Source organism: Embleya scabrispora, from assembly GCF_002024165.1.
Classification (GTDB): Bacteria; Actinomycetota; Actinomycetes; order Streptomycetales; family Streptomycetaceae; genus Embleya; species Embleya scabrispora_A.
In genome coordinates this window covers 230,686-288,356 of sequence record NZ_MWQN01000003.1, presented here as the reverse complement: position 1 = coordinate 288,356, position 57,671 = coordinate 230,686, and the positions used below count along the sequence as shown (strand labels likewise).

The window sequence follows — 57,671 nt, the reverse complement described above, 5'->3', positions numbered from 1 at the left end:
TGCGGAGTCGGGATGGTGGGCGAGTGGGAGAGGTCGTGTCCGAAGCCGTCGTACATGTTCCTCACTCGTTACTGTGTGCGGTGAGCGGTTCGAACAGGTGTCGCCGAAATATTCCGGGCGTCACGATTGTCGGTTGCTCACGATGTCTTCGAGGCGGCGCGAGAACGCGGCCGAGATCATCACCATCGAAAGGGCGAATTGCTCCATCTCGATGGTGCAGTGGCGAAGTCGAACACATTCTCCCGATCGCACCAGATGAGCGTGCGGTGCCCGGTTGAGCAAGGTGGTCGCGCGGGGGACGAGCATCCATTCCCCCAATGGAAAGGAACGCCTCGCGCTCGCGAGAGGAAACGTGAAGGCGGCGGATCCGTAAAGTTTCACACTCGGGAAACGATGAACACCATCGGAACGGATGTGCGCCATAGGGGTGATTGATTTCCGGTGTCCTTGTTTCTTACGGGTCCTCGGTGAGCCTTGTGCACGGGCTCGCCAGGCGAGACGTCGGCAGAGGGGAAAAGAGTTCCCGTCGTCATGGTGCCTAGCGGGCGGATGTCATTCTGCCGGAGCCGTCTCTCTTCGTGCCGGGTGACGACTCCGGATCGCCTTCTCTCCTTGCCGCACGGACACCCTACTGAGAATGCCTCGCCGGCCACACAACGATCGTTATCTTTCAGCCTTCCGGCGTAAGGATTTACGGCCGAAAGGGTGGGTGTAACGGCCGGGTTCCGGTCCCGGGTATGAAGAGCCTCGATCCGTCCTTTCATCCTCTTACCCCTTATGCGGAGACCGTGCCTCGTTTCCGGAGCCTCTGCGTCATGGCAACGGCAATGGGCGTCGAGCTCGGCACGACCGATCACGGCCGTCCTTCCGGCGGCCGCGCAGGGTTGCTCCGGAGCGGATCGACCGAGCCGCAAGCGAGCTGCCCGGCTGGGCCATGGCCGAGTTCGCGCGGGCTTCGCGTGCAAGGCGCAGTCACGGGTAGGCGTTTCGGGACAAAGACGCGGCGAAAGGGCAATCATGGCCGAGGGTATGCGCGCGGTGGGGTGGGCGAAGGCCTTCCCCGTGAGTGGCGGGGTGGAGGCGGGACGGCGATGGACACGAGAGCACCTCGCGTCCCTGGAGTGGATGCGGGATGCTCCCGAGACCGTGGACGATGTCGTCCTCGCCGTTTCCGAACTGCTGACCAACGCGCACGTACATGCGCACAGCACCGCGCATCTCGTCCTGTCATGGGACAGACGGTGCCTGCACGTCTACGTCAGCGACACCGGACCGGGGCTGCCAACCCCACGCGATCACGACACAACAAGGGTCTCCGGCCGCGGACTTGCCATAGTCGATGCGGTGGCGGACGAGTGGGAGACGCTCACGCACGCCGGTGGCAAGGCGATATACGCCTGCTTCCGTCCACCCGGGCAAACCGACCCGCACGCCGCGAGCTGACAGCAGGCTCGGGGCGTGCGTCGAGGCTCTGCGTGCACCACCGGGCCGGCGCGGCCCGCACGCCCGGGATGACTGAACCCCGAGCATCCGGGCAGAACCGCGACGGTGGCGTGAGCGGGTCCACGCTTCTCGAGCGGATCGGGCCGGCTCACGGAATTCATGTCGAGACCGTGAGGTGTGAGCAATGGACGAGCCGGAACGCCGTACGACGGTGACCCGACGTCGGCAGGCTCAGGAGGACCGGCGCCGGAGGCGGACCGTGTTCCTTCGCGAACTCGTGGAGGCACGCGCCCTTCGGGAGCGCGTCCGACCGCGACACACACGCAACGAACGCCTACGACAGATGATGCGAGCCCGCACCTTCCGCTACTGACGTCCTTCGCCTCCTGCCCGGCCGTCACCGAGCAGGAGAGAAGCGGTGGGCACGGTCGACTCCCACGACGCGGTGTGCGCCGTGTGCGACGCGCATCTCCCGTGCCGCACGGGCGACGTCACGCGCCCCGACGCCTCCCGACCGGCCGGCATCGCCCGGTCGGGACGCGTCGGGAGTCGCGGTTCAGGTGGCCGGGTTCGGGACCCTCGTTTCGGCGGGCAGGCCGTGGGCCGTGACGAGCCGGGCGCTGCCGTCGGCCAGCCGGTAGGACAGGCCCACCACGGCCGTCCGTCCTGCGGCGACGCGCTCGGCGAGTTCTCGCGAGCGGTCCAAGAGGAGGTCGACGCTGTGCCTTATGTGCTCGGCGATGATGTCGTCCTCGTGGGTGAGCCCGGCCGCGCGCGCGGCCAGGATGCTGGGAGTCACGCGTTCGATGACGTCGCGCACATACCCGGTGGCGGCGACGCCGTCGCTCACGGCGGCACGGGCGGCCGCGACCGCGCCGCACGAGTCGTGCCCGAGCACCACGACCAGCGGGCAGTCCAGGACGCTCACGCCGTACTCGATGCTGCCCAGCACCTCCGGACCCGCCACGTGGCCTGCGGTGCGTACGACGAACAGGTCTCCCAGGCCCCGGTCGAAGATGATCTCGGCGGCCAGACGCGAGTCGGAGCAGCCGAAGAGCACCGCGAACGGCCGCTGTCCGGGTGCGGTCTCCGCGCGGCGCGCGGCGTTCTGATTCGGATGCCGAGGGGCACCGGCGACGAACCGCCGGTTGCCGGCCAGCAGCAATTCGACGGCTTCGGACGGGGTCGGGGTAACGGCGTCGGTCATGATCGCAGACTACGACGAAACCGCTCGCCAGGGTTGCCGGGGTCCGCAATGAGGACACCCGGCTGCGCCGTGTCGTCGGGCGGTTCTCAGGTGATCTGGATGCCCACCACGCAGGTGTCGTCGTCGGTGTCGGCGCGGCTGTGGGTGAGGATCCGGTCGAGGCGGTCGTCCAGGGTGGGAGCGCCGGCGTGCGCGGTGGACAGGAGTTGGGCGAGGGAGCTTTCGAGGGAGTGGTCGCGGCGTTCGATCAGGCCGTCGGTGTAGAGCAGGAGGGTGTCGTCCGGGTCGAGGCGGATCTCGTCCTCGTCGTAGGTGGCCTCGGCGAACGCGCCCAGGAGGGGTCCGCTCAGCAGGGGCAGGTGGTGGGCGGTGCGGTCGCGGATCCACAGAGGGGGCAGGTGCCCCGCACGGGCCCAGCGCATGGTGCGGCTGCCCGGGTCGTACAGGGCGCAGATGGCGGTTGCGGTGACGTCGTCGGTCAGGTGGTGGGTGACGGTGTTGAGCCAGGTGAGCAGTTGCGCGGGGCCGGCGCCGGTGATGGCCAGGCCGCGAAGCGCGTTGCGCAGGACGATCATGCTGGTGGCGGCGTGGATGCCGTGGCCGGCGACGTCGCCGACGCACAGCAGAACCTGCTTGGACGGCAGGACGAGGGTGTCGTACCAGTCGCCGCCGACGGCGGTGTCGGATTCGGCGGGGCGGTAGCGCACGGCCACATGCAGGCCCTCGGCGTTCAGGGGCGCGTGGGCGGGCGGCATGATCGCGTGCTGGAGTTGCCGGGCGAGGCGGTTTTGTTCGCCCACCTGTTGTTCGCTGTGCGCGAGGCGGTCGCGGGTGGCCGCGAGGGCCACTTCGGTCCAGTGCTGCGCGGACACGTCCTGGTAGGCGCCGCGGATGGCCAACAGTCGGTCGTCGGCGTCCAGGACGGGTTCGGCGACGATGCGGATGCGTCGGGTGACGCCGTCGCTGCGTTCCAGGCGGAAGGAGACGGTGGCGTGCCGGCGCCGGTGTACCAGGGTGTGCAGGAATCGGGTGAGCGCGGCGGTGTCGTCGGGGTGTGCGTGCCGCGGCAGGTCGGCCAGGGCCACGGGGATCGCCGTGGTGGGCAGGCCGTGCAGGGTGAACAGGGAGTCGTTCCAGGTGACCGCGCCGGTGGTGAGGTCTTCCTCGAAGCCGCCGATGCGTCCCAGGCGTTGGGCATGTTGGAGCAGGCGGGCGAGACGGGCCGCCTCCTGTTCGATGCGCCAGATGAGCAGGATGGCGTTCGCGTGCCGGCTGACGGCGACGTCGGCTATCGCGTCGAGGCGGACCTGGTCGACGAGGGCGGTGAGCGTGACGCTTTCGGCGCGGTAGGACTCGCCGGTGGCGTGGACACGTTCGACGATGTCGTACAGCCCGCCGGGGGCGGCGGCCAGGGGGTACGCCTCCAGGAGCAGGGCGCCGTTGATCCGGTTCGCCGGGCGTCCGGCGGGGTCGAGGAAGCGGGCGTTGACGTGGTGCACGCGGAAGTCGACGAGTCGCTGGTGTTCGTCCAGGTGCGGGACGAGGACCAGGGCCGGGTCGTGGAGGCTGTCTGCGATCTCGACGAGGTCGACGGTGGCGGAGTGCTCGGCGGTGGGGTCGCTCGGTGCCGGGTGGGTTTCGAGGGTGTGCGCGCACAATTCGGCCAGGGCCTCGATCTGGCGGCGCAGCCGCGGAGATTGCTCCGGCAGCGGGTGTGGCCAGCAGACCTCCAGGATGCCGAGGACGCGCCCGCCGGTGCCGGCGGGCACGGCGGCGCGGGCGCCGGTGAGGTCGTGTCGGCCGATGGAGGGTGTCCCGGCCCGGGACAGGGCCGGGGTCCAGGTCCAGTCGAGGTTGGTGAGGGCCTGGCGGGCGATGGTCGCGACGCCGGGTGGGACGTGTCGCCAGCGGCCGGCCTCCTGCTCGGTGAATCCGGCGCTGCCGGCGAGGGTGAGGGAGGCGTCGGGGGCGACGGCCCAGACGGCGACGGCGGTGGCGCCCAGGGGGGTGAGGGCGTGTTCGAGGAGGGATTGGGCCGCGGCCTGGGTGTCACCGGCGGCGCATGCGCCGCTTTCGGCGGTGCGCAGGCGCATGCTCACGCTCCCCGAGGCGCCGGGCGTGTCGGGGGCGGGCGCGGCGGTCTCCGCCACGAACTCGCAGGCGGCTTCGGTGAGGCGGTCCGCAGCGGTGCGGTCGAGGATGTCGGCGGCGAGTTCCATGACGGTCACGCCGGCGTGTTTGGCCAGGGTGGCGAGTTGTCGGGCGGCCTCGGTGGGGCTGCAGCGCAGCCGTTCCATGAGGATGCCCTTGGCCGTCTCGATCAGTGCCCGTCCGTCCGCCTCGGCGTGTGCGGCCTGGATCTCGCGGCGCAGACGTTCAACGGTCGAAGCGAGGCGACCCAGCTCCGGTGCGGTGTCGGACGGCGTTTCGAGCGAGCCCGCATTGGAGGCGTCGGTACGCGCGGCGACCAGGGCCGCGCTCTCGTCCACGGATGTGGGTTCCGCGGGGCCGGCACCGGCCTGGAGTGCCGGGACCGACGACTCGTGCGGAGACGAGGAGTTGTTCACAGGACTGTTCGCTCCCGAGACGGTGGTGGGGACGGCGGGCTCAGGAGGGGGCGAGGTGGCGGCGCAGGACGGCGAGGAGGTCGTCGGTGTCGACGGGTTTGGTGACGTAGTCGCTGGCTCCGGCGGCGAGGCTGTTGTCGCGGTCGCCGGGCATCGCCTTGGCGGTGACCATGATGATCGGCAGGTCGGCGTGCCGGGCCATGCGCCGGATCTCGGCGGTTGCGGTGTAGCCGTCCATTTCGGGCATCATCACGTCCATCAGGACGAGGTCGATCTCGGGGTGTTCGACGAGGGTGGTGATGCCTTCGCGGCCGTTCTCCGCGTGCAGGACGTTGACGGCGTGGAGTTCGAGGATGTTGCTGAGCGCGTACAGGTTGCGCGCGTCGTCGTCGACGATCAGGACGGTGCGGTCGGCGAGGGCGCCGTCGACGGTGGGTGCCGCATGGTGGCGGCGTTGCGCGGGGTCGACGAGGGGCAGTACGTCGCCGGGTTGCTCGGCGGACAGGTGCAGCGCGATGCGTTCGCGCAACTCGTCCAGACCGGACAGCAGTTCCAAAGGCCTGGTGTCGGCGCGCGACTGGAGCGCACGGGCCTGTTCCCGGGGAAGGCGGCGGGTGTTGTGGGCCAGGACGGGCACGTTCGCCGACGCGGGGTCGGCATCGAGCGCGTCGAGCAGGGCCAGCGCCTGGCCGCCGGGCATGTCCAGGTCCAGGACCACGCAGTGACAGGGGACTGTCGCCAGCGTACTGGCGGCCTCCTGCGCGTCCACGACGGTCAACACCTCGACATCGACACCCGTGAAGTGCGTGTCCGAGGTGATGTCGGCGACGGCGCTCATCGTCACCAGGCCCAGCAGACCCTGGACGCGTTCCTCGACCACGAGCACGCGGCGGCCGCCGGGCCGGGGGGATTCCTCGCTCGCCCGTCGCAGGGGGTGGGTCTCCGTGGCGGAGGCGGTGATGGCGATGGTCTGCGTCTCGGGTGGCGACGCGGCGGCGCCGGTGTGCACGGCGGGCAGGTACAGGGTGAAGGTGCTGCCCTGTCCGGGGGTGCTGTCGGCGGTGATGGCGCCGCCGAGCAGGGTGGCGATCTCGCGGCTGATCGACAGCCCGAGGCCGGTTCCGCCGTACTTGCGGCTGGTGGTGCCGTCGGCCTGTTGGAACGCGCCGAAGATCGTCTCTAGTTGGTGTTCGGCGATGCCCACCCCGGTGTCGCGCACGCGGAAGGCCACCACGACGTCGCCCCGGTGCACGCCTTCGGGGATCTCGTTGTCGGCGGCCCGCTCCGTGCGCAGCGCTATGTGGCCGCGGTCGGTGAACTTGACCGCGTTGGACAGCAGGTTGCGCAGGATCTGCCGCAGGCGTGAGTCGTCGGTGAGCAGGTCGGCCGGCACGCCGGGGCCGGTGACGATGTCGAAGGTCAGGCTCTTTTGCATGGTCATCGGCCGGAACGTCGCCTCGACGTAGTCGAGGAGTCGGCGCAGCGACACCCGTTCGGTGTGCACGTCCATCTTCCCGGCCTCGACCTTGGACAGATCGAGGATGTCGTTGATCAGTTGCAGCAGGTCCGAGCCGGCGGAGTGGATGATGCCCGCGTATTCCACCTGCTTGGGGCTGAGGTTGCGGGTGGGGTTCTGCGCGAGCAGTTGGGCGAGGATGAGCAGGCTGTTGAGGGGAGTGCGCAGTTCGTGGCTCATGTTCGCCAGGAACTCCGACTTGTACTTGGACGCGAGCGTCAACTGACGGGCCCGGTCCTCCAGTTCCTGGCGGGCCTGTTCGATCTGAAGGTTCTTGGCCTCGATGTCGCGGTTCTGCGACGCCAGGAGCGCGGCCTTGTCCTCCAATTCCTCGTTGGAGTGCTGGAGTTCCTCCTGCTGGTGCTGCAATTCCTCGGATCGCACGCTCAGTTCGCCGGCCAGGCGCTGGGACTCGGCGAGGAGTTCGTCGGTGCGGGCGTTGGCGACGATGGTGTTGACGTTGACGCCGACGGTCTCCATCAACTGGTCGAGGAAGTCGCGGTGTACGGCGGTGAACGCGGTGATCGACGCCAGTTCGATGACCCCGAGCACCTGGTCCTCCACCACGATCGGCAACACGATCAGCGCGGTGGGCGCGGCGCGGCCGAGACCGGAGGAGATCACGTAGTCGGCCGGGATGTCGCTCACGGCGAGGGTGCGCCGGCTGCGGGCGGCCTGGCCCACCAGCGTGCGCCCCGGCGGGATGAGCGAGGCGTGGGCGTCGTCCACCCCGAGCCCGTACGAGCCGATCAGGCGCAGTCCGGTTCCCGTCCCGCCGTCCTCGGCGAGGTAGAAGGCACCGTATTGGGCGGAGACCAGGGGGGTGAGTTCGTCCATGACGAGTTCGGCGACGACCGCCAGGTCGCGGTGGCCCTGCATGAGCGCGGACACGCGGGCGAGGTTGGACTTGAGCCAGTCCTGTTCCTCGTTGGCGCGGGTGGTCTCGCGCAGCGACCCGACCATGGCGTTGATGTTGTCCTTGAGTTCGGCGACCTCGCCGGAGGCGTCCACGGTGATCGACCGGGTCAGGTCGCCCTCGGCGACGGCGCTGGCGACCTCGGCGATCGCGCGGACCTGGCGGGTGAGGTTGCCGGCGAGTTCGTTGACGTTCTCGGTGAGCCGCTTCCACGTGCCCGAGACGCCCTCGACCTCGGCCTGCCCGCCGAGCCGGCCCTCGCTGCCGACCTCGCGGGCCACGCGGGTGACCTCGGCGGCGAAGGAGGAGAGTTGGTCGACCATCGTGTTGATGGTCGTCTTCAGCTCCAGGATCTCCCCGCGGGCGTCGACGTCGATCTTCTTCGACAGGTCGCCGTTGGCCACCGCGGTGGTGACCTGGGCGATGTTGCGGACCTGCCCGGTGAGGTTGTTCGCCATCGAGTTGACGTTGTCGGTCAGGTCCTTCCACGTTCCGGCGACATTGGGCACGCGGGCCTGACCGCCGAGGATGCCCTCCGTGCCGACCTCGCGGGCGACGCGGGTGACCTCGTCGGCGAACGCGGACAGGGTGTCGACCATGGTGTTGATGACCTCGGCGAGGGCGGCGACCTCGCCCTTCGCCTCGACCGTGATCTTGCGGGAGAGGTCGCCGCGCGCGACCGCGGTGGCGACCTGGGCGATGGAGCGCACCTGACCGGTGAGGTTGGACGCCATCACGTTGACGTTGTCGGTGAGGTCCTTCCAGGTACCGGAGGCGCCGCGCACGGTGGCCTGGCCGCCGAGGTTGCCCTCGGTGCCGACCTCGCGGGCGACGCGGGTGACCTCGTCGGCGAACGCGGAGAGCTGGTCGACCATCGTGTTGATGGTCTCCTTCAACTCCAGGATCTCCCCGCGCGCGTCCACCCGGATCTTCTGCGACAGGTCACCCTGTGCGACGGCGGTGGTCACCTCGGCGATGGAACGCACCTGCGCGGTGAGGTTGTCCGCCATGACGTTGACGGATTCCGTGAGGTCCTTCCAGGTGCCGGAGACGCCCTTGACGTCGGCCTGTCCGCCCAAGCGCCCGTCGGTGCCGACCTCGCGGGCGACGCGGGTGACCTCGTCGGCGAACGCGGAGAGCTGGTCGACCATCGTGTTGATGGTCTCCTTCAACTCCAGGATCTCCCCGCGCGCGTCCACCCGGACCTTTTGCGACAGGTCGCCGCGCGCCACCGCCGTGGCGACCTGCGCGATCGAACGGACCTGGGACGTGAGGTTCCCGGCCATGAAGTTCACCGAGTCGGTCAGGTCGCGCCAGGTGCCGGAGACGCCCTTGACGTCGGCCTGTCCGCCCAAGCGCCCGTCGGTGCCGACCTCGCGGGCGACGCGGGTGACCTCGTCGGCGAACGCGGAGAGCTGGTCCACCATCGTGTTGATGGTGTTCTTCAGCTCCAGGATCTCCCCGCGCGCGTCCACGGTGATCTTCTGCGACAGGTCGCCCAACGCGACCGCCGTCGTCACCTGCGCGACATTGCGCACCTGGTCCGTGAGGTTCCCGGCCATCGCGTTCACCGAGTCGGTCAGATCCGCCCACGTCCCGGACACGCCCGGCACGTGCGCCTGCCCGCCCAGCGCGCCTTCCGACCCCACCTCCCGGGCCACCCGCGTGACCTCGGAGGTGAACACGGCCAACTGGTCGACCATGCCGTTGAACACATCGGCGATCTCGCCCATGAGACCGTCGCCGCTGCCGGGCAACCGGGTGCCGAAGTCACCGTCGCGCACGGCGGTCAACCCGGCCAGAAGCTGCCGCAGTTCCCCGTCCTCGACCGGCTGTGGCGAGTGTCCTCCGCGCGCGGTGGGTACTCCGCCTGTGCCCACATCTTCGGTCATCGCACCCTCGCCTCGGTCGCCGATCGCGATCGTTCGTCGCGCAGAACCCCGCGGAAGGCCGACGCCGACCGCGCCGTGGCACGAGCGGTCGGGCCACGGCAACACATTATCCGCAGAGCGGCATGGCGAAGTGCGAGGTCTCGGCCGACGGGTGCGTCCACCCGCAGCCGGTGGGGGCGAGCGCGCCGTCCCCGCCGAAACCCGATGCCACGACCACCAGGCATCAGGTCGTCCGGATCGCGGGCGTCCTATCCGCCCGACGCGAGCGGCTGCTCGACGGTGCGGGCGAGGATGCCCAGGGTGGCGCGCAGGGCGGCTTCGGGGATGACCGGGAAGACGCCCTTGTCCCGGTACGCCTCGTCGATTTGGCTCCAGTCGTAGTAGGAGGTCACCAGGGTGCCGCCCTCGGTGTCCGCCTCCAGCCGGTAGCCGTACAGGTGTCGCAGCGGGGGTTGGATCACACCCCTGATCGTCCACTGGATGTGGGCGTCCCGCTCGAACTCGGTGATGACGACGGTGACGTCGTACCTGCCGAGGGGGTAGTCGTTGAGCGCCTCGCGGTCCATGTGGACGACGAACTCGTCCCCCACCCCGGTCACGGTGCCGCCCTCGGCGGACTGGAGCATCCCTGAACTGTCGATCGCCACGTGCCCGCGCGGGTCACACAGCACCGCGAACACCGCCGCGGGCGCCACGGAGAATCTGCGCCGCACTTCGAAACGCTCAGTGGTCATGGGCGCCATCCTCACACAACCGGGTGAAGCGTCACGGGCCTGGTGCGCGGGCCGATCCGAGGGCGTCGCGCGCGTTCACGACGACCCGGCGAGGCGTCGGGGCGGCCGCCGGAAGGCATCCCGGGCAGTCTCGAAAGCCGTTCCTTCCCTGCGACGGGTGTGGAGTGGGTGCGGCGGGGCAGGCGTGCGCCGAACCATTGCACGGACGAGTCCCGGGCGGCGGGGGCGGGTTGCCGTCCGCCGTGGGGGTCGTCGTCGATATCCGAGGAGGGTTTCTGTTGAGTACCGGGGACAATGTGTGGGGTCACCGTCGCGAGTCCGGTTACACCGCGGGTACGAGTCTGGCCGGCTACAAGGTCGATGCCACCGACGGTCACATCGGCAAGGTGGACAAGCACAACGACGAGGTCGACGCGTCGTACCTGGTGGTGGACACGGGGGTGTGGATCTTCGGCAGGCACGTGCTGCTTCCCGCGGGCACGATCGAGAGCATCGACACCGAGAACAAGGTCGTCCACGTCTCGCGCACCAAGGAAGAGATAAAGAACTCACCCGAGTTCGACAAGGACAAGCACCTGGACGACCACGACCACCGCGCCCGTACCGGCGACTACTACGGCAACACGGCGCCGGGCGCGCCGGGCGTTCCGGGCACCCTGGGCGCGCCGGGCACCGGGCCCGCCGGCATGCCGTAGTCGGCGTCCGGCGTCGCGTCGGGAGCGACGTTCGGCGAGGCCGACGTGCTCGGACGTTCCTTTGTGACCTGTATCCGCGGGGACCGGCGTCATCGACTCGGTGCCCGCACGAACCGAGAGGCCGGGTGAATCCCATGGCAGGCAAGTTCGAGGTGTACACGGACAACGGTGGCAGGTTCAGGTTCCGGCTCAAGGCGGGCAACGGCGAGATCATCGCCACCGGTGAGGCCTACGAGACCAAGGCCGCCTGTCTCAAGGGCATCGAATCGGTGCGGACCAACGCGGCCGACGCCAGGGTCGACACCCTCGACTCCTAACCCCGCCGAGTCCGCCGCGGCCGGACACGCTCAGCACCACGTGGGGTGGAACAACACGGCGCGGGCGAACAACCGTCCGCACCCGCATGCGACATTGCGGCCGTGCGACACGGCCACACCATCGAGTACAACGATGTGGACCTCCCCGATGAGCAAGGCGGCGATCCGATGAGCGTGGCCGAATCAGACCTCGTTTTGACCGTGCATACCCCACGTCCGGGTGCCGTGGTCGTCGACGTTCGCGGACATCTCGACCACCACACCGCACCCCGACTGCGCGGACGCGGCTTCGAACTGATCGACCGAGGGCTCCACCATGTGGTGTTGAACCTGGCCGGTTTGCGGTTTTCCGACTCCACCGGCCTGGCCGTCCTGGTCGCCCTCCACCACCGCACCCGCGCCCACCGGGGCAGCATCGCCGTCGCGGCCCCACCCGAGCGCTTTCGCAGGATGCTGCGCGTGACCGGCCTGTCCCTCGTCATCGCCGAACACGACGACGTCGACCACGCACTGGCGGCGATCGAAACCGACGACGCCCCGGCCCGCTGCGCGGCGGCCACCCCGGCACGGACGGACACGGCCAAGCCGCCCGACCCCGCCCCTGCCGGGGGCCGGGGCCGCGGTCCGCCCCTGGAACGTAGGACGGCTTCTCGGCTTGCCCGTCGACCCTTCGTCAGCACTTGGTGCTTCCGGCGAGACGGGTGTGTTGGTCGGCGAAAAGGCGGCCTGCAGCGGCGGGTCGGGGAGGGGGCTCGGGTTGGGGCTGCCGGGCTTGCGTTCCCGAGTGGGTCGGGTGTCCTCGGCGGGCGTTGCGCCTTGGGTTGCGTGGGTTGGTGCGGGGTCCGTCCGAGTCGGTGGTGGGTGGCCGTCGGCGTTCGGGGCTCCGGGGCTGGGGATTTCCGGTGAGGCGCGCGTGTTGCTCACCGAAAACCGGCCGGCGACGGGGGTGGAGAGGGGGCTCGGGTTGAGTTCTCCGGGTCGCCTTTTCGAGTGGGCCGGGTGTTTCCGGCGAGCGGTGGCGTGTGGGTGACGAGGTTCACGAACCCGGATTGCGTGGGGTGCCGGAGCCTCGATGTGAGAGAAAACCGCAGGTCAGCGCGAGCGGTGGCGGTTTCGGGTGCCTCGGGATCCGGTTTCGGCCCGTTGGGCACTTTCGGTCTCCTCCTTGACGGCCTCTGCGGGGTCGCGGCGCCCGAAGCCCGCCCCGGCTGGGCAGTTTCAGCCTCCTCGCCGGCGCCGAGGTGATCGGAGCGCCCGGAACCGGCACTCGAAGCCCGGTTTTCCGCCCCGTCCCCACAAAGCCGCAGGTCACCGAAGTTCAAAGCCCACAATCATTCATCGCGATCCGGTTTCGAGCCTGAACTTCCCTCCCAACGACCTCGAGGCGCCCCGACCCACTCGGGGACGCAAGCCCGGCAGACTCGACCCGAGTCCCTCTCCCCGGTCCGCCGCCGCAGGGCGCTTTTTCGCCGAGCAACACGTTCGTCTCGCCGGAAGCCCTCCCTCGTGGAGCCTCGAACGCCGGCGGCGGCCCACCACCGACTCGGACAAACCCCGCACCAGCGAACGCCTGCGCGCCCCCTCGAACCCGCCATCGCGGCCACGCCGGAATGCCCATGCGACATCTGTCCATGCGCTTCGGCCAGGACATGACCCGGGCCCAGGTCGGCGAGCGCTTGGGGCTGTCCCGGAGGCACATCTCCCGGCTGCGCACCCGCATCCTCGTGATCTTGGATGGCCGGGATCGATCCCGGCCGCCGCCGTTCGATGTCAGGAGCGTGTGTCGCGCAACGTGCCCGGCGCGGTGCGCAGTTCGTGTTCGGCGGCGGCGAGGATGAGGGAGCGGGTGTCGTCGGCGTCGACGGCGCGGTGCAGGACGGTGTGCAGGGCGGCGCCGTCGAGCAGGGCCAGGAGGCGGCGGGCCGAGGCGGTGGGGTCGGGGGTGCGGAAGGCGCCGCGTTCGACGCCCTCCGTGATCAGGGGGGCCAGGCGTTCGACCCAGTGGTCCATCTGGCGTTCCACCTCCGCGAGGAGCGCGGGGCGGCGCGGGGCCATGCTCCAGGCGTCCAGCCACAGCCGGTTGACCTCGTAGCCCTCCTCGGCGAAGTACAGGTCGATCAGCCTGCGCAGGCGGGCCGGCGGGGTGGGGCGCTGTTCGACGTCGGCGAAGGTCGCGTGGATCTCCTCGGTGGCGGCGAGTGCGAACGCGGCGGCGACCAGGTCGTCCATGTTCGGGAAGTAGTGGTTGACCAGTCCGCCGGTGACGCCGGCCTCGACGGCGATCTGTCGCGAGGTCAACCGGTCCAAGCCTCCCGTCAGCCCCAGGCGCACGGTCGCGCGCAGGATCGTCTCGCGCCGTTCCTCCGGTGGCAGACGACGTCGTGCATCCGCCGACGTGCCCGTTCGGTCCTTTCGCGCCCCAGCACTTGACACCATGCCCCGCATCCTATTGGGTCACTGCCAAACAACGTTGTTTGGCGGGCGTACAACAAGCAGGGTGCGGGCGGGGCCCGGACGTCGACGGCGGGCGAACGCACGCCACCCCCGCATCGATCCACCGCACCCCGCGATCCATCGCCCCCGACCGCGAACCACTGTGAGGACCCCATGGACCACGCGCCCACACCGGACGCCGACATCACCGTCACCCACGCACCCGACCACCCCCTCACGCCGTTGCCGATCGACCCCGCCGACGTCCTGTCGGGAGACCCCGTCACGTCGTTCGCGGTCCTGCGCGAGGACGACCACGCCGAGCACGGCCTGTGGCAGATGACCCCCGGGTCGGCCGCCGGCGTCGAGGCCGACGAGATGTTCGTCGTGCTCGCCGGCCGCGCCACGATCGACGTCCGCAACGGCCCCACCCTCGACGTCAAACCCGGCGACGTCGGCCTCATGCGCGCCGGCACCCACGCCGTGTGGACCGTCCACGAAACCCTCCGCAAGGCGTACCGGATCACCAAACCCACCCCCGGATGACCGGACCCCACACCGCCCGCCTCGCCGAACCACCTGCGACCACGAGGAACAGCGCACATGACCAGCACCACCACCCATCTACGGGCCCTTGCCGACGCCGCGCCCACCCCGCTGTGGCTCGACGACCCCGCCGCGCCGGCACCCGCCCCCGCGTTGACCGGCGCCGCGACCGCCGACCTGGTCGTGGTCGGCGGCGGCTACACCGGCCTGTGGACCGCGCTGCGCGCCAAGGAACGCGAACCCGCCCGCGACGTCGTCCTGTTGGAAGCGCGCACCTGCGGCTGGGCCGCCTCCGGCCGCAACGGCGGCTTCGTCGCCTCCAGCCTCACCCACGGCTTCCTCAACGGCCACGACCGCTGGCCCGACGAGATCCGCACCCTGGAGCGCCTCGGCGTCGACAACCTCGACGCGATCGGCGCCGCCGTCGACACCTACGGCATCGACTGCGCCTTCGAACGCACCGGCGAACTCGACGTCGCCACCCAACCCTGGCAGCTCGACGACCTGCGAGCCCGCGCCGAACTGGAAACCTCCTACGGCAACGACGTCACCGTCCTGGACGCCGACGCCACCCGCGCCCGCGTCGATTCCCCCACCTACCTCGGCGCACTGTGGGAACCCCACGGCACCGCCCTGGTCGAACCCGCCCGCCTCGCCTGGGGACTACGCCGCGCCTGCCTCGACCTCGGAGTGCGCATCCACGAGAACACCCCCGTACAGGGCCTCACCGCCGGCGAACACACCAGCGACGTACGCACCCCCTACGGCCGAGTAACCGCACGCCACATCGCGCTGGCCACCAACGCGTTCCCCTCCCCGCTGCGCCGCGTGCGCGCCTACGTCATTCCGGTCTACGACTACTGCCTGGCCACCGAACCCCTCACCGACGCCCAGCGCGAGGCGATCGGCTGGCACGGCCGCGAAGGCATCGCCGACTCCGCCAACCAGTTCCACTACTACCGCCTCACCCACGACAACCGAATCGTGTGGGGCGGCTACGACACCATCTACCACTACGCCAACGGCCTGCGCGACGAACTGAACCACCGGCCGCGGACGTACGCCACCCTCGCCCGCCAGTTCTTCGAGACCTTCCCCCAACTCGAAGGCATCCGCTTCACCCACACGTGGGGCGGCGTCATCGACACCAGCACCCGCTTCTGCGTCTTCTTCGGCAGCGCACACGGCAAACGCCTGTCCTACGCCGCCGGATTCACCGGACTCGGCGTCGGCGCCACCCGCTTCGCCGCCGACACCATGCTCGACCTCCTGCACGGCGACGACACCGAACGCACCCGCCTGCGCATGGTGCGCGACAAGCCGCTGCCGTTCCCGCCCGAGCCCGTGCGCTGGACCGGCATCCAACTCACCCGCCGCTCCCTCGACCGCGCCGACCGCACCGACGGCCGACGCAACCTGTGGCTGCGCACCCTCGACAAATGCGGCCTCGGCTTCAACGTCTGACCCGCCCACAGCCCCGGCGCCCGAGACCCCGCGGGCGCCGGCCCGCCGCCCAGCCCCGGAGGGCCCATTGACCACCGCCGAACCCGCCGGAGCCGCCCAAGCCCCGGACCCCGTCGACGACGCGCTCGCGCCGGCAGCGCACGGCGTCGCCGGGCACATCGAGACACGCGGCATCGACCACATCCCCGACGACGAACGCCACGGCCACCCCCGCGAGTTGTTCTTCGTCTGGGCCGGCGCGAGCATCAACTACCTGCCCATCGTCCTGGGCGGCTCCCTGGTCCTGCTGGGCCTGAACACCCGGCAGGGCCTGGCGATCGTCCTGCTCGGCAACCTGTTCTGGGCGTTCAACGGCATCCTCGCCGTCAGTGGACCCGCCTCCGGCACCCCCAGCAGCATCCTCACCCGCGCCACCTACGGCATCCGCGGCAACCGTGTCGCCACCCTGATCGCGAACTGGTCGGTGTGCGTGGCCTACGCCGCCATCAACCTCGCCATGGGCTCCCTCGCCGGACACGCCCTCCTCGACCACGCCGGCATACCCGTCGACACCGCCACCGAGGCCGCCATCGTCGGCGTGCTCGCGCTCGCCACGCTGCTGATCAGCGTCTACGGCCATGCCACGATCGTGCGCCTCGGCCCGCTGTTCACCGGCGTACTGACCGCGGTGCTGGTGATGTTGGCCGTCTTCGTCGTCATCCACGCCCGGCCCGGCCACCGGCCCGCCGACGCTCCGCACGGCTCGGACCTGCTCGTCGCCGCCCTGATGGGATTCGCGATCATCGCCTCCGGCCCCCTGTCCTGGGGCACCGGCGCCGACTACGCCCGATACCTGCCCGCCCACACCTCGCGCCGCGCGGTCGCCGCCTGGACCACCCTCGGCGGATTCCTGCCCTCCGTCGCCCTGGGCGCCGTCGGCGTACTCGCCGGCACCGCCGTGGACATGACCGACCCCCAGGTCTCCCTGAAGGACATCGTCCCGGGCTGGTTCTACCCGCTGTTCCTGCTCGCCATCGTCGTCGGCTCCGTCGCCAACAACATCCTCACCACCTACAGCAGCGCCCTCGCACTCCAGGCCACCGGCATCCGCGTCGGCCAATGGACCGCCGTCCTGCTCGACGGCATCGCCGCCACCGCCATCACCGCCTACGCCCTGTTCGTCACCGACTTCCTCGACGCCCTCGACAACATCCTCGAACTCACCGTCGTCATCCTCGGGCCCGGACTCGCCATCAGCGTCGCCGACCTCATCCTGCGCCGCAACCACTACCCCGGGCCCGGCCTGCACGACGAAACCCCCACGAGCGCCTACTGGTACCACCGCGGCGTCAACGGCGCGGGCCTGGCCGCGCAGACCCTGGGTAGCGCCGCCGCGCTCCTGTGCCTGAACTCCACGATGTTCCAGGGACCGATCACCGAGCTGCTCGGCGGCGCCGACATCTCCGCCTTCGTCGGACCCCTCGTCGGCGCGGGCGTGTACACCGCGCTGTTCAGGGCTCTCTATCCCGACCACCTCGCCCGAGCCCGCCACGAAAAGCGCCACGACGCCGGGCCTGCGCACCACACCCGGACGGCCCGTCGATGAGCCACGACCTCCGGTTTCCGATTGCCGAACGCCTCGGTCGGATGCCGACAAGCAGGGCTGAATCGGCCGCTCACGCCGTCCGGTCCCGGCGGGCACCCGGCCCGCCGCCGGGTGCGAGCGTCGTCCCCGTCTCGGCACCGGCCGGTGCCGCCGGCGCACGCGCGTCGTGTCCCGGCTCCAGCCGGATCTCGCGGCCCCGCCATCGTCGGCGCAACCAGCGATCGTGGCCGGCGACCACGACGGCGCCCGGTCCGCTGCCCAGAGCCGCCTCCAACTCGTCGCACAGGCGCGGGGAGAGGTGGTTGGTGGGTTCGTCGAGCAGCAGCAGTTGGGGCGGGCGGGCCACCAGGAGGGCCAGCGCGAGTCGGCGGCGTTGTCCCACGGACAGGTCGCCGACGGGCTTGTCCAGGTCCGATCTCCGCATCAGGCCGAGTGTGCCCAGCGGCACCCTTTCGGCCCGCGCCGCACCCAGCGACAGCCGGTAGGTGTCGCGGACTGTGCGCTCGGGCCGTTCGAACACGGTGTCCTGGGTGAGCAGTCCCACCGTCAGCCGGGACCGCCGACGTACGTCGCCGTCGGCCGTGAGGTGCCCGGCGAGTACGGCGAGCAGCGTGGACTTGCCGGCCCCGTTGCCGCCGGTGACCAGCAGCCGCTCGGTGGCGGACACGTCCAGGTCGATCGGGGCGAGCCGGCCCGGCACCCGGGCGGCGCGCAGGGACACCAGCGGTTGCGGGCTCTCCTCCGCCTGTGTCGTGAGGTCCGCGGCGGCGAAGCGCAGGGGGCGCGGCGGCGCGGCGACCCGGTTGCGCTCCAGTTCCTCCAGCCGCCGGGTGGCATTGCGCACGCGGCGGGAGATCTGGTTCTGTACCCGGCCCGCGCGGTGGCCGTAGCCCATCTTCTCGTTGTCGGTGGGCCCCCGGTCCGGCGCCAGTCGGTGCGCGGTCACGCCCGCCGAGCGACGCAGCTCCGCCAGTTCCTCCCGCTCCTCGGCGTATCGCCGTTCCCAGCGCTCCCGTTCGGCGTGCTTCTCGGCCAGATAGGCGGTGTAGTTGCCGCCGTAGCGGACCGGGCCGCCGGGCGCCGGGTCGAGGTCGATCAGGTCGGTGCAGACGGCGTCCAGGAACGCCCGGTCGTGGGCGGCGATCACCACGACGCCGGGCAGGCCGCGTACCTGTTCCTCCAGGAACGCGGCGGCGTCGTCGTCGAGGTGGTTGGTCGGCTCGTCCAACAACAGCGCGGACGGCCGCCGTACGAGCAACGCGGCCAGTGCCAGCCGGCCGCGCTGTCCGCCGGAGAGGGAGCCGAGCGTGCGGTCGTGCTCCAACGTGCCGAGGCCCAGGCCCGCCAGCATCAGCGCGGCCCGGCGATCGGCATCCCAGGACTCGCGGTCCTGGGCCTGCTCCAGTCTTTTGCCGTACGCGTCGAGGAGCGCGCGGTGGCCCGGATCGTCCTCTTGGACGCGGGCCAGTTCCGCACCCAGCCGATCCAACTCCGCGAGGTCCGCGCGGGCCTCGCGCAGGGCCTCGTCCAGGACGGCGGCCACGGTGGAGTCGGCGTCGAACGGCATCTCCTGCGGGAGGAAGCCGAGGTCGTCGGGGCGGGTGACGCTTCCCGAGTCGGCTTCGTCCACACCGGCGAGTACGCGCAGCAGAGTGGACTTGCCGACGCCGTTCTCCCCGATCAGGCCGATGCGGTGGCCGGGGGAGGCGGTGAGGGAGACACCGTCCAGGACACGTCGGCCGCCCGGGGAGCGAACGATGTCGTGGGCGAGCAGGGCGGGTTGGGGCACGAGACCGACCTCGGAGACGGGAAGGGGAGAGCCTGGACTCCGCCTTCGGCAGACGTGGTAAACGGGGCACGACGAAGCCGGCCACATCGGCGGCACCTCGAGGCGCCGGCCGCAGGCCGTCACATCCGGTTCTCACCCGGAGATGTCGTCTTCACCCGCCACGTCTGCAACTCCTCGACACGAGACGTCAGTCGTCCGCACCCTAACATTTCGCTTCCCCGGTTCGGAGCGTCGCCGCGAGCGCCCGACCGCTGCGACCGGGAGGCCGGGAAGCAGGACGCCGTGGAATACCGCTCGGGCCGGCCTGGGTCGGACCCCCGGAAGCGAGGGCTGGGCATCATGGCCGTTCCCACCCCACGGCAAGCCCCCATGGGCGGGAGGACGGCGCCGAGGACGACGGCAACCCGGGCCACCGCCGACCGCGGTGGAAGGGGAAGGGGGCTTCCGCCGTTCGTGCGGCGCCTGCGCGCACGGCTCGCGTGCCCTGCCGCGGATGTCGTGCCCGTGACGGTGGGACGATGGTCGGCGTGACGAAGACGAGAACCGATGAGATCGCGAAGGCCGTCGCCGTGCTGCGCGACGGGGGCCTGGTCGCCCTCCCGACCGAGACGGTGTACGGTCTGGGCGCCGACGCCGAGAACCCCGCCGCCGTCGCGCGCATCTTCACCGCCAAGGGCCGCCCGCCCGACCATCCGCTGATCGTCCACCTCGCCGGTGCGGAACGGTTGGCCGACTGGGTCGCCGAAGTGCCCGAGACAGCCCGCCTGTTGGCCGAACACTTCTGGCCCGGGCCGCTCACGCTGGTGCTGCGCCGGGGTCGGCGGGTATCCCCGGAGGCGACCGGCGGCCTGGAGACCGTGGCCGTACGCGTGCCCGACCATCCCGTCGCGCTGGCGCTTCTCTCGGCCTTCGGCGGCGGAATCGCGGCCCCGTCCGCCAACCGCTTCGGCTCGGTCAGTCCCACGACGGCGGATCACGTCCGCGCCGAACTCGGCGACGCCGTCGACTTCGTCCTGGACGGCGGCCCCTGCGACGTCGGCGTCGAGTCCACCATCGTCGACGCCACGGGCGACGTCCCGAGCATCCTGCGCCCCGGCGGTGTCACGCGCGAGGATCTCGAAGCCGTGCTGGGCTACTCGCTCGCGGTCGACGCGACCGGTCGCGTCCCGGTGCCGGGCCGACACCCCTCGCACTACGCGCCTCGCGCGCACGTGGTGCTCGTCGATCCCGAACGGGTCGTCCCCGAAGCGGAACTCGCCCAGGAGTCGGGCCGACGGGTGGGCGTCCTGCTCCCCACCGCCTACGCGGACACCCCGGTGAAAGCGCACGCCGTGACGGCCGTCCCCGAATCGCTCATCGCCTACGCGCGCGAACTGTACGCGATGCTGCGCGAATTCGACCGCCTCGAATGCGACCTCGTCGTCGCCTCCCTGCCGGCGGAAAACGGCCTCGGACTCGCCATCGCCAACCGACTCCGCCGCGCCGCAGGCCCCAGACCCGCACACTGACCCGACTGCGACTTCGCCCGGCCCGTCCCGGGTGGCGCGGGGTGGGCCACGGCCCGTCCCGCGCCCCGCCGATTCGTCCGCATCGCTATCGCCCCGAACAATCCGCGACGCAGGTCGGACGCGATCCGGCCGTCGCCGGTTCGGGCGATGTGGTGGGCACGACCGCCTGCGGCCCGGCCGCTGCGCCCCGGCACCACCACGGCGTCGGCCGGAACGGACGGTGCCGCCCGCCCCCGGGCCGGGTGCGGGCGTCCGTCGGATGTCCACACCGTAGTACCGGGCGCGTGTCGGTCACCCCGGGCGTGGTCGCCGCTCCGATCACGGGGCCGGGTCCACCGCATGTACGACCGCTCGGTCTCCGTCGCCGGTGAGCAGGATCGCGCGGCCGGCGCTGACGCCCCAGGGGATGGCGGCGCCGTCCGGCACCGTGACGACGCCGGTCACCGTCAACGCGACAGGGTGAAGGTCGCGCGTGCCGTACACCCGTCCGCCGGCGACGGAGCGGGCGACCACGCCGGGGGTGACCGACGCGCGGCCCTCGGCGAGGTCGACGACGACCGGTCCCAAGGCCGCGAGGGGATCGCCGCTCGGGTGGATCCAGGCACTCGACAAGGATCCGATGGGGGCGTCGGCGCCGGCCAGTACCCGGCCGGAGGAGGCGTCGTGCACGGCGAGTGTTTCGCTGCCGTCCCCGGGCCCGGACCATACGACGGCGACCACTCCTTGCCCGCCGCCGGCCATGCGCAGTATGCGTGCGCCGGGGCGCGGCGGTAGTGGAGTCACCACACGTGTCCGCCCGTCGAAGCCGAGCAACTCCCAGGGGCCGACCGCGCGTCCCGCGAGGACGTGCGCCGTGTCGGCCGCCATCGCCACGGTCCCGGGAGACAACCGCACCGGGACGAGGGCTTCGCCGCGCAGCGCCGCGGCCGATCCGTTTGGTCCGGTCACCAGCGGGAGGGTCCCGGCGTAGCTGATGTGGGCGCCGGGCGCGAACCGGACGGCGGTGGGTGGGCGCGCGGGTCGGGGAGCGCGGAGTGGGGGCCACACCAGGAGCCCGCCCTCGGTCTCGGCGACGAGTACCGGCGCGGCCGTGTCGCCGGTCGCGTGCAGCGCGAGGTTGCCCGCCGGCAGCGGCTCGCCGGCCCAATCGATCCGCCCGTCGTGCGGATCCAGGAGGGCGACACGACGGTCCGGCGTGAGGATGGCAAGGACACTCCCGAGTGCTGCCACGCTCGGCCGGCCGGCTCCCGGCGGCGCGATCGACCGCGACCAGGCGGATGTTCCACGCCAGCCGGCCGGAGCGGCGACCGCGGCGGGTTCGGCACGTGAGGCCGTGCTCGTTCGGGAACCCGCGGACTCGTCGTCGGGCCATACGAGGACCGCGACGACCGTGACCGCCGCCGCGACCGCGAGGCCGATCGCGACCGGCGTGACGCGCGGGCCGGAACGGGACGCACGCCGCCGCGCGCGATCGGGGCGCGCGGGCGTGGTCGACGGCGCGCCCTCGGCGGGCGGCTGGGCGGCTTCGGGCGGGTCCGGTGTCTCGTGTGGGCCGTGCTCGTCCCCGACGTGCCCGTCGGTGGCCTGCCCCGGTGGGTGCTCCTCGTCGATGCGGGCCCACCACTCGCCGAAGGCACTGTCGTGGTCGTCGGTCGGTGTGGTCGGTGTGGTCGATGCCGCGCCCTCCTCGCTTGACGGGGTGTGTACCTCCCTGTCGGGGACGTCCGGGTCGGGATCGGGATCGGGATGGGGCTCGGCCAAAAACGTGAGCGTCCCGTCGGGGTCGACGAGCAGGGGATAGCGCGTGCCGTTCGGGTCGACGTCGATCGCGCGCACGGGCCGGTCCAGGAGGGACGCCGTGAAGCGGACCTCGTCGATGGCGGCATGCCGGGCTTCCGCTCCCTCGGGAACGTAGACGGGCGTGCCGTCCACGGTCGCGGCCCCCTCCGCGGGGTACTCGATGACGAACACCGGCGTGGCCGGGACGTCGGAGGCGTGGGTGGTCAACGGTTCTCCCGAGGTCTCGGACGGTGCGGGTGGAGGCGGATGTCGTCAGCGACAGGCCGATGAAGCGCAGGTGGCCGGACCGATCCCGGAACGAATGGGAACCCGACCCCGCAACAGGATCATCTTCTCGACCACGGTCGGTTCCTTGCTGTCCTTCGATCGAGTGATTCCGGCACCCGGTTTCCGTGCAATCTGGTAAGCGCTCGCCGGATCGCGATATCCGTTCAACGAGCGGCCGACGCCTCGGCAACGGACCGGTCGCCGGATCGCGGCGGCAACGGCGCCGGAAGGCGCCCGAACCGGGGGGCCGAAATCGCCGGAACCCACCGGAATCCACCGGAATCCCCGAGTAACCCTCGGAGCATGCGGGCGTTAGCCCCGACAGGACCGACCGACCTCATGCTCCCGGAGGAACGCGTGCACATCACTCGACCGGCTGCCGCAGCGGCCCTCCTGCTCCTGCTCGTGGCCGCCTGCGACACCGCGCCGGCCACCACTCCCACCCGAGCCCTCGATCCCGCCTTGGCCGCGAACAGCATGCCTGTTCCCGGCGTCGGAGCAGGCGCCGGGGCCGGGGCAGGTGGCGCCTGGCCGTCCACACCGACTCCCCTCGGCGCGACCGATCCGGCGACTCCGGCCGGGACCGTACCTCCCGACCCGCACAGAGCGGGCCCGTCCGCCGACACCCGACCAACCGCGTCCTCCTCGTCGTCGCGTGGATCCGGCGCGTCGGACCGGACCGACCATTCCGCCACTTCCGGGACATCGGGCCGACGCGGTCAACCCGACCGCAGCACGTCCGGGGCGGGCGCCGTCGACCCGTGGGCCGTCTGCGACTTCGGCTCTCGGTTCAGCGGCCGGAAGGACAACGCCCCCGAAGCCCGCATCTGCCGCTCCACCCACGGCTGACCCGCACCGGCCGGATCCGCGTCCCTGCCCGCCTTCCGCGACTCGGCTCGGCCATCCCCCGTGTCCGTGTCCGAACGAAGCCACCGCCACACCGGCGCCGAGTGCATGGTCCGCGGGGAGTTCCGGACTCGCGAGGACGGCTCGGAACACACGTGCGAGCGGCGTGGGGAGCCGCGTGAGACGACGTCGCCCGGCACGGTGCCGCTCTCGGTGGCGCGGGCTCGACGTCACGGCCCGGCCCGGGGCGGCCGGTATGCACCGCAACCGCCCCGCCGGCGAGGATATCGCCGCGTACCTCCCGGCCGACCGCACGCCGGTGACGTGCCTCGTGGTTCCCGCCGACATGGCACGAACGCCGATCCGGGCCGGAAGCTCGACTCCGAGTACTTCAAGAGCAAGCCCGAAGTGGCGCGACCGGGACTTTCCGGCCGCGCCGCTTCGTGCCCGTTCCTCGTACAACCCGCACTTGCCCGCGGTGCCCGGGCTCAGGCGACGCAGACTCCCGCGACGGCCGCCGGCTTGACGAGTCGGCGCAGACAGGTGGTGCCCTTCGGGTAGTTCACCGCGAGCGCGGCGAACTCGGGTGCGGTGACTGCATCGCTCAGCGCCTGAGCGGATTCCCACACCGCCAGGTTAACGAACACCCGGCTACCCGACGTGCCTTGGTGCATCCGGGTGGAGATGAATCCGGGGCGCGTCTTCAGGTACGCGGCATGAGCCGTCCAGCCCGCCAGAACAGTCTGCTCGCCTCCCTCCGGCGAAACCAGCACGTCGAGAAGCACACAGGGACCGGTATCCGCCCCGAGCTGCGCGAAGAAGGGCCGGCGTGCGTCGAACTCGGCGAAATCCAAGCCGTCGTCCGTCGCACCGGTGGTTCCTCCCGGCACCGCCTCGGCCGACTGCGCAACCGTTACCGGCACGCCCAGGCAAAGTCCCGGCACCGCGATCGGTCGGACCAGGTGCGGGTAGGCCACAGTGCCGTCCGGATACGCCGCCAGACCGGCTTGGAAAGCCTCCTGCCGGAAGGCGTTGCCCAGTGCGCCGACGGATTCCCACACGGCCGCATTCATTATCACGTGGCCGGCGTCGGTGTCCGTGTACAGCTGCACCGAGATGCATCCGGGCTGCGCCCGCATGACGACGGCGCCCACACGCCACGCCTCGAGGACCTCCGCGAGGCGTCCGTCCGGGGCGACGAACGTGTTGACGATGACTACGGGGCCGTCGTCGGAGTCGTCCTGCAGTTGCTGGGAAAAGGGCGTGGAAGGGTCCAGCGATTCGAGCTCGATCATGAGTGCACCTCCGATAAGGGCATCGGGTGAAGCGGGGGCCGGCGGGTTCACCGACCGGCTCAACCCATGCGGAGTTTTTCGCCGCCGCTCGAGATCAGTCTGCCGTCACGTCCGTAGGCCAGGAGGAGGGCGTGGTCGGTGCTGGTGGCGGCTATGGAGAATCCTCGTGCGCCCGGGAGGCGACGGTCCTCGATCGGTCCGGACGTGATCATTTCGGGCCGGCCGTGTTCGGGGGCGCGCAGCGGTGCACTGCCGGGGCCGGGCTGGGGCAGGAGGGGGACGTCGAGGGCCTTTGTGCCCTCGACGGGGACGAAGACCAGGCGTGCCACCTCCGGGCCGACTTGACCTTGGATCGTCACCATCCCGCTCGAACCGCCCCGCCCGCCACCGAAGTTGAGTTGTCGTCCGCCGACCGGGTCCACGGCGCTCTCACACGCGTAGCCGACCGTACCGTCCGCCCGCAGTGTCGATGTGTACCCTTCGCATCCGTTCGTCGGCGCCCCCCACAACGCCTCGTCGCGATGGTCGGGCGTCTCGAATCGTACGGCGACGGGCGACTCCCGAACGAGGAGCATCACCGCACCGGCCGCCACCGCGACGACGCCCGCATAGGCCATGGCCGTACGCGGGCGAACGACCAATCGCACACCCGGCAGGAGCCCCACCGTCGCCGGGGCCCGGTGTCGCAGCGGCGCCAGGCCCCAGGTGCACACCGCGAGCGCCGCGAGCAACCGCACGTTCTCCCGGGCGAATCCGGCCGGGAGCCATCCGCCGACACTGAAGGTCATGGCCACCAACAGCACGACGCCCCACGCCATGCGAGTCCGGCGCGGACCCGCCATCAGCAGCAGGCCCGCCAGGACCGGCCACACCTGGTGGTGCGTCCACGACACGGGCGAGGCCACCACCGTTGCGCATCCCACCACGACCACGCCCCGCGCGGTGTGGCCCTCGCGGTGGCACTGACGCGCACCGACCAACGCCACCGCACACACCAGGGCCGACAGCACCAGCCACGCCGCGGCGCGTTCCGGGGGCACCACCCCGACTCGTATCAACGCGCCGTTGAGGGACTGGTTGCCGTTCGCGGCCAGGTTGCCGATGCGTGAGGTGCTGAAGATCGCGTCGGTCCAGAACGTCGTCGACGCGGCCGGCCACATCACGTGGGCCAGCCCCGTGCACGCCGCGAACGACGCACCCGCGCGCATCGCGTCTCGGCGCCGGCCGGTGACCCACAGGTAGGGCACGAACAGCAGTGGGGTCAGCTTGATCGCCGACGCCACCCCGATCAGCACCCCGCGCACGGGACGTGGCGTGAGATCGAGCGCGTCCACGAACGCCAACAGCACCAGGAACACGCTGACCTGGCCGAACCGCAGATTGCTCTGGATCGGCGCCGACACCATCAGGACCGCGGCCGCCACGAGCGTCAACGTCACCTGGCGGCGCCGTCCCACGATTCCCCGCCGCGTGGTGAGCGCAGCCGCGATCGAGACCACCGCGACCGGCGTGGCACCAAGCCACACCAGGCGCGCGACCGGCTCGGACATCCACCCCAGCGGCTGGAACACCGCAAGCGCGAACGGCGGATACGTGAACGGATCACCGTTCTCCGCCACGTACTCGTACAGCGGCACCCCGTCGCCCACCGCACGCACCGCACCGATGTACACATGCAGGTCCATCTGCCGATCCCACGACGGCAGATGCCACGCCGACCACAATGACCACACCACCGCGGCCACGAAGCACAAAAGCGCCGCGGGTAACGCGAGAACCCGGGTCGACAGCGCCCGGCGCGCACCGACAACACCCGGCGGATCCATCCTGTCACCATTCATGACACCGGATTCTGCCGCCACCACATCCGACCCCCCGCGCGGGGTGACGGGTAGTCAGACCCGATCGATGGCAAACCGCCGGCTACCGGCACGCGGTGCACCGACGGCAAGTAATCGCCGAAGCCGCCCACTCCCGCCCCGCCCGAACTCACGGAGCGCGTCACCACTGCCGCCCCCGGCCCCTCCCGTACCCGTAACCGCAGGCCGGACCTGCTCGTTGTCCGACTGCGGCTGTCGGTCCGCGCCAAAGGCCGAGTGCCCGTATCCGAAGGCGGCAGCGGTGGGGCAGGCCCTCCGTCCTCGCCGCACCTCCCTCAACCACGTTCGTCAGCGAGGTTCTGCATGACTCCCACGCGACTCCTCGGTATGGGACTGGCCGGCCTGTCGGCCGTGACGACGCTCATGGCCGCAGGCCCGGCGAGTTCGACCGAATTCGGTACGCACGCGTTGCCGGTTCCCGTTGTGCAGACCTGTACGGGGATCCTGAACGAGACGTTCACCCCGGGGTTGAACTCGACGCTGCGCCAGGTCACGGCCGAAGGCAGCGGCGAGTTGACGTCCTGTCTGCCGTTCGGTGACCCGCTGCCCGCTTCGGGCCGCGTGACGTCCACCATGTCGGGGGTCATGAGCTGCACCGGCGGCACCCGCACCCGCAGCACGACCATCACCTGGGACGACGGCGGGAGCAGCACGCTCGAGGAGTCGGGCGGCGTCGAGATCCCGGCCGGCGGCGGGCGGACGGCGGTCTTCAGGGGGAAGATCCTCTCCGGGCGCTTCGCCGGTGCCACGACGGTCACCACGCGAACCCTCTCCCCGCTGCCGAGCCCGCAGTGCGAAACCGAGGAGGGCCGTACCGAGATCAGCGGCCCGCTGACGGTCGAGATCACCCACCTGCCCTGACGCACTTCCTGGCGCCGGGCGGATCGCACGAGGAGGCCGCGAAACCGGCGGGGAGGGCGCCACGAAGCTTCCGGCTGCCGGCCGCGTGCGCAGGACATTGCGGGACGGGGCATGAACCGCGGCGGTGATCCGCGCCCGGGCCCGCACGAGCGCGGAGACCGGATCCGGGAGCGGGCTGCTTCCGGATCCGCCGCGATCAGGGGCCGGCGGCACGGTGCCACCTCGTGACGTCCGTCAGGGTGTGTGCCCGATGGCATTGCTCCGGGCATCGGTATCAAGGTGGCGGGCCGCTATCCGTGCGGCGCTGCTCTTGAGAGAACTCGCGACGTCTCGCAGGTGGGACCTGCTGTACGAGTCGGTCGACCAGCCGAGGTCGTCCATCCCTTTGACCACAAGCAGCAACTCTTCGGCTGCCGAGGTCAGTCGTTGGGCCAGGGTGGCCATGTCCCCCGGGTCCCGTTCCATTTCCTGTCTCCGATCGTCGCCGGGCCGAGCGGCCGACGGGCTGCGAAGCCGTCGGGGTTTCCCTTCCTCCGGCCTCGCCGGCCGCTCGGTGTCGCTCAGGATGTGCACGAGATGCCAACCGCTTTCGCGCGGGTGGATGCTTCGGCGCTTCCCGTGGAGGTGCACTCCATGCGCGATGGTGGCGTATTGCCTTTCGGTAGCTCGGTACGGCCCCTCACCGCCCCGGCGTGCCGCGAAGCGCGTACCGCCCGCACTTTCGGGGCGCGCTGCGGCCTCACCGGTTCGGAAGGGGCCCCTCTTCGGTCAGGGTCCTCGCCTTCGGCCTCGCCGGCCGATCGTGGTCGAAACGTGTCGGGCAGGGTGTGTCACTGGTTGGAATAGCTGACGTCACCCACGGTCCAGGCGCTGATGTCCTGGATCGCGACGCGATACATTCCGCCCGTTTCGGGGATCCCGATGCTGCCCTGCACCACCCGGGCAAGGTGGAAGTGCAGGCGCGTGGGCGCGGAGTCGCGGTCGGGACGGCTCGCGGTCGGGTCGACCGCGAAGACGTCGGCGAAGGGACCGAGGCGATCCGAGTCGCTCAGGACCTCCGACACGCGCTCCCGCCACACGGCTTCGGGGGCCAGGCGACCGGTGATGACGGCTCCGCCGACCACCACGGTCAACGACATCTGATTGCTTTGCCCGGCCTCAACCATGGCCGCGATGTTCACAAGCAGTTCGTCAGGGTTCGACATGGAAGCCGATTGTATTCAGCACCCCGCCGGGGCGCCCGGGCGGACGCGGAATCCCCGGCCCCGGTCTGCGGGAAGCAAGCACCGTGAAGGCCGAAGCCGTCGTCACTGCGGCGACCGGCGGCGTGCCGCCCGGGTTTCGGCGGGGCGGCGGCGGAGGTGCGGCTGTGCGAGCACCGGTGGTACGTAGGCGATTGTCGACGGGTCCGACGTCGGGGCCCGGCGGCACGATCTCGTCGATGCGGTCGAGGAGGTCGTCGTCGAGGAGCGTGTCCGCTCCGGCGAGCAGGTCGTCGAGTTGGTCGGGTGTCCGTGGGCCGATGATCGCCGAGGTGACCGCGGGGTGGGCGGTCGCGAACGCCAGAGCGAGCTTGCGTTCGTCGGTCATGTGCCGCCGCGCCCAGTGCAGGCGCCCCGCCGAGGCCGTTTCCGCGCTGCCCTTGCGGAAGCGACCGGCGAGCAGGCCCATCGCCAGGGGGCTCCATACCAGGACGCCCAGCCCGTAGCGTGCGCAGACCGGCAGGATCTCGCGTTCGATCCCGCGGTTGAGGATCGAGTAGTGCGGCTGTTCGGAGCGGAAGCGGGCGAGCCCGCGCCGTTCGGCCACCCACTGGGCTTCGACGATGTCGGAGGCGGGCAGGTTGGAGTGGCCGATCGCGCGGATCCTGCCCGCGCGCAAGCCACCGCCGCCATGGACGTCGGCGGTGTCGATGACGTTGATGCCGGCATCGAGGGCGCGGTGGACGATGCGGACGCAGTCGTCGGGGTCGGGGTTGCCGTGCCGGCCGAACATCATCGTGCCCAGGGTGTACACGCCGCTCTGGATGCCGGTCCGGCCCAGCGGACGGGTTCGCATGGGTTCCTCCCGGGGGTGGAGGTGTGCGGCCGGACCGGCCGCACACCTCGCGGAACGGTCAGGCCTGGGTGTACTCGGCCGCGACGTCGACGATCCAGGTGACGCCGAAGCGGTCGGCCAGCATCCCGAAGGCGGGCGCCCACCGGGCGGGGCCGAACGCCTCGATCACGGTCGCGCCCTTGGCGAGGCCCTCCCACACGGGGGTGACCTCGTCGATGCTGTCGCCGCGAACGGATAGGAAGAACGGTTCCCGGGTGATCGTGGTGCCGTTCTCCCGACGCGTGGTGGGCGCGGCGGGGGCGGCCGACGTGTGCTCGCCGGGTACGTCGTAGGCCATGACCCGGAAGCCGTTGTCGGCGACGACCTGGCCGAACACGACGTTCGTCGCGCCGGGCAGTTCGGCGGGCATTCCGAAGTCGGCGTAGGTGGCGACGGTGAGCCGGCCGCCGAAGACCGACCGGTAGAACTCCAGGGCTTCGCGGGCCTGGCCGTGGAAGTTCAGGTGTGCGACAGCGTTGAGCGACATCTTGTTCCGGTCCTTCGGAGTGGTCTCGGGTGCCGGAGGCTTCCGGCGACGGGACCGACGATGCCCGGGGTACAGGTCAAAGAACGTCCGCTACTCGTGGCATGGTGAAAACATGCCGATCACCTCCTCGACGACGACCTCCGGCCGGTTGCTGGCGCTGCTGTCCATACTGCAGGCCCGCCGCGACTGGCCGGGCGGCCTGCTCGCCGAGCGGCTGGGCGTCAGCGAGCGCACCGTGCGCCGCGACGTCGACCGGTTGCGCGAACTGGGTTACCCCGTGCAGGCGATCAAGGGGCCCGACGGCGGCTACCGGCTCGAAGCGGGCAGCCGGATGCCGCCACTGCTGTTCGACGAGGAGCAGGCGGTCGCGCTGGCCGTGGCGCTGCGGATCGCCGTCGGGACGGGCGCGGGCATCGAGGAGGCGGCCGCGCGGGCGCTGGCCACCGTGCGGCAGGTGCTGCCGTCGCGGTTGCGGCAGCGGGTCGAGGCCCTCGAGATCAGCGCGGCCGGGAGCGGCGTCGATCCGCAGGTTGATACCGGAATCCTGCTGACGCTGAGTGCCGCGGTCCGCGCGGGGGAGGAACTGCGGTTCGACTACCGCCGACCGGGGCGTACCGAGGATGCCGAGCCGCGCCCGCCCCGCCGGGTGCAGCCACATCACCTGGTGGCGCGGGCCGGGCGCTGGTACGTCGTCGGCTGGGACCCCGACCGCGGCGACTGGCGGACCTTCCGTGTCGACCGGATGACACCGCGGGTCCCGACCGGGCCGCGGTTCGCTCCCCGTGAAGTGCCCGGTGGCGACGTGGCCGCCTTCCTGTCGGCCCGGTTCAAGGGCTCCCGGAGTGCGGACGCCTGGCCCTGCCGTGGCGAAGTGATCCTCGGCCTGCCGGTGGCGGAGGTGGCCCCGTTCGCCGGCGACGGTGTCGTCGAGGAACTCGGCGCCGACCGCACCAGGCTGACCACGGGATCCTGGTCCTGGACCGCCCTCGCGGCGGCGTTGGCCCGCTTCGACGCCGAGATCGAGGTGGTTGACCCGCCGGAGCTGCGTACGGCCTTCGCGGACCTGTCCCGACGCGCCGGCCGCGCCGCGGGGATCGGATAGGCCGGCAGGCCAAAGCCGGCGAACTCCACGACGGCGACAGCCTTCTGCGCCCTCGGGCACCTCCGCCCCGGCGCGCCGGAGGCAGGAAGAGGAGCGCGGACCACCTCTCCTATCCCACCGCCTTGCGCCGTCCCTACTCGTCGCCGGCGTCCATGGCATTGCGGGTGACCCGGATGTGTACCGCGACTCACGAGTGCTGTCGAGTCAGGCGGGAAGTCCGCTACACGCGAGGGTGCTTGGTCGGCGTGCCTCCGCCGGCCACCGCGGCGGGGGCACGACCGACGCCCGCGACGCCTACGTCGTGGCCGACCAGGCACGTATGCGTCGCGACCTGCGACCCGTTGTGCCGGAGCCCGGGTCTCGAAGGCGCTTCCCGGGTTGCGGGCTGCGTCCGTCGTGTCGTCGTCGTGGTGGATGATCAACGTCATGGGTGCGACGGGTTCCGAGTATGTGTGGTTCGAGGAGTTGTTTCCCGACCTTGCCGAAGCGTGCTGCCTCACGCTCGTGGAGGGACTGGATCCCGACGAGGTGCTGCGGCGGCTCGGCGGGTCCGAGGCGCCGTCGCTGACCGGCGCCACGGCCATCACCGAGGCCGCGTTCGCGATGCCGGAAGAGTCGGACGGCCGGCGACAGTTGCTTGCGATGGCCCAGCTGGGGAGCTGGACACTGGTGGTCGAACCCAACGGCTACCTGGGCGTCACCGAGGACCGGGCGCTGCCCGCCTCTGCGGGGACGCGCTGGATCTCGCACTTCGTGAACATCAACGGCGTGGACGCGTGGGTGTGGGCCGAGGACGGTGACCTGCGCTTGGCGTTCGAGCCGACGCTTCCCGAGTCGCGGCGGGGCAGCGATCCGGACGGGTATGTCGACGCCATGCGGGCGGCCGGCTTCGATTTCGCGCCGGATCCTCCGGACGACTACGTGCCGGCGCGGGCCTGCTTCGCCTTCGCGGAACACCTCACGGGCGTGGTGCTGACCGCAGGGGTCTTCGAGAGGACGGCCTTCCGGTGCGGCAGCGCGCCGATCCGCATGCCGCCCACCGTCACGTCCACCGGTGCCGGATCTCGGTGAACGCTCCGATCCCGCCGGGGTTCCACGAATCCTCGTCAGCGCGATGACCACCCCGAAGAGTGCGGCTACCGCGATCCCCGACGCGTCAGGCACATACTCGGCGGCGTGGGTGACGTGGGCGTCCAGCGCCGCGCCGCGTCCGTCCTGGTTCTCTTCGCGCGAGTGGGTTCGGGCGGGCGTACTTTGGCTACATGTCGTCGTCGAGCTTGAACTCCATCGGCCCGACGTCCATCGCGAAGCTGCCGTCCGGGAACAGGACCGGACGGTTCTCGTAGGCTCCGTCGCTGTAGGTCTCGACGTGATGGATCGCGACTCCGTCGGCGACCGTGAAGTCCGCCAGGGCGATGGCGACCCAGTACGACATGTCGTTGTCGTGGTACAGGGGGGCGGTGACGGTCGTTCCCCTGCCGTCGCCGACGACCGCCTTGGCCCCGTAACTCTTGAAGCTGCCCATGCCGTTGCCGAGCGCGCTGTAGGCGCAGATGAGCACGAACCCCTGTTGTCCGGGCTCGGTGATGCGGATCGTCTCGATGCCGGGCACCACGGCGTCCCGGTCGAGAGCGATGTACGGGAACTCGGCCGACGAGCCGAGGTGATTCCAATAGACCGCGCCCCGGCTCGGGTCGTCCTCCGCGGCGGCGACCACGCGCTCTCGGGTCTTCGAGAGCCTCTTGCTCCCGATGCTTCGGCCGATCGTCGCGGCGGACGCCTCCGCCACGTCCCGGGCGGGGATGAACAGCGCGTACAGGTCCAAGTCCGCGCCCTGGGCGCGGCGTTCCTCGCTGCCGCCGTCCCATTCCAGGGTCGCCGTGACGACGCCCGACGCGTCGTTCTTGTTCAGGGAGATGGTGGCGCTCGCACCCTTGTCGAGGTCGATCCTGCGCGGGGCTAGCGGCGGTTGCGCGGCGGGTTCGGTGGCGGCGCGCGGAACGGGTGCCGCGACCGGGGCGGGGGAGGGTGCCGCGATCGGGGTCGTGTCCTCACCGACGTCGACGCCGAAGTCGACGGCCACGCCCGCGAGTCCGCTCGTGTACCCCTGTCCCACCGCCCGGACCTTCCAGTCCGGGCCGCGCCGGTATATCTCGATCAGGACCGCGGCCGTCTCGCCGCGATCGAGGCCCGTGGGGGCGAACGCGAATGTGCGCGACCCGGCGGCCACATCCGCGCGGAGCCCGGCGACCTGGGCGAACGTCGTGCCGGCCGGAGCATCGACGTCGACCGCGGCGACGATCGCGACACGTTCGACATCGGCGGGCATCGAAGCGGGATGCACGTCGATGCGCGCGGAGCTGCCTTCGGTGGTCAGGCGCACCGCTTCGGCTTCCGATGTCGGGTTGTTGAAGAACACCATGTCGGCGTCCCCGCGCACGGTGCCCTGCGCGCCGAGCAACAACGCGGACACGTCCACGCCCACCCCATGGCGCCAGGTCACGTCTATCGACAAGGGGCCGTCGGGCAGCGCGGCATTCGCCCCGGAAAGCAGTTCCATGGCACGCGACATTACCTGCGCTTGACGATCCCACGAATGCGGGGTGCGCCCCTTCCGTGCGGCGGATCACTGCTGGTCGGGACACGAATGACCGTGATCGTTTCGACTGTCACGGCGTGGCCTGGTTGTCGCGGGCATCGCGGTCCCGGTCTGCCTCGACCGGGGCGCCGTCCCGATCGACCGACCACCGAATCCGGCGGGGCCGGTCCGACCCGAAACGTCTTCGGGCGGCGCGCATCCGTGCGCCACCCCCGGAGGCGTCACCCCCTCGCGCTCCCCGGGCCCGGCCGAGGGGGTTGGTGTACGTGTACGAAACCGGTTTGGTAGGCGATGGCCACGAGTTGGGCGCGGTGGCGGGCGTCGAGCTTGGCCATGATGCGCTGGATGAAGGTGCGCACGGTCAGCGGGCTGACGTACAGGCATTCGGCGATCTCGTCGTTGGTGAGGCCTCCGGCGGCCAGGGCCAGGACCTCGCGTTCTCGGGGGTGAGGGTCCCGAGCGCCGAGGGAGTCGTCGTCGCGAAGGCGGGGCCGGCGAGGTAGCGGGTGACCACGGCGTGGGTCGCCGACGAGGACAGGATCATGTCTCCGGCCGCCACGGTGCGGATGGCGCCGAGGAATTCGGCGGGGTCGACGCCCTTGCCCAGGAAGCCGCTCACGCCGGCACGCAGGGCCCTGGTCACGTGCTCGTCGGTTTCGAAAGTGGTGAGGACGAGGATGCGGGTGTCCGTGAGGGTCTCGTCGTGGGTGATCTCCTCGGCGGCGGTCAGACCGTCCTTGCCCGGCATTCCGATGTCCATGACCACGACATCCGGGGTGGTGGCGCGGGCCAGCCGCACGGCCTGGATGCCGTCGCCCGCGACGCCGACGACTTCCATGTCGTCGTCGGCGTCGATGAGGATTCGAAAGGTTCCGGCAAGGAGTGCCTGGTCGTCGGCGAGCAGGACCCGGATCGTCATTCGCCGTCCTCGTGGTCGGTGAGCGGAACGTCCGCGGGACGTGACGCGGCGGTGGGAAGCTGCGCGATCACCTCGAATCCGGTGCCGGTGCGGGGCTGGGCCCGCAGACGTCCACCGACGGCCTGGGCGCGCTCCCGCATGCCGATGAGTCCGTAGCCGGATGTGTCGGTCGGTGTTCGCCGCCGCCCGTCGTCCCTGATCGTGATGGTCAGGAGGCGGCTCGTGTAGGTGAGGCGGACCGAGGCCGTCGTCGTATGCGCGTGCTTGGTGACGTTGGTCAGCGCCTCCTGCACGATCCGGTAGGCCGTCAGGTCGACACGCGGAGACAGCGACCGCCGAGCGCCGTCGCAGGTGAGTCGGACGGTCAGGCCGGCGTTTTCGAAGGAGGCGAGGAGCGCGGGGAGCCGGGTCAGGCCGGGCGCGGGTTCCGGCGGCGCCGCCTCGTCCCCGGTCTGGCGCAGCAGCCCCACCGTTGCCCGAAGCTCCCGCAACGCGGAGGTCAGGGTGGCGGTGAGATTGCTCCTCGCGAGCTGCGCCTGATCCGGCTTGGTGGGCAGCAGATAGTCGGCGGTGGCGGCCTGGGCGTGCGCGAGAGTGATGTGGTGCGCGACGACGTCGTGCAACTCCCGGGCGATGCGCATCCGTTCGGCGCTCACCCGAAGGCGTGCCTCGTCCTCCCGGGTACGCTCGGCGAGTTCTGCGCGTGCCTCCACGGCGGCGATGTAGTCGCGTCGCGTGCGTGCGGAGTCGGCGACGGCAGCGGACAGCAGGACGAAGCCGACGAGCCCTACCTGCTCGGCCTGCATGGGCGTGCCGTTCGGTGCCCAGATGACGGAGACGGCGAACAGGACGAGGCAGCAGGCGGCGGTGTAGCGGCCGGCGGTGTGTTGGTCGGTGCGCCACACGAGGGAGTACAGGGCCGCCATGGCGGTGCCGGTGATGGTGGAGCTGAACTGATAGCCCAGCGAGGCGCCCATCGCGCCCAGGCCGGCACAGCACGCGGTGGTGGCTGCCACCGTAAGGCGCGGGAATCCGCGGTGGGCGAGGAACGAAACGGAGGAGACCGCAGCGACGACCACGGCGGGCAGCGGCGGCCACTGGGCGATGCGGGGCGGCTGCTCCATGGTCGTGGAGACGATCGTGATGCCGTACAGCGCCACGGCGAGCATGGCGTCGACCCACCTCGGGCGGCGGCGGGCCCACAGCCGCGATTCGGCGATCACGCATGCTCCCTGGTCGATCGTTGCCTTGCACTCGGATGGGTCCTGCGGATGCGGGGCGGCGTCGGGCCGCCCGTGCCGCCTCGGGCGGCCCGACGGGGCCGGGGATCTAGGTGTTCACGGATTCGTCCCGATGAGCGATCTGTGCCGGAAGTGCGGGTTCGGTGGTGGGACGCCGGCTCGGTATCCCGTTCTCGACGTCCACGTCGGGCAGCACCCGGTCCAGCCACCGAGGCAGCCACCACGCCGTGCGGCCCAGCAGGGCGAGGGTCGCCGGGACCACGGTCATCCGGATGACGAAGGCGTCGAAGAGGACAGCCGAGGCGAGGCCGAGCCCCAGCATCTTGATCATCGAGTCGGTCATGCCGATGAAGCCGGCGAACACGGCGATCATGATGACGGCGGCGGCCACCACGACCCGGGCGCTGTGCCGGAAGCCGGTGACGATGGCCTGGGCGGGCTGCTCGCCGCGGACGTGGGCTTCCCGGATGCGGGTCACCAGGAAGACCTCGTAGTCCATGGCCAGGCCGAAGACCACGCCGATCAGGAAGATCGGCATCATGCTCATCACCGGCCCGGTCTGCGCGACACCGAGCGGGCCGCTCAGCCACCCCCACTGGAACACCGCGACGATCACGCCGAACGACGCGGCGACCGAGAGCAGGAAGCCCAGGGCCGCCTTGAGCGGTACGAGCACCGAGCGGAACACGACCATCAGCAGCACGATGGCCAGCCCCACCACGACCGCGAGGTAGGGGACGAGCGCCGCGGTGACCTTGTTCGAGACGTCGATGTTCATCGCGGTCTGACCGGTCACCCACATGGACGCGCCTGCCTCCTCCAGCTCGTCCGCCTCGGCGCGGATGGTCTTGACGAGGTCCTTGGTCGCGGTGGCACCGGGACCGGTGCTGGGCACGGCGGTGACGACGGCGGTGTCGCCGGCCTCGTTGAACGTGGCCGGCGAGACGTCCACGACGCCGGCGGTGGCGGTGAGGATCTGTGTGGCCCGGGTGACGACCGTCTTCGGATCGGCGGCTTTCCTGGCGTCGACGACCACGGTCAGGGGCCCATTGAAGCCGGGTCCGAATCCGTCGGCGAGTGCGTCGTAGGCACGGCGCTGGGTGGTCGAGGTGGGCTGGGCTTCGTCGCCCGGCAGGCTGAGCTGCAGGTCCAGCGCCGGGAGGGCGACCACGCCCAGGCCCGCGACGCTGAGCAGCAGTACGGCCGGCGCCCTGCGGATGACGAAGCGGGCCCAGCGGCTGCCCGCGGGCTCTTTCACGGATGCGGTCGGCCGCGCTGGTGCGCGGTGTGCGCGGGGTAGCACGGCCCGGGGGAAGAAGCCCAGCAGCGCGGGCAGCAGGGTCAGCGCGACCAGCACGGCGACCACGACCGTCCCGGCCGCGGCCAGACCCATGTCGGTCAGCATGGGGACGCCCGCCACCGACAGTCCGACCAGCGCGATGACGACCGTGGCTCCGGCGAAGACGACGGCGGATCCCGCCGTACCCACCGCCACGCCGGCGGCCTCTTCCGCGGTGTGCCCGTCGGCACGTTCGGCTCGGTAGCGCGAGACGATGAACAGGGCGTAGTCGATTCCCACGGCCAGGCCCAGCATCAGTGCCAGGGTGATCGTCGTGGTGGACGTGCCCACGGCGACGAGCGCGCAGATCCCCGCGGCGAGACCGACGAGTGCGGTGACCAGCGGCAGACCGGCGGCGACCAGCGCCCGGAAGGTGACGAACAGCACCACCGCCGCGACGCCGATGCCGATCAGCTCGGTGACGCCGCCCAGTTCGGGGCCCGCGTCCACGGCCGACCCGCCGACCTCCACGGTCAGGCCCGCGTCCCGGCCGTCCTGGACGGCGTCCATGAGGGCCTTCTTCGTCGCCTCGGTCAGGTCGTCGCTCACCGCGTTGTAGGTGACGGTCGCGTACGCGGTAGTGCCGTCCTTGCTGACGGCGTCCTCCGTGAAGGGGTTCCGGACCTCCTTCACCTGGGGACCGCCGGCGACCGCGGCGACGACCTTCTCCACGGCCGCCTTGGTGTCGCCGGCGGTCACCTTGCGCCCATCGGGGCCCGCGAAGACGATCCGCGCCTCGGCACCTTCGGATTTCCCGCCGGGGAAGCGGTCGTCCAACAGGTCGAAGGCCTTCTGCGATTCGGTGCCCGGCATCGAGAAGCCGTCTTCCTCGGCCGCCGGCGCCGTGGCCGCGGCGAAGGCGCAGGCCGCCAGGAGTACCACCCACACGAGGGCGAAGTAGCGGCGTTGTCGGAAGGACAATCGACCGAGTCGGTAGAGCAGCGAAGCCATGACGAGGTGCTCCAGTCAGCAAGCGGGAAGGGCGATGCAACGGCAACGAGGCCACGCTCCGGCCGCGTGTTCCGCACGAGCGCGTGGCGTCGGAGCCGTGACCCATCGTTCGGGACCGGGGGCGTCGCCGTCGTCCGGCAACTGCCGACACTGCGGCGTACTGAAACGGGAGTACGAGCAGGGCGCGAGGTGCGCCTTACGGACGACCCGGACAGCGCCGTACGACCGCGGTCAGCCCGTGTGGCGGCAGGACGCGGCAACCATCGTGGCCAACACCTCCGGCCGGGGCCGGCAGACCTTGACTCCGAGTACCGCGTCCTGCCGCGAGTACCGCGTCCTGCCGCGTCTTGCCGCGCGGGCGACCAGGGCGACGCCGGCTTTACCCACCCGTTTGCTCCCGACCGTGCCGTACCTCATGGCACACAGCTCATTTCTATCGGTGATAGGTAGATTTGCAGCGTCATCTATCACCGATAGATTGTCAATGTGAGAGTGAACCGTGTGAACGTCGTCGACCAGGCCCTCGACCTGCTGGACGAGGTCGGCCTGGACGCCGTCAGTACCCGGCGGTTGGCGAAGCGACTGGGCGTTGAACAGCCGTCGCTCTACTACCACTTCCGGAACAAGGAGGAACTGCTCGGTGCCATGGCCGAGGCCGCCATGGCACCCCACGGGACGGCTCCACTACCGCAGCCCGGCGACCCCTGGCGGGACTGGTTCCTGGAGAACACCCGCAGCTTCCGCCGCACCCTGCTGATGCGCCGCGACGGCGCACGACTCCATTCCGGACACCTGCCCGGCGGCGTCGACCTCGATCGGATTGCCCACAAGATGCGCTTCCTGCTCGCCTCCGGCCTCCCCGAACGGGATGCCCAGATGGCGATGCTGGCCGCCGGCCGCTACACGGTCGGCAGCGTCCTGGAAGAGCAGGCGAACACCGGCCCCGCCGTCGAAGCGGACCACCCGATCGTCCCGACGATCGACAACGAGTCGGCGTTCGAGGCGGGGCTGGCCCTCATCGTGGACGGCCTGGCGCAGCGCGCCGGGGCGTAGGAGCGCGACCCCGTCCTCGGCCGCTTCGTCAGCGCTGTCCTACCCGACGACGACGGCATCCCCCGAGCCCAACCGACGCCGGGCGATCGTCACCGGGCCATCCTCGAGACTCTGCCCCCCGGTCGCCGAGCGGGTGCTTGCGAAGCTCTCGGCCGCCTGCCCGCAGGCGCACGGCGCGACCTGCGGCGCACCGTCGGGGCAGCGGACGGAAAGCTCAAACGACGCACGGTTCGCGATGTCCACGGCATCTCGATACACCTGAGCGCTGCGTTCTCGTCATGGACTTCGCCCCGGACGAGCCATGGCAGCGCTCTCCCGTCGAACTCCTCGCCCACCCCGACACCGTCCATCGCCCGGCCGCCCTCTCCGCCGGCTGGGACCGGACCGCTTGTCCGCCTGTCGCGGCCTTCCGCCGCCGACGGGGGTGGGGCGTTGCGGCGGGGCGCGGCGATCGCGAGTGGGGCCGGACGCGAACGGGCCGCCGCGCCCGGGGTCGTTCGCTTCACCTCACGCCGTCGGGCACGTGTCTCCCGGCTGCGGCAGCGCTACCCGTGCGTGTGACACCACGACATCGCGGCGGACAACAGTGTAACCCGCAGCGCATCGACCGTGATCCCTCGACCGCCGGGGGTCGACCACCTGCCGATCGTGGCAGCTGGTGCACAGCGGTCGATACACGGTTCGAAGTGGCCAGTGCCCGCCCGGAATTCGAGTGCGTCGGCGCGGCTCGACGAGCAGAATCGGGGCGGGCATCGTGCGACCGACCGTCTCCTCGGGCGGGTCTGCCGGGCGCACCGGAGCCGGCGGCGTGTCGACGACCGACCGGCCGCCGATTCGTCCGGGGCCGGCGCGGGTGCGCCGACTCGCGGTGCTGACCGGGGCGGGCATCTCCACCGTCTCCGGTATCCCCGACTTTCGTGGCCCCCATAGCCTGTGGATCCGTGATCCGTCGCGCGAACAGGGCACCCATCGCAAGCGGTTCGCGGGCCGATTCGGGCGTGCGGGCACGTGTGTGGCGCGACTTGGCCGCGTCCGGGGTCGTCGATGCTCGTCCCGGCGCGGCGCACCGAGCGCTCGCCTGGCTCCGGGTCCGCGTCGCGACGCAGAACGTCGACGGACTGCACGGGATGGCGGGCAGCCCCGTCGACCGGTCGCTGCCGCGACCACCCGTGCGCTCGCAACAGCCGCCACACACTCGACGGCGACGCGTACACCACCCCGGTGACCCGCGTGATCACCCGCCCGGCCCGGGCGAGCGTCCAGATGTACCCAGTGAAGCCGGCCGCCTCCGGGCCTGCCTCGAACACCGCCGCCACCTCGGCGAACCCCTCCTCCGATACGCGCCGATGGGCACCCGGCGGGTCGGCGGAGCACAGAGCGTCCCCCCGCCGCCCACCCACGCGCGATGCCACACCAATACGGCCTGGGCGACCCGCCCGACCGACGCGCCACCTTCGCCTGCGCCACACCCTCCGCGAACCAACCAGCCGCCCGCAACCGCAACCTCCCCCGGCGATCCCGCCCCACCGGGGTCATCCCCGAGCTCCCCACACAGCAGGTATGCCGACATTTGACACACCGTCAATCGGACCCGGAGGGCGGCGTCCAAGCCCCAAGGAGCCAATCCCCAGTCGACGATCCAGCGTTGAGGGCCGGTCACGTTCGCCCAGTTCAGATCCGCATGCGCCGGCACCCATGCGTTCAGCGTCGTACATCCGCCGCACCCCTCCATCGCGTTCGCCTACACCGCGTCCTGCAAGTCCAGGCGGGCTGTGCCGTACATCCCGTGGGGCATGGGGCGGCAGGTCGTGGCCTCAGACGAGCGGCGGCGCGCCCAGGTCTCGGCGCATCACCTGCCGGAGGTTGTGCAATTCGTCGTCGAGCGCGGCGCCCTCCAGCGCCCGGAAGGTCGGATCGGTGGCGTCGGCGCCGGCGATGAGGCAGTCACGGATGTCGCGGAGGGCGATGAACGTCGCCCTCGCCGCGGCGATCACGTCGGAGGGGGCGACGATCGCCAATCGATGGCGCAGTTCGTAGGCTCCGGGGCTGAGAAATCCCGCGCGTATGCGCTGTTCGCGGTCGGCGGCTCCCGGCGGGACGTCCCGTGCCACGTCCACGAGGATGCCCCGCATCCGCGATACGGCCGCGAGGTACTCGGCGTAGAGCTGCCTGCGCAAGTCCGTCTGCCGCTCGGTGGTTTCGCGCCGCCAGCGCAGCCGATCCGCGACGAGTGTCGCCGCCACACCCAGAGCCGTGCCCACGAGCGCGCTGACGGGGGCTATCCAGTCCATGGAGGCCAAGCCTAGGCCCGCCGGCGGTGGCCGCCCGCAGGCGGGCGGAACACATGCGGTCGATTGCGGCGAGGTCGACGCGCGTGTGGCGTGCCCGTGCGGCGGGTTCGGAGGTGGCGGCCGAGAGTCACGTGGAACAGGCCGGAGCGTGTGGGTGCCGAAGTCGACCGCCGCGTACGCCCATTCGACGGTATGCGGTCCTTTGTGAACACGACCGGGTTGCCGTCCACCCGCGCGGTCGGGTCGACATCCGATCGGGCGGTCCGATAGGGCGGATGATCCACGAGGAACGTTGGCACGACCTACGCGATCGAAGCCGCTCGTGTGGACGACTCTACGTGGTTGGGGGCCACTGATGCCGAGTGCCTGGTTGCAGACGTACCCCAACGCGGAGGCGGGGATCGACGAGGACTGGATCCGCGAGCATCGCGGCTCGTCGGCCACGGTGGAGCGCCATCACCCGATGGCGGCAGTTCATCGACGCGCCGAACCGGCGACCGGACGTGCTGTTCTGCCGCGTTGCCCGTTCCGAAACCGAGATCGTCGGCGTTGTCTGCGGGCGCCGCGGCGACGTGGTCACCGCCCTCGGGCCGATGTACCTGCTGGATCCGTCCCGGGCCGAGGACTCGGTGGCCGCATGATGACCGAGCTCCTCACGTGGGCAGGAGGCGAACCCATGTGCCTGTGGGGCACCGACTACAACGAGAGCATGGTCCGCTTCCACCGACGCTGCGGATTCACGATCACGGGCGAGCGAGAGCCATGGCAGGGGAGGCTGCCGACGAGCCGCACGGAGCCGGACCCACGCTCGGCGACAACCGCCTCGAAGGCCAGGTGCGGAAGAACCACGCACACGATCGTGGGGGCGGGACCGACTCGACGGCCCTGCCGCCGGAACAGCGGCACCCCTCCTCCGAAACCCGCCACCGTTTCCCGGACTCGGGGACAACGTCCGTGAGGCCGTGGGCCGTCATTGTCGCCCGACCCGGGCCCGAACCCGGTTGGCGAGCAGCGTCCGCTTCCGGCAGGATTCGTCGAATGGACTGCATCTTCTGCGGGCTCATCCGTGAGGACACCGGGAGCTGGGTGGCACGTGGCCCGGTGGCCTGTGCCTTCTCGCCGCTGGACCCATTGGCGCCGGGTCACACTCTGGTGGTTCCGACGCTCCACTACGCGGACGTCTTCGACACCCCGCCCGCGGTCCTCACCGAAGTGACGACTCTCGTCCAGCGCGTGGCCGAAGCCGCACGGAACGTCTTGAACGCCTCGGGCGTGAACATCCTCAATGCCAGCGGCCCGGGCTCGGAACAGTCGGTGCCCCACCTGCACTTCCACGTGGTTCCGCGGTGGATGAACGACGGAATCTCGACCTGGCCGGCCGGCCGCTCCGTCCATCACGTCACCGGTGATTTGGGTGCGCGGCTTGCCACGGCTCTGGGTTCGGGCCGAGACGGCTGAGTAGACCCGGAGCGCGTTGCCGGGCGCACTGCCGGGTCTGTGAGAGGTTCGGAGAGACGAATCGGGGGCAATCCCGCTACCGGTGGTTTGTTCACAGCAGGTCGGCACCAGGACGGGTTCTGTTGCGAACTCGCGGATGTGGGGCTGCCGTTCGTGATGGCGTTGAGGCCGCGCCACGGGATCCGGGCGCGGACCCACCGGGCCCACGCCCCGGCCTGGCGCAACCCGCGCGATCCCGGCGACGGGCACGAGGTGCCCCGCACCTTCCGCGACGGCCACACCGAGATTTGGTGGGCCGCCGACGCGACCCTGGGATCGTGGGGACCGGACGGGACGACCCGACTGATGGTGGCGACCGCCGATCCGGGGACGCAGCCGGCCGAGGCCGGCTGGTATCCCGCCACCAACCTGCCCCGCCCGGGCGGGCCTCGTGAGGACGAAAGCCCGCATCCCGCAGCCGACTTGACGGAGACTGTTCGCATCCATGGGATCCGTCATGGGATCGAGCAGAGCTGCGAGCAGGGCGAGGACGAACTCAGCTGGGCCGACTTCCAAGTCCGCTCCGACACCGCGATCCGCCGCCACCAGACTCTGGTCGACTGCGCGTTTTCGTGCAGTATGCGAGTCACGCCGAAGCGGAGCTGACCAAGTTGAGCGCCGCGCCGGGGTTCTGATCGCCACCGTCCTGCGCCTGGTCGCACGCATCGACTGAAGACGGCATCCGCTGCGCGCGATCATCGCACCGGCCGACGACCGAGGTGAGGGACTACGACAGCCACCGGAGGGATCAGCCCACGATCGCCATGATTGCCGCGCTTGTGTCCTCCCGAAGCGCGGACCGCTTCCGACTCCGGCGCGGACGGGCGCCTTCGACGGAGTGTGCCTCGGCCGTGAAAACGAACGACCCGAGACCACCCGGCGGGCACCGAAGCCCACTCCAAGCCTTGCTCGAGTCCCTCCCCGGCATCGGGCAGAGGCGCGTGGACCGATTGCTCGCCGAACCGGGGATCTCCACGAGCCGGCGAGTGCCGGAGTCTGGGCGTACAGCGATGCGACCGGCTGCTGAGGCGCTGGGTTCCTCGACTCGAGCGACGCAGCCGGCGACGCAGGCGGGAGTGGCCTGCAAGGCGGACCGGGCCAGGCTTTGTGTTGTGGATCCGTGGGTCGGTGGCCCGTTCCCGGCCGTGGGCGGGACGGCGATCGACCCTTACCGAGGTGCAGGCCGGGCGGTACGGCGCGGTGCTCTCGTGGGCCGTCGGTCCGATCGCGATGATGGTCTGCGTCGGAAGATCGCGAACTCCTACTACCCCAGGTCCGAGGTAATCGATGCTCCGGTCCGTCGCCGCCTTGGATACCCCGAACAACGGGGCCAGTTGGCGCATGGTCAGGTTCGCGCGCCAGTAGGCCGCGACCGGCAGTTCCCGGTCCGCCAGGGTCAGGCTCCACGGCCGGCCCCTGCGGACCTGGTCCGCGCCCTCACGCCACAGAACCGTCACCAGCTTCCCGAACTGCCGCGGGATCACCCTGCGGGCCTGCCGGCTCCGGCGGGACATATTCGTTCGCCCGCACGGATCCGGCGTGAGAGCCTCGCGCCTGTGGCTACGGAAACCGAGGTGGCAGAGCTGTTGCACCAGCGCGGATGGCGAACGGCCTTCACCATCGCCGAGCGGGTGAATGCGTGGGCCGCCCTGGTGGGTTTCATCGAGCGCGGCTACGGCGACGACATCCACGAGTACACCAACGACCTGTACTGCCGAAACTGGTTGCACGAGGCGTGGCTCCTGCTGGACGAACACATCGTCCAGCTCTGGACCCCGCAGATCAAAGCCCTGGACGACCGGTACAAGGCCGCGACCGTCGACGACGATGGGCAAGCACTCGACCGGTTCCACAGGCTGCCCGGCCCCGACCTGTGGTGGTGGCGGCGACACCCGCGCATCCTCACCGAAGACCTCGGGCGTTCGCTTCGCTCGGTCGGCGCCATCGGTACCGACCCGGACACAACGTGACCCTGCCTCGTTTCGGACGAACTGTGGTTTCCATTCGAGCCGTTGCTTCCCGAGCCCGCGCCGGAGGCGGTGCCCGGGAGTCCGCGTGTCCCGGATCGGCGGGCGTTGTGCGGGATCCAGTGGGAGTTCCTGCCGTCGGAGTTGGGTTTCGGGTCAGGGATGACGTGTTGGCGTCGCCTCGAGGCCTGGAACGGGGGCGGGGTGTGGGATCGGCCGTACGCGATCCTGCTTGCAAGACTGTATGCGGCGGAACAGTTCGACCGGTCTCGGGCGGTGATCGACTCCAGCCACGTCCGGGCCGCCCAAAGGCGAGGTTCCATGGAATTCTTGTTGGAGCGACGGTTGTTCGGGTTTCTGCTGCGAGAGGTGCCCGGCCTGCTGGAGCAGTCTCCGGAGTAGGCGGTTTACGACTCATCGACACCCGGGTCGAGGAGCCGCTACCGCGGAAGTGAGCACCGAACACCCCGCACCGCTGTGCGACATGATCCGGAACCCGACGCCACGAACGCGCCGCCGAACATCCACAGCGGTACGGGGACCGGTCCTTTACGGGACGGCGGGGAAGCGCTGTTCGTCTGCCTGTCCACCTTCGGCGGAGCGGGGCACCGTGCCGACCGGACCATGCCGCTGCGGGCCGCATCTCGCTGATCCTGTGAGCTGTACCGCGTGGCAGTGCCGGTTGGCGATTCGGTGGGCCGTTGGTTGCCAGGGCGGGCGGTGTGGTTTGTCGGGCTGCTTTGGCAGACTGCCGCCATGGAACACGCGCTCTGGGACGCGCTGTCGCGTCCGAACCATGCCGGGATCCCGTATGTCGCCCTGCTCGTAGGCGACGAAGACGAACCCGACAACACGCGGGTCCGTATCGGCGCCCCCGAGGCGGGTTCGTCCGTCACCCTCACGCGGCTCGGCGACTTCGTCGTTGCCGAGATCCGGGCCGGCGACGGTGTCCCGCTCACTGCCGACCAGGAAAGGCTGCTCGCCGCAGCGGAGTGGCGACACGGGCCGAGTTCGGTCGTGCCGGTCCGGGAACGCGTCTGGGCGCTCTCGTGGCGCTGGTACAGCGACGCGTCGGTGCGCGGCGCGCGTGGTCGCGCGATCGTCGAAGCCCTGCGCGACGTTCTCCACCAGGCTCCGGAGGACGTGGTGGTCCGCGGCGCGGACGACGACGGTCCGACCGAGCTCTACTCCGTGCGGGACTTCGGCGACCGTCCGAGTGCCGTCGGCAGCGCGCCGGAGTGCACCGAGTGGGACGACCTACAGCGCCGCCTCGATTGGGTACTGACCACGCTCGCCGCCGACTCGGCGGTCGTGATGAGCGGTCCGGACGGCCAGGTCGTGCAGTTCATGACCAGCCCGCACGGCGGTTCCCTCTACACCAGCGTGATGGACCCCGAACTCGACGCCGCCAAGCTGCCCGACGCGTCGAACCCGGGCTCCGAACGGGCCAGGCGCATGTTCGCGATCGGCTGGCGGCCGCAAGAGTGCGCCCCCGGGGTCGCGGAATGGACCCTCGGCATACCGATCGTGCATTGGGGCGCCGGTATCGTCCCCGCCCAAGCGGTCGCCGCCGCCCGCGCCCTGGGCATCCCCTCCCCGACCGCCCTGAACGTCCGCGCGTTCCGCAACGGCCCCCACACCGACCCCGCTTACGTGCCCGTCGAACTCGGCCTACGCAACGACGCGTCGTAACGGGACACCCGCCGCGTCTCGGCTGCCCGCCCGCCGCCCTCGTGGGCATCGCCCGTCCGGTATCGGCCGCAGACCTGGGGAGGCAGGATCTGCGCGTTCGCCCACGCCGGTGATTTCGTGGGCTGTGGCTCACGTGGCCTGTTGGTTTTCCGTCCCGGCGACAGACTGCAAGTCGACCAGTTGTGCCTGACCGTCGCCCGCTGACCAACCGTCGAGAGCGTTTTCGGTCAGTGTGACGAACACGTCGCCGGCACGTACGCCGACTTCGGTCAGATTCGCTGCGATGCGTCGATACAGATCCAGCTTGAGTTCCCGACGGCGTCCGGTCACCAGGGTGATCTGGACGTAGACGATGTCCTCGCGCGCCACGTCGAGGTGGTTCGGGTCAAAGATCAACTCGTCCGGGGCGTGCGGGGTGACGATCTGGAAACGGTCCTCGGCCGGGATGCCGATGGCGTCGACAAGCGCCCGGTGGACGCCGTCGGCGATGGCACGGCGCATGGCGGGCGGCCGAGTGGAGGAGAGGTCGATACGCACCAGGGGCATGGATCGCTCATTTCCGTCAGAGTCAGAGGTCAGAGGTCTTACGTTGATCCTCCGCGAGTCGCCGCCCACTTGAGCCTGGCGCGAGGGTCGCATCCGGTCTCCTCTGTCGCGGGGCCGGTGGCGCACCGCGACAAGCGACGCGACGCCGCGCGCGGGGTGGCCCGCGCCCGGGAAGGGTGCGATGGCCTCGACGTCCCCGCCGGGGAACCGTCGATGTCGCGACGCGGTCAGGGCGGGTTGGTGAACAGGCGGTCGAGGTGGCGGGCGATGGTCGTGGTGGCGTCCCGGGGTCCGATCACGCCCAGTTCGACGAGCGGCGTCAGGCCGGTGAGCGCCAAGAGGAGATTGGTCTCCGTCGCCGGGTCGCGGTCGGGGTCGATGTGGCCGTCGGTGATCGCCTGGCGGACGATCTGTTCGACGAGGTCGCGGCCGTGGATCAGGCCCTCGCGTGCGCGTGTGTGGATGTTCGCGTTGTGCAGGGCCTCCAGGACGTAGGCGGCGCTCATCCGGCTCGTCGTGCGCGCGCCGGGGTGCAGCGGGAGCATCTCCGTGAGCATCACCCGGAGCACGTCGCGCGGATGCGGCGCGTCGCCCAGATCCGCCACGCCTGCCGCGACGCGCAGCGAGGTCTGTTCGGACGCGAAGTCCATCGCGAAGACCAGCATCTCCTCCCGGGTGGCGAAGTAGTGCTGCACCGCGCCATGGGAGATGCCGGCCTCCTGGGCCACTTCGCGCACGCTCGCGTGCGCGATGCCGCGTTGTTCCACCACGCGCCACAGTGCTCGGGCGATCGTCTCGCGGCGCTCACGGTGATCCACCTGCTTGGGCATCGCCGACCCTCCTTTCCATACACTTGACATAATACACCTGACCAATAAACGCTGGAGTCCCGCCGTCGAAGAAGGGTGCGGCATGTCCGAGCGACCGAGAGCACACACTGCCGAGGGAGCCGTCCAGGGGCGCCGGCGAAAAGGGCACGCGGTGTTCCGCGGCATCCCCTACGTCCGGCCGCCGGTCGGGCGGTTGCGCTTCCGGGAACCCGCTCCGGTCGAAGGGTGGCAGGGGACGAGACAGGCCGCCGAGTGCGGCCCCGTGGTCCCGCAGGCGGGGCCGACGGCCGAGGACTCGACCGGCGACGACTGGCTCACCCTCAATGTCGCCACCCCGATCGTGGGAGCGGCCGGACTGCCCGTGCTGGTGTGGATCCACGGCGGCGCCTACATCGCGGGGACCTCCGCCGACCCGATGTACGATCCCGCCGCCCTGACCGAGGCCGGACTGGTCGTGGTGAGCGTCAACTACCGGGTCGCCGTCGAGGGTTTCGCCCACATCGAGGGCGCGCCGGCCAATCGCGGACTCCTCGACCAGATCGCGGCCCTGCGATGGGTACAGCGCAACATCGCGGCCTTCGGCGGAGACCCCGACCGGGTCACGGTGGCGGGACAGTCGGCCGGGGCGGGGTCGATCGCGGCGCTGCTGACGATGGAGCGGGCACGCGGGTTGTTCCGCAGGGCCATCGCGCACTCGGTCCCCGGACTGATGGCCACCCGCGATCCGGCCCGGGAGGTCGCCGCCGCGCTCGCGGCCCGGGTCGGGACGGTGCCCGACGTCGAAGCCCTCTCGGGCATCGCCCCCTCGCGCCTGGCCGGCGAACTCACCGCCCTCGGCGCCGATCTCGCCGCCCACCGGAACAGATGGGGTCGGCTCGCGGGGATCGGCGTCGCCGTATGCCCGGTCCTCGACGGCGAAGTGCTTCCCGAAACGCCCTGGCAGGCCCTGGCCGGCGGCCGAGCGAACGGAATCGAACTCCTCGTCGGCCATACCCGCGACGAGTTCCGACTGTTCAGCGTCATGACGGGGCGCCTCGGCACCTACACCGAGGACGAGACCCGCACCGCCCTCGACCTGTTCGCCCCGACACCGGACGGCCCCGACGCCTACCGACGCGCCCACCCCACCGCCACCCCGGAAGAACTCCTCGAACTCGTGTACTCCGACGCCCTCTTCCGGATGCCCTCGCTGCACCTGGCGCAGGCGAACCGGGCGGCCGGCGGCACCTCGTTCCTGTTCGAACTGCGACTCGCGGCCCCGGCGGGCGGCGGACTCCTGGGCGCCTGCCACAGCCTCGACGTCCCCCTCGCCTTCGGCACGCTCGACAGCCCCGCTGGCCGGCACTTCTTCGGCGACCGGCCGACGGCGGAGATCTCGACGGTGTCCCGGGAACTACGGCGGGCATGGACCCGCTTCGTCACGACCGGGAATCCCGGATGGCCCGGCCACGAGGCGGACCGAGGGCTCACCCGCGTCCTGGACGTCGACTCGACGACCGTCCCCTACCCGGAAGCCGTCTCCCGCCGCATCTGGGAAGGCCACGACCCGGCCCCCTTGGACCTCGTCCGAACGAGGACGATCCGCCCGTGACATCGCCACCCGAGGGCACGAACGCTTCGACGCCAGCGAACAGCCCCACGAAGGTCGGCGAGTCGGCCGCGCCGGCCCTCGACGCGCGTGGGCCCGGCCGCGTGCCACGACCAGGCCGAGCCGCCCCCGGGAACGTGGACGGTTCGGCCTGCTCGACGACCCCGATCACACGAGCCACCCGCGTAAACCCCCGCAGGCCGCACAGGAGTCGACGTCTCTCGGCTCCGGGAAGGTGCATCCATGGACGTACACGTGAGCGTTTGGGACGGCCGCGATCGGGTCCCGGGGGCCCGGGGCCCGACGGCTCGAATGGCCCCGGATTCCCCGACGACCGCCGCCGCGCCCGCGCTTTTCGTCCACAACATCTTCACCTGGGGCAGCGACCCCACGTACGGGTTTGCCGCGCAGCGGCCCCTCGCGGACGGCAGGCGGCTGCTCCTGATGGATCGCCGGGGATACGGTGACAGCCCGGACACCGCGCGCGGCGACTTCGACGTCGACGCCGAGGACATCGTGGGAGTCCTCGGCGACGAGACCTTCGCCGCGGGGCGCGGCGGCGCCCACCTCGTGGGACACGGCAACGGTGCCGTCGCCGCGCTCATCGCCGCCGCGCGCCGACCCGACCTCGTCCGCTCTCTCGCCCTCGTCCAGCCCTCCGTCTTCACGGCCGCGGCGCACCGCCGCGTCGTCGCCGACCTGCTCGACCGGGTGCGCGAGGGTCCCGTGGGCATCCCGGACGGTGTCACGCCGGAGCAGTATCTGCGCGCGTCCACCGAGGGGTTGGGGATGGCGATGCCCGAGCCCACCACGCGCCGACTCCGTGCCGTCGCCACCTCGATGCGAGAGCGGCCCATCTGGGAGGCGGAGATCCCGCTGGAGGCGATCCGGGACGCCGCCGTGCCGGTTCTGGTGATCTGCGGAACCTGGCGGGACGCGCCGGTCGCGTACCGCGAGCACGTGGGAGCCCCGCTCATGGCCGTGGCCGAGTCCCTTACGGAATCCCTCGGCGGCCGCCTCCTCCGGGTGCCCGGGTACTACCCGCACACCCAGGAGCCCGCCGCCGTCAACGCCGCCCTACAGGAATTCTGGGTCTGACCCGATCCCTGCCGGTCCGGTCCCGGGCCGAGCAAAGCCGCCCGTCGTCCACGCCCAGTACTCGGAGTGTCGACACGGCCTGTCCCGCCGCGCCCGCGGTCAGGAGCCCAGGTAGCGCAGGATGGCCAGGACTCGGCGGCTGTACCCGGTCTCGGGACCGTGCGGCAGGGTGGTGCGGGACGGCAGTTGGCGAACGACTTCCGGGTCGAAGGCGGCGCCGCCGGCGGCCACCCGGGCCAGTGCGTCGAGGAAGTCGTCCACGTGCGCGACACGGTCCTTGAGCAGATAGCCGACGGCCGCGTCGTCCCGGGTCGGCAACTCCACCGCGTAGCGCTTCTCGCTGTACTGGGACAGGACCAGCACGCCGACGTCCGGCTGCCGGCGGCGCACCGCCAAGGCCGCCCGCAGCCCCTCGTCGGCCACCACCGCGTCGGGCCGATGCGCGGCGACCGCCTCGATCATCGCCTCGCCGTCGCCCACACCGGCGACCACCTCGTGCCCCTCGTCGGCGAGCAGTCGGGCCAACCCCTCGCGCAGCAGCGCCGAATCGTCGGCCAACACCATGCGCACGGTACCTCCGCCGTGATCGTGGTGAGGCCTCCGGGAGGGCTGTCCACCCGCAGGATTCCGTCGAGCGCGGCGACCCGCCGGGCCAGGTCCGACAGACCGCCGCCGGCCGGGTCCGCGCCGCGCACGCCGGCGTCGACGATGCGCACGTCGATCCGGTCGCCCACGTCGACGACCGACACCGTCACCGCGTCGACGTGGGCGTGCTCGGCCGTGTTCGTGACGGCCTCGGCGACCACGAAGTAGACCACCGTCGCGACGATCGGTCGGTTCGTCGGCGAAGAGCGACTCCGGCCGGGCCACCAACGCCCGGGCCACCGCCACGCGTTGTCGCTGACCGCCGGAGAGCCCGCCCGGGCGGTGGTCCAGTCGATCGGCCGACCCGGTGGCCTCCGCGATGCGGTCCAGATGCGCCCGATCCACCCGCCGTCCGGCGATCTCGAGCGGCAGTGTGATGTTCTCCGACACGGACAGCGGACAGGGTCGGCAGCAGGTTGAACGCCTGGAAGGCGAACCCGTGACGTTCGCGCCGCAGTTCGGTCAGCGCCGTGTCGTCGAGATCCCCGAGCTCGGTGTCCCCGATGGCCACGCTGCCCCGGGTGGCGGTGTCCAGCCCGGCCGGACACTGAGCAGCGTCGACTTGCCCGAACCCGACGGCCCCATGATGGCGGTGAACCCGCCACGCGTCAGCTCCACGTCCACCCCGGCCAACGCCGTGACCCGCCGCGCGCCCGACCCGTACTCGTTGACCAACCCCCACGGGGAGGTGCCCGGTGGCCGAACCGGACGGGAATCTCGGGCAACGTGCCGGAAGAAGACCGAAAACCGTGCTCCTACGCGTCGTGGACCCTGCGGGCCGACGGGAACCGGGCCCTTGGCGGCGGGTGATCGCGAGCCGGCCGGCGCTCGGGAGTCGGGACGTCGCGAGATCGTGCGCATCGGGGTTCGACGGCACCTCGGGCCTGGCCGGCCCAAACGTGACGATCGAAGCGGCGTCGAACCCCATGCCGTCGATCCCCCGCCGCGCCGAGGGCGGGGCCGGTGGTCAGTACGTCAAAGCCGGGCTGAACGCACTCTTGCCGACACACCAGATGTCGACGTTGTTGGGATTGTGGTGCAGCTTGACCGACCAGTTCGTGGCACTGGGCGGACTGGCCGACTGGATCACCGTCATGGCTTGACCGGCGGAGATCGTGCCCGCCGTCTTGTTCAGCGGACCCAGGTTGACCGGACCGAAGGGACCGGACGTGCCGGCGGTGCCGCTGAACGTGACCGTGCCGCTCGGACCCCCGAGGTTGGCGGTGATCGTGAGGTCGCCGTTGTTGATGGTGATCAGCGGCGCGAGGGCGATGGTGGCCGAGAGCTGATGCGACGCGTTGGTGGTGAACGTCGCGGACTTGCCGGTGTAGCTGACCCCGACCGAGGTCAGACAGTCGTACTTCGCGGTGGACGGGCCGCCGGCCGTGGCGGTGCCGCCGAGCGCGACGGTCGCTGCCAAGGTACCGGCGAAGACGGCGGCGCCGGCCGCTAGGGCTTTGGATCGTGACATGGAGGATGCCCCTTTCGACAGATACTGCGGAAAGTTCCTGTCGGCGCATTTGGAGTGAATCCGAAGTCTCGGATTCCGTCAAGCAGGATCGGGCACAATTCTCCGACGGGACAATTCAAGATCGGCAATTCATGATCGCAATTCATGAACACTCATATCGGCAAAGAATATTCGGTTTCCGGGGTATTTCTCGATCATGGTGACACGTGTCGAATGAATCGGTACGCATCTCGCTCTTGACTATGGATGATCCAAATGTGCGAATAGTTCGCTACGCCTTTCGTTTCCGACGGGCTCCGAACAGGTCGTCCGCACCGGCCGTCCACACGAAGGAGCAACGTGCCAAAACGGCTATCCCGAAGATTGCCCCGCCATCGCCGGGCCGCCTCGGTGGCGGCGGCCGCCCTGGCCCTCGGCAGCGGTCTGGTCGCCCTCGCGCCGTCGGTGGGCGCCGGCACCGTGACCCCGGTCATGCGATGCACGACCCCGGTCGGCGCCCCCGAGGGGTCGCAGCGGTTCGAGGTGACCCTGGATCCGACGCACGGTGACGGCGCCACCTCGATGCACGTCGTGGCGGGTGGAAGTCCGGCGACCAGCCCGATCCCGATTCCACTCGCGACGATCAAGTCCGTCTACACGTTCGCCACATCCGGCGGCGCGACCGGGGATCTCTCGGTGGCGCCACCGTCGTTCGAGACGCCGATCGAGGTGAACACGCCCATTGTGCCGCCCCCGTTCACCGTGCCTACGACGATCGTCGGCGCGGCGGCCGGATCCACGGTGGACCTCACCCTGAAGTCGATCGTGGTGCAGACCATCGTCGGCGGAAACCTGCTCGCGACGGCGACGTGCGTGCCGATCTCCGGTAACGGCGTGGTCGCGTCGTACACGGTCGAGCAGGGCAGTCAGGCGCCCACGCTGACCGCGACGCCGAGCACCGTCGACTCGAACTCCCGGGTCACGCTGTCCGGCGCGCACTGGCCGGCCGGTCCGGTGGGGTTGACCATGTGCTTCCCCGAGTTCGGCGGATTCTGCGACAACGGCTACTCGACCATCGCCGCGAGCGACGTCAAGGTCGTCGACGGTGTGCTGTCGGGGTGGGTGCACGTCGCCGGCGCGGTTCCCAGTACGGCGGCGCTCCTGAAGGTCACATCGGGATCGGTGGCCCTGGAGGCGCCGTTGACCGTCGTGTCCGTACCGGTCGGCGGTCGGGGGCTCGTACTGAGCCCGGACACCGGTCCGATCGGCACCCGGGTGACCGTCACCGGTACCGCGTTCTCGCCGAACGCCCAGATCACCGTCCAACCCCAGGACGAGCCCGGGGCCCCGACGGAGGACGCGGTGACCACCACCGCGGACGCGAACGGCTCGTTCACCGCGACGTTCACGGTGACCGCCGCGGCCACCGTCGCGGTCGCGGCGTACGAGTTCGGCAACCCCGCGATCGGCAAGCGGACGCCCTACACGGTGGGCGAGGCCCCGGCCGGGACGACCCAGTCGGTCAGTGGGCAGATCAAGCCCGGCGGCCTGACGATGTCCCAGGCCGGCGACCGGATCGACTTCGGCAGCGCGACGATCGACGGCAAACCGCTGCGCCTGAACGCCGCGCTCAACCGGGTCACCGTGGTCGACGCCCGAGGGACCGACCTCGGGTGGTCGCTGACCGGCACGATGTCGGAGCTGACGGCCGAGAACGGCACCGACAGGCTCCCTGCCGGGAGCGTGACCTGGACTCCCGCGTGCGTGGCGGCCGATGGCGCGCCCGGAACGGTCACCCCCGGTACTCCCGGGCCGCTCGGGGCGACCCAGGCCCAGTTGTGCACGCAGACCCCGGTCGAGGGGCGAGCCACGGGCGGCAGCGTTTCGGCGGACGCCGCCATGACATTGACGACCCCGGCGTTCGTTCGCCCGGGGACCTACTCGGGGGTGCTGACACTGAGCCTGAGTTGACCGAGCGGGAGTCGACCGAGTTCGAGTCCAATCGAGTTCGAGTTCAACCGAGCTCGACCATCTCGAGCCCGAATCAACCGAGTTCGAGATGGTCGACACCGATTCGACGCGTCGGGATGTGCGGGTGTCGACGCTTCGAGGCGGTGCCGCATTAGCCGCCCGGTGGTCGGGGACGGCTCGGCCGGTGGTACAGGCCGCCGCCCCCGCCACCGGGCGTTTCCGTGCGCGGCACGGGATCGTGATCGGCCGCCCCGGAGCGAAGTCCCGGGCGGTCGCGCCCCATTCGTGACCACCCGGTATCGCGACCGCCGGGGGGCGGGGAATGCGCCGGCGTCCTCTGAGGCGAAGAATTCGGCGGGCGGCCGAGGCGTATCGACCGACCGGCGTCGCGGTGAATCGACGGCGCCCCACAACTCGCCCACCTGTCCGTCCGCGACGCCGATGCCGTGCTCGTCGACGGCCCGGCACTGCACGCCCGGGCGCGATCGCCCGCAACTGCCCGTGCGCGTCGGATTGAGCGCCGATACCAGCGGGGCCGGGGTGTCCGTGGGCCCGGCACGGGTGGCAGACGGTGACGGTGATGCTGAGCAGTGGATGCGGCGAAGAGGTGGCCTTTGCGGTTCCACGACGTCGCGGCCGCCTGCGTCGGGAGAGTGATCTTCGAATCACCTTGTGTTATCGAAATTGGCGCGAATACAGTGATTTCAGCCGCCGAAGGGATCTCTCGGGACCAAGGGTGCACCGCGTCGCTCCCGGCCCCGGCGAACGCCAAGGCTCCAAGGGGGTGATCGTACGGGCCCGCACGCGAATATCGGCTCTCGCGCCGCCGATCACGGAGTCGCCCGTGAGCCCCCGAACGAACCCCGCACGCCGGCAGGGGAGTCGGTCCGGCGCGCCGCATCCGGCCGGCTCGAGGACGGCACCGGCGCGGCCCCGAAAGCCGTCCGGGATTCGCGTGGCCGAAATCGGCGTGACCGAGCCGACAGGGACCCCGCATGGTGACGCCGCACACTGATCGGATGGGCCCGCATCACGAAGACCGGGCCCGCGACGGTGCGGAGCGCCCACTGGTGATCACCGCGGCCCGCTGGTGGGATCCCGCCGAGGACGCCACCCGCGACAACGCCCGAGTACTGATCCGGGACGGTCGTATCCGCCACGTCGGGCACGGGGCGGCCGTGCCGGCCGGAGCGCGCGGGATCGACCTGGGGGACCGGACGCTGCTGCCGGGGTTGATCGACTGCCATGTGCATCTCACCGAGGCCGTCCCCACGTCGCTCGCCGATCCCGTCAGTGCCCAGACACTCGCCGCGCTACCGCACCTGGACCGCCTGCTGCGCAACGGCTTCACCACGGTCAGGGACATGGGCGGAGCCCTCGAGGACCCCCTGGTCGTCCACCTGCGGGACGCGGTGGCCCGGCGAATCGTGCCCGGGCCCCGCCTGTTCGTCGCACCGCATCTGATCTCGGCGCGCGGCGGACACGGGGACAAGTCGGCTGCGGCGGTTCCGCACGGGGTTCAGGAGGTGGGGCCGCTCGCCGACGGGGCGGAAGAGATCGAGCGTCGGGTTCGCGCCGATGCCCGCGCGGGCGCCGACTGGATCAAGTTCGCCGCCACCGGCGGCGTCACCCACCCCGACGACTCACCGCTGCGCGTGACCTATTCACAGCTCGAGATGAACACCCTGGTGGGCACCGCGCGCGACCTGGACCTGCCGTGCGCGGTCCACGCGTTCTCCGACGAGGGCATCCGCCGCGCCGTCCGGGCGGGTGTCCGCTCCGTCGAACACGCGTGCCTGGCCACACCGGCAACCCTCGCCACGCTCGGTCCGCACGGCGTCTACCTCGTCCCCACCCTCTACGCCGTGTCGCATTTCCTGGCCCACCTCGACGACGACGCGTTCTGGGCCGACCGGGACGCCAACGAGCGCGCAAAACTGGCACGGCACGCACCGACCCTGCGGGGACACGGCCGGCGGGTGGCCGCCTGCACGGCGACCATCGCGTACGGCACCGATGCCGGGGTGTTCCCGCACCGCGACAACTGGCGGGAGTTCCCCGCGATGACGACGGCGGGCCTGACTCCCCTGCAAGCCCTGCGTTCGGCCACCGTCTCGGCCGCCGAGCTCCTGCGAAGACCACGGCTCGGTCGCATCGCCGCGGGAGGCGTCGCGGACCTGATCGCCGTGCCGGGAGACCCCTTGCGCGACATCGACACCATGGGTGGGGTCGACTTCGTTCTCCAGGACGGCCGTGTGCACGTCGACCCCACCGATCCGCCCCGCCGCGAGCACTCGGCGGAGCCGATGCGAGGTGACGGGCAGGCCGATGACGCGACCCCGCCGATCCCGGACCGGCTCGAACCCCGCCCGCTGCGAAGCGCACCGTGACGTCGTCGCCTTCCGACCATCCGACAGGAGATCGCATGCGCGTCCCCTTGGCAGAGGACCTGGCCATCGCAGACGAGCCCCGCACATCCGAGGGCCTGGCAGCCGATCGTGCCCTCCTGGACGACATCGCCTCCTGGATGCGCGACGAGCGCGCGTACTCCATCGGCGCTCCCGTCAACCTGGACATCGACTACCGGCACCTCGCGCCGTTCCTGGCGGTGCACGGCAACAACGCCGGAAGCCCCTGCGGAACCAGCGAATACCGCCTGCACACCAAGCACTTCGAGCGCGCCGTCGTCGACTTCTTCGCCATCCTCGCCGGCGCGCCGTCCGGCGCCGCGTTCGGATATGTGACCA

47 protein-coding genes and 5 pseudogenes (2 of these 52 only partly in view) are annotated in these 57,671 nt (G+C 70.9%); 23 read left to right on the top strand and 29 right to left on the bottom strand.

Annotated elements, in window-relative coordinates; all coding sequences use genetic code 11:
• Positions 1–56, bottom strand: partial view of a hypothetical protein gene (locus B4N89_RS50890; protein WP_078980963.1) — the beginning only. Its footprint begins 685 nt before the window's first position; only the first 56 of its 741 coding nucleotides appear in the window; its start codon is at positions 54–56; its stop codon lies beyond the left edge, outside the window.
• Between the two features lie 64 nt (positions 57–120).
• A complete protein-coding gene (locus B4N89_RS50245) occupies positions 121–423 on the bottom strand; it encodes a hypothetical protein (protein WP_161500951.1) in 303 nt (100 codons plus the stop codon).
• 702 nt (positions 424–1,125) lie between these two features.
• Between B4N89_RS50245 and B4N89_RS37055 the strand changes: the two genes are divergently transcribed.
• The gene (locus tag B4N89_RS37055; protein WP_321170744.1) at positions 1,126–1,443 is read left to right on the top strand and encodes an ATP-binding protein; all 318 of its coding nucleotides are present in this window, start codon (positions 1,126–1,128) and stop codon (positions 1,441–1,443) included.
• A gap of 556 nt (positions 1,444–1,999) precedes the next feature.
• Here B4N89_RS37055 and B4N89_RS37045 read toward each other — a convergent pair.
• The 4 genes from B4N89_RS37045 to B4N89_RS37030 all read right to left on the bottom strand — a co-directional run bounded on the left by B4N89_RS37045 (position 2,000) and on the right by B4N89_RS37030 (position 10,275).
• Positions 2,000–2,650 (bottom strand): carbonic anhydrase, encoded by a 651-nt coding sequence (locus B4N89_RS37045; protein WP_078980961.1) that lies wholly within the window; start codon positions 2,648–2,650, stop codon positions 2,000–2,002.
• An 86-nt stretch (positions 2,651–2,736) separates the two neighbouring features.
• Positions 2,737–5,217, bottom strand: coding sequence for a SpoIIE family protein phosphatase (locus tag B4N89_RS37040; protein WP_078980960.1), 2,481 nt, complete (start codon positions 5,215–5,217; stop codon positions 2,737–2,739).
• Positions 5,218–5,257: 40 nt separating this feature from the next.
• The gene (locus B4N89_RS37035; protein ID WP_078981551.1) at positions 5,258–9,541 is read right to left on the bottom strand and encodes a HAMP domain-containing protein; all 4,284 of its coding nucleotides are present in this window, start codon (positions 9,539–9,541) and stop codon (positions 5,258–5,260) included.
• A 248-nt stretch (positions 9,542–9,789) separates the two neighbouring features.
• A complete protein-coding gene (locus tag B4N89_RS37030) occupies positions 9,790–10,275 on the bottom strand; it encodes a polyketide cyclase (protein WP_078980959.1) in 486 nt (161 codons plus the stop codon).
• Positions 10,276–10,553: 278 nt separating this feature from the next.
• Here B4N89_RS37030 and B4N89_RS37025 point away from each other — a divergent pair, with 278 nt between their 5' ends.
• The 4 genes from B4N89_RS37025 (at position 10,554) to B4N89_RS37010 (ending at position 13,125) form a co-directional block, all read left to right on the top strand.
• Positions 10,554–10,970: a PRC domain containing protein gene (locus B4N89_RS37025; protein ID WP_078980958.1), complete on the top strand. Its 417-nt coding sequence runs from the start codon at positions 10,554–10,556 to the stop codon at positions 10,968–10,970.
• A gap of 134 nt (positions 10,971–11,104) precedes the next feature.
• A complete protein-coding gene (locus B4N89_RS37020; protein ID WP_078981550.1) occupies positions 11,105–11,287 on the top strand; it encodes a YegP family protein in 183 nt (60 codons plus the stop codon).
• A 168-nt stretch (positions 11,288–11,455) separates the two neighbouring features.
• A complete protein-coding gene (locus tag B4N89_RS53495; protein ID WP_414646461.1) occupies positions 11,456–12,193 on the top strand; it encodes an STAS domain-containing protein in 738 nt (245 codons plus the stop codon).
• Positions 12,194–12,897: 704 nt separating this feature from the next.
• On the top strand, positions 12,898–13,125 hold the full coding sequence (locus tag B4N89_RS37010; protein WP_078980956.1) for a sigma factor-like helix-turn-helix DNA-binding protein: 228 nt from the start codon (positions 12,898–12,900) through the stop codon (positions 13,123–13,125).
• Here B4N89_RS37010 and B4N89_RS37005 read toward each other — a convergent pair.
• Entirely contained in the window at positions 13,058–13,723 is a 666-nt protein-coding gene (locus tag B4N89_RS37005; RefSeq protein ID WP_161500950.1) for a TetR family transcriptional regulator C-terminal domain-containing protein, read from the bottom strand. The two genes, B4N89_RS37010 and B4N89_RS37005, sit on opposite strands and share 68 nt — an antisense overlap.
• 171 nt (positions 13,724–13,894) lie before the next feature.
• On the opposite strand from B4N89_RS37005, the gene B4N89_RS37000 reads away from it, so the two are divergent.
• From B4N89_RS37000 to B4N89_RS36990, 3 genes are all read left to right on the top strand, one after another.
• Entirely contained in the window at positions 13,895–14,266 is a 372-nt protein-coding gene (locus tag B4N89_RS37000) for a cupin domain-containing protein (RefSeq protein ID WP_078980954.1), read from the top strand.
• Between the two features lie 57 nt (positions 14,267–14,323).
• Positions 14,324–15,730, top strand: coding sequence for an NAD(P)/FAD-dependent oxidoreductase (locus tag B4N89_RS36995; protein WP_078980953.1), 1,407 nt, complete (start codon positions 14,324–14,326; stop codon positions 15,728–15,730).
• A gap of 67 nt (positions 15,731–15,797) precedes the next feature.
• Positions 15,798–17,315 carry a purine-cytosine permease family protein gene (locus tag B4N89_RS36990; RefSeq protein WP_078980952.1) on the top strand — a complete coding sequence of 506 codons (1,518 nt, stop codon included), beginning with the start codon at positions 15,798–15,800 and terminating at the stop codon, positions 17,313–17,315.
• Between the two features lie 70 nt (positions 17,316–17,385).
• Here the strand turns inward: B4N89_RS36990 and B4N89_RS36985 are convergent, their stop codons facing one another.
• Complete coding sequence (locus tag B4N89_RS36985) at positions 17,386–19,104, bottom strand: ABC-F family ATP-binding cassette domain-containing protein (protein WP_078980951.1); 1,719 nt, start codon at positions 19,102–19,104, stop codon at positions 17,386–17,388.
• A gap of 527 nt (positions 19,105–19,631) precedes the next feature.
• Between B4N89_RS36985 and B4N89_RS36980 the strand changes: the two genes are divergently transcribed.
• Positions 19,632–20,612 (top strand): L-threonylcarbamoyladenylate synthase, encoded by a 981-nt coding sequence (locus tag B4N89_RS36980; RefSeq protein ID WP_235619163.1) that lies wholly within the window; start codon positions 19,632–19,634, stop codon positions 20,610–20,612.
• Positions 20,613–20,930: 318 nt separating this feature from the next.
• Here B4N89_RS36980 and B4N89_RS36975 read toward each other — a convergent pair whose 3' ends face one another.
• The 3 genes from B4N89_RS36975 to B4N89_RS36960 form a co-directional block, all read right to left on the bottom strand.
• Complete coding sequence (locus tag B4N89_RS36975; RefSeq protein ID WP_078980949.1) at positions 20,931–22,619, bottom strand: hypothetical protein; 1,689 nt, start codon at positions 22,617–22,619, stop codon at positions 20,931–20,933.
• A gap of 1,394 nt (positions 22,620–24,013) precedes the next feature.
• Complete coding sequence (locus B4N89_RS36965; protein WP_078980947.1) at positions 24,014–24,820, bottom strand: antibiotic biosynthesis monooxygenase family protein; 807 nt, start codon at positions 24,818–24,820, stop codon at positions 24,014–24,016.
• A gap of 59 nt (positions 24,821–24,879) precedes the next feature.
• Complete coding sequence (locus B4N89_RS36960; RefSeq protein ID WP_235619162.1) at positions 24,880–26,505, bottom strand: glycosyltransferase 87 family protein; 1,626 nt, start codon at positions 26,503–26,505, stop codon at positions 24,880–24,882.
• A 498-nt stretch (positions 26,506–27,003) separates the two neighbouring features.
• Here B4N89_RS36960 and B4N89_RS36955 point away from each other — a divergent pair, with 498 nt between their 5' ends.
• Complete coding sequence (locus B4N89_RS36955; protein WP_143658217.1) at positions 27,004–27,561, top strand: hypothetical protein; 558 nt, start codon at positions 27,004–27,006, stop codon at positions 27,559–27,561.
• A gap of 830 nt (positions 27,562–28,391) precedes the next feature.
• Here the strand turns inward: B4N89_RS36955 and B4N89_RS36945 are convergent.
• The 3 genes and pseudogenes from B4N89_RS36945 to B4N89_RS36935 form a co-directional block, all read right to left on the bottom strand.
• Positions 28,392–28,766, bottom strand: coding sequence for a hypothetical protein (locus B4N89_RS36945; protein WP_078980943.1), 375 nt, complete (start codon positions 28,764–28,766; stop codon positions 28,392–28,394).
• Between the two features lie 102 nt (positions 28,767–28,868).
• Positions 28,869–29,619, bottom strand: a pseudogene (locus B4N89_RS36940) (aldo/keto reductase).
• A 58-nt stretch (positions 29,620–29,677) separates the two neighbouring features.
• Positions 29,678–30,145, bottom strand: a complete 468-nt coding sequence (locus B4N89_RS36935; protein WP_078980942.1) for a VOC family protein — start codon at positions 30,143–30,145, stop codon at positions 29,678–29,680.
• 112 nt (positions 30,146–30,257) lie between these two features.
• Here B4N89_RS36935 and B4N89_RS36930 point away from each other — a divergent pair, with 112 nt between their 5' ends.
• Together B4N89_RS36930 and B4N89_RS36920 are read left to right on the top strand one after the other, a co-directional pair.
• Complete coding sequence (locus B4N89_RS36930; protein WP_078980941.1) at positions 30,258–31,247, top strand: helix-turn-helix transcriptional regulator; 990 nt, start codon at positions 30,258–30,260, stop codon at positions 31,245–31,247.
• A 426-nt stretch (positions 31,248–31,673) separates the two neighbouring features.
• Complete coding sequence (locus tag B4N89_RS36920) at positions 31,674–32,318, top strand: DUF6461 domain-containing protein (RefSeq protein ID WP_078981549.1); 645 nt, start codon at positions 31,674–31,676, stop codon at positions 32,316–32,318.
• 187 nt (positions 32,319–32,505) lie between these two features.
• Here the strand turns inward: B4N89_RS36920 and B4N89_RS36915 are convergent, their stop codons facing one another.
• From B4N89_RS36915 to B4N89_RS49230, 5 genes and pseudogenes are all read right to left on the bottom strand, one after another.
• The gene (locus B4N89_RS36915; protein WP_078980940.1) at positions 32,506–33,807 is read right to left on the bottom strand and encodes a TerD family protein; all 1,302 of its coding nucleotides are present in this window, start codon (positions 33,805–33,807) and stop codon (positions 32,506–32,508) included.
• A gap of 260 nt (positions 33,808–34,067) precedes the next feature.
• Positions 34,068–34,765, bottom strand: a pseudogene (locus B4N89_RS36910) (response regulator).
• Positions 34,762–35,988, bottom strand: coding sequence for a sensor histidine kinase (locus B4N89_RS36905; RefSeq protein ID WP_235619161.1), 1,227 nt, complete (start codon positions 35,986–35,988; stop codon positions 34,762–34,764). Before B4N89_RS36905 ends, B4N89_RS36910 begins: the two are co-directional and overlap by 4 nt.
• Positions 35,989–36,094: 106 nt before the next feature.
• Entirely contained in the window at positions 36,095–38,296 is a 2,202-nt protein-coding gene (locus B4N89_RS36900; RefSeq protein WP_078980939.1) for an MMPL family transporter, read from the bottom strand.
• Positions 38,297–38,527: 231 nt separating this feature from the next.
• A complete protein-coding gene (locus B4N89_RS49230) occupies positions 38,528–38,713 on the bottom strand; it encodes a hypothetical protein (protein ID WP_143658216.1) in 186 nt (61 codons plus the stop codon).
• Positions 38,714–38,782: 69 nt separating this feature from the next.
• Here B4N89_RS49230 and B4N89_RS36895 point away from each other — a divergent pair, with 69 nt between their 5' ends.
• A complete protein-coding gene (locus B4N89_RS36895) occupies positions 38,783–39,349 on the top strand; it encodes a TetR/AcrR family transcriptional regulator C-terminal domain-containing protein (RefSeq protein ID WP_235619160.1) in 567 nt (188 codons plus the stop codon).
• A gap of 39 nt (positions 39,350–39,388) precedes the next feature.
• Here the strand turns inward: B4N89_RS36895 and B4N89_RS50240 are convergent, their stop codons facing one another.
• From B4N89_RS50240 to B4N89_RS36880, 3 genes are all read right to left on the bottom strand, one after another.
• Positions 39,389–39,592 (bottom strand): hypothetical protein, encoded by a 204-nt coding sequence (locus B4N89_RS50240; RefSeq protein WP_078980937.1) that lies wholly within the window; start codon positions 39,590–39,592, stop codon positions 39,389–39,391.
• A gap of 302 nt (positions 39,593–39,894) precedes the next feature.
• The gene (locus B4N89_RS53490) at positions 39,895–40,656 is read right to left on the bottom strand and encodes a winged helix-turn-helix domain-containing protein (RefSeq protein ID WP_161500949.1); all 762 of its coding nucleotides are present in this window, start codon (positions 40,654–40,656) and stop codon (positions 39,895–39,897) included.
• 507 nt (positions 40,657–41,163) lie between these two features.
• Complete coding sequence (locus B4N89_RS36880) at positions 41,164–41,640, bottom strand: hypothetical protein (protein ID WP_078980935.1); 477 nt, start codon at positions 41,638–41,640, stop codon at positions 41,164–41,166.
• Positions 41,641–42,678: 1,038 nt separating this feature from the next.
• Here B4N89_RS36880 and B4N89_RS36875 point away from each other — a divergent pair.
• A complete protein-coding gene (locus B4N89_RS36875) occupies positions 42,679–43,098 on the top strand; it encodes an HIT family protein (protein WP_078980934.1) in 420 nt (139 codons plus the stop codon).
• Positions 43,099–43,206: 108 nt separating this feature from the next.
• Positions 43,207–43,710: pseudogene (locus B4N89_RS36870) on the top strand (IS701 family transposase); the annotation flags it as partial.
• A 698-nt stretch (positions 43,711–44,408) separates the two neighbouring features.
• Here B4N89_RS36870 and B4N89_RS36865 read toward each other — a convergent pair.
• Positions 44,409–44,651 (bottom strand): annotated as a pseudogene (locus B4N89_RS36865) (transposase family protein); the annotation flags it as partial.
• A 42-nt stretch (positions 44,652–44,693) separates the two neighbouring features.
• Here B4N89_RS36865 and B4N89_RS36860 point away from each other — a divergent pair.
• From B4N89_RS36860 to B4N89_RS36850, 3 genes are all read left to right on the top strand, one after another.
• Positions 44,694–45,107, top strand: coding sequence for a hypothetical protein (locus B4N89_RS36860; protein ID WP_078980933.1), 414 nt, complete (start codon positions 44,694–44,696; stop codon positions 45,105–45,107).
• A gap of 21 nt (positions 45,108–45,128) precedes the next feature.
• A complete protein-coding gene (locus B4N89_RS53485; RefSeq protein ID WP_078980932.1) occupies positions 45,129–45,506 on the top strand; it encodes a transposase in 378 nt (125 codons plus the stop codon).
• Positions 45,507–45,860: 354 nt separating this feature from the next.
• Positions 45,861–46,796, top strand: a complete 936-nt coding sequence (locus B4N89_RS36850; protein ID WP_078980931.1) for a TY-Chap domain-containing protein — start codon at positions 45,861–45,863, stop codon at positions 46,794–46,796.
• A gap of 129 nt (positions 46,797–46,925) precedes the next feature.
• On the opposite strand, the gene B4N89_RS36845 is transcribed toward B4N89_RS36850, so the two are convergent.
• Together B4N89_RS36845 and B4N89_RS36840 are read right to left on the bottom strand one after the other, a co-directional pair.
• Positions 46,926–47,342 (bottom strand): tautomerase family protein, encoded by a 417-nt coding sequence (locus B4N89_RS36845; RefSeq protein ID WP_078980930.1) that lies wholly within the window; start codon positions 47,340–47,342, stop codon positions 46,926–46,928.
• A gap of 227 nt (positions 47,343–47,569) precedes the next feature.
• The gene (locus tag B4N89_RS36840; RefSeq protein ID WP_078980929.1) at positions 47,570–48,172 is read right to left on the bottom strand and encodes a TetR/AcrR family transcriptional regulator; all 603 of its coding nucleotides are present in this window, start codon (positions 48,170–48,172) and stop codon (positions 47,570–47,572) included.
• 82 nt (positions 48,173–48,254) lie between these two features.
• On the opposite strand from B4N89_RS36840, the gene B4N89_RS36835 reads away from it, so the two are divergent.
• Positions 48,255–49,763, top strand: coding sequence for a carboxylesterase/lipase family protein (locus B4N89_RS36835; protein ID WP_078980928.1), 1,509 nt, complete (start codon positions 48,255–48,257; stop codon positions 49,761–49,763).
• A gap of 240 nt (positions 49,764–50,003) precedes the next feature.
• On the top strand, positions 50,004–50,858 hold the full coding sequence (locus B4N89_RS36830) for an alpha/beta fold hydrolase (protein ID WP_078980927.1): 855 nt from the start codon (positions 50,004–50,006) through the stop codon (positions 50,856–50,858).
• Positions 50,859–50,957: 99 nt separating this feature from the next.
• Here the strand turns inward: B4N89_RS36830 and B4N89_RS52005 are convergent, their stop codons facing one another.
• The 4 genes and pseudogenes from B4N89_RS52005 to B4N89_RS36815 form a co-directional block, all read right to left on the bottom strand.
• Positions 50,958–51,422, bottom strand: a complete 465-nt coding sequence (locus tag B4N89_RS52005) for a response regulator (protein WP_235619247.1) — start codon at positions 51,420–51,422, stop codon at positions 50,958–50,960.
• 327 nt (positions 51,423–51,749) lie between these two features.
• Positions 51,750–51,848: pseudogene (locus B4N89_RS53480) on the bottom strand (ABC transporter ATP-binding protein); the annotation flags it as partial.
• A gap of 117 nt (positions 51,849–51,965) precedes the next feature.
• The gene (locus tag B4N89_RS53475) at positions 51,966–52,364 is read right to left on the bottom strand and encodes an ATP-binding cassette domain-containing protein (RefSeq protein ID WP_414646455.1); all 399 of its coding nucleotides are present in this window, start codon (positions 52,362–52,364) and stop codon (positions 51,966–51,968) included.
• A 106-nt stretch (positions 52,365–52,470) separates the two neighbouring features.
• Entirely contained in the window at positions 52,471–52,974 is a 504-nt protein-coding gene (locus tag B4N89_RS36815) for a hypothetical protein (protein WP_078980926.1), read from the bottom strand.
• A gap of 339 nt (positions 52,975–53,313) precedes the next feature.
• Here B4N89_RS36815 and B4N89_RS36810 point away from each other — a divergent pair, with 339 nt between their 5' ends.
• The 3 genes from B4N89_RS36810 to B4N89_RS36795 all read left to right on the top strand — a co-directional run.
• Positions 53,314–54,924 carry a hypothetical protein gene (locus tag B4N89_RS36810; RefSeq protein WP_143658215.1) on the top strand — a complete coding sequence of 537 codons (1,611 nt, stop codon included), beginning with the start codon at positions 53,314–53,316 and terminating at the stop codon, positions 54,922–54,924.
• A gap of 1,019 nt (positions 54,925–55,943) precedes the next feature.
• Positions 55,944–57,314, top strand: a complete 1,371-nt coding sequence (locus B4N89_RS36800; RefSeq protein ID WP_078981546.1) for a metal-dependent hydrolase family protein — start codon at positions 55,944–55,946, stop codon at positions 57,312–57,314.
• Positions 57,315–57,349: 35 nt separating this feature from the next.
• Positions 57,350–57,671 carry the 5' end (the start) of a histidine decarboxylase gene (locus B4N89_RS36795; RefSeq protein ID WP_078980923.1) on the top strand. Its footprint extends 851 nt past the window's final position, so only the first 322 of its 1,173 coding nucleotides appear in the window; the start codon lies at positions 57,350–57,352; the stop codon falls past the right edge of the window.

Excerpts from the sequence above, each read along its gene's own strand:
- B4N89_RS36835 (WP_078980928.1), top strand. The coding sequence starts at position 48,255 with ATGTCCGAGCGACCGAGAGCACACACTGCCGAGGGAGCCGTCCAGGGG.
- B4N89_RS37020 (WP_078981550.1), top strand. The coding sequence starts at position 11,105 with ATGGCAGGCAAGTTCGAGGTGTACACGGACAACGGTGGCAGGTTCAGG.
- B4N89_RS36920 (WP_078981549.1), top strand. The coding sequence starts at position 31,674 with ATGGGTGCGACGGGTTCCGAGTATGTGTGGTTCGAGGAGTTGTTTCCC.
- B4N89_RS36965 (WP_078980947.1), bottom strand. The coding sequence starts at position 24,820 with ATGATCGAGCTCGAATCGCTGGACCCTTCCACGCCCTTTTCCCAGCAA.
- B4N89_RS36935 (WP_078980942.1), bottom strand. The coding sequence starts at position 30,145 with ATGTCGCTCAACGCTGTCGCACACCTGAACTTCCACGGCCAGGCCCGC.
- B4N89_RS37030 (WP_078980959.1), bottom strand. The coding sequence starts at position 10,275 with ATGACCACTGAGCGTTTCGAAGTGCGGCGCAGATTCTCCGTGGCGCCC.
- B4N89_RS36830 (WP_078980927.1), top strand. The coding sequence starts at position 50,004 with ATGGACGTACACGTGAGCGTTTGGGACGGCCGCGATCGGGTCCCGGGG.
- B4N89_RS36915 (WP_078980940.1), bottom strand. The coding sequence starts at position 33,807 with ATGGAACTGCTTTCCGGGGCGAATGCCGCGCTGCCCGACGGCCCCTTG.
- B4N89_RS36840 (WP_078980929.1), bottom strand. The coding sequence starts at position 48,172 with ATGCCCAAGCAGGTGGATCACCGTGAGCGCCGCGAGACGATCGCCCGA.
- B4N89_RS37035 (WP_078981551.1), bottom strand. The coding sequence starts at position 9,541 with ATGACCGAAGATGTGGGCACAGGCGGAGTACCCACCGCGCGCGGAGGA.
- B4N89_RS36850 (WP_078980931.1), top strand. The coding sequence starts at position 45,861 with ATGGAACACGCGCTCTGGGACGCGCTGTCGCGTCCGAACCATGCCGGG.
- B4N89_RS36960 (WP_235619162.1), bottom strand. The coding sequence starts at position 26,505 with ATGGACCTGCATGTGTACATCGGTGCGGTGCGTGCGGTGGGCGACGGG.
- B4N89_RS37055 (WP_321170744.1), top strand. The coding sequence starts at position 1,126 with ATGCGGGATGCTCCCGAGACCGTGGACGATGTCGTCCTCGCCGTTTCC.
- B4N89_RS37045 (WP_078980961.1), bottom strand. The coding sequence starts at position 2,650 with ATGACCGACGCCGTTACCCCGACCCCGTCCGAAGCCGTCGAATTGCTG.
- B4N89_RS36875 (WP_078980934.1), top strand. The coding sequence starts at position 42,679 with ATGGACTGCATCTTCTGCGGGCTCATCCGTGAGGACACCGGGAGCTGG.
- B4N89_RS53475 (WP_414646455.1), bottom strand. The coding sequence starts at position 52,364 with ATGCGCACGATCTCGCGACGTCCCGACTCCCGAGCGCCGGCCGGCTCG.
- B4N89_RS37010 (WP_078980956.1), top strand. The coding sequence starts at position 12,898 with ATGCCCATGCGACATCTGTCCATGCGCTTCGGCCAGGACATGACCCGG.
- B4N89_RS36880 (WP_078980935.1), bottom strand. The coding sequence starts at position 41,640 with ATGGACTGGATAGCCCCCGTCAGCGCGCTCGTGGGCACGGCTCTGGGT.
- B4N89_RS36930 (WP_078980941.1), top strand. The coding sequence starts at position 30,258 with ATGCCGATCACCTCCTCGACGACGACCTCCGGCCGGTTGCTGGCGCTG.
- B4N89_RS37000 (WP_078980954.1), top strand. The coding sequence starts at position 13,895 with ATGGACCACGCGCCCACACCGGACGCCGACATCACCGTCACCCACGCA.
- B4N89_RS36815 (WP_078980926.1), bottom strand. The coding sequence starts at position 52,974 with ATGTCACGATCCAAAGCCCTAGCGGCCGGCGCCGCCGTCTTCGCCGGT.
- B4N89_RS50245 (WP_161500951.1), bottom strand. The coding sequence starts at position 423 with ATGGCGCACATCCGTTCCGATGGTGTTCATCGTTTCCCGAGTGTGAAA.
- B4N89_RS36900 (WP_078980939.1), bottom strand. The coding sequence starts at position 38,296 with ATGGCTTCGCTGCTCTACCGACTCGGTCGATTGTCCTTCCGACAACGC.
- B4N89_RS49230 (WP_143658216.1), bottom strand. The coding sequence starts at position 38,713 with ATGAGGTACGGCACGGTCGGGAGCAAACGGGTGGGTAAAGCCGGCGTC.
- B4N89_RS36955 (WP_143658217.1), top strand. The coding sequence starts at position 27,004 with ATGACTCCCACGCGACTCCTCGGTATGGGACTGGCCGGCCTGTCGGCC.
- B4N89_RS52005 (WP_235619247.1), bottom strand. The coding sequence starts at position 51,422 with ATGGTGTTGGCCGACGATTCGGCGCTGCTGCGCGAGGGGTTGGCCCGA.
- B4N89_RS36945 (WP_078980943.1), bottom strand. The coding sequence starts at position 28,766 with ATGTCGAACCCTGACGAACTGCTTGTGAACATCGCGGCCATGGTTGAG.
- B4N89_RS53495 (WP_414646461.1), top strand. The coding sequence starts at position 11,456 with ATGAGCGTGGCCGAATCAGACCTCGTTTTGACCGTGCATACCCCACGT.
- B4N89_RS36800 (WP_078981546.1), top strand. The coding sequence starts at position 55,944 with ATGGGCCCGCATCACGAAGACCGGGCCCGCGACGGTGCGGAGCGCCCA.
- B4N89_RS36845 (WP_078980930.1), bottom strand. The coding sequence starts at position 47,342 with ATGCCCCTGGTGCGTATCGACCTCTCCTCCACTCGGCCGCCCGCCATG.
- B4N89_RS37005 (WP_161500950.1), bottom strand. The coding sequence starts at position 13,723 with ATGGTGTCAAGTGCTGGGGCGCGAAAGGACCGAACGGGCACGTCGGCG.
- B4N89_RS36995 (WP_078980953.1), top strand. The coding sequence starts at position 14,324 with ATGACCAGCACCACCACCCATCTACGGGCCCTTGCCGACGCCGCGCCC.